This window comes from Streptomyces sp. NPDC002851 (assembly GCF_053591935.1).
In genome coordinates this window covers 1-57533 of sequence record NZ_JBSFUT010000041.1, presented here as the reverse complement: position 1 = coordinate 57533, position 57533 = coordinate 1, and the positions used below count along the sequence as shown (strand labels likewise).

Here is a 57533-nt window from a genome sequence, read left to right as displayed (position 1 = left end):
GCGTCGGGCCGCATCTGCGCAAGGGCTGCGCCGCCGCCTTCCAGCCCGACCCTCAGGCGCCCGAGGTCGTGCTGGTGGCCGAGGTCCGGCGGACGTCGACGGCCGGGCTGCGCGACGACATCGAGCTCGCCGCGGCGGTGCGCGGGGATGTGCTGCGCGCGGTCGGCGCGGAGTGCGATCTGGACCTGGCCGACGTGGTGTTCGTCTACCCCGGCTCGCTGCCCAAGACCTCCAGCGGCAAGATCCGCAGGGCCGAGGCCCGGGCCCGCCACCTCGCGGGCCGCCTGCGTCTGGTCACCCCGGCGCCGGGGGTGCGGGAGGCCGAGCGGGCCCGGGTCGAGGCGGGCGCGCTGCACACCCTCGGCGAGGCGGAGCGCGGCCGCGCGGTGCGTGCCCTGCTCGGCGAGTTGATCGCCGCCCGCCTCGGCGGTGTGCCCGGCCCCGAGGACCGGGCCCGGCCGCTGGCCGCGCTCGGCCTGAACTCCCTGCAACTGACCGCCGTCAAGGCGGCCTTCGAGCAGCGCATCGGGCAGCCGGTGGAGAGCCGTCTCTTCTACGGGGACCGGTCCCTGGACGAAGTGGCCGCGGCCCTCACGGCCCGTACCGCCACCGCGGCCTCCCCGGGCCACGCGGCACCCACGGGCACGGGACATGCGGCGCCCACGGGTCCGGGTCCGGCGGCCGAGGGCCAGATCCAGATGCAGTTCTATGACGAGCTGCACCCGCTGGACACGGCGAACAACCTGCCCACGGCGGTGCGCCTGTCACGCCGCTACGAGCCGGAGGTGCTGCGCAGGGCCGTGGCCGCCGTGATCGACCGGCACGTGGCCCTGCGCACCGTGTTCGGCCCACTCGGCACCGGCACGCAGCAGGTCCGTGACGACCTCCGGCTCGACTGGCGGCCCCGGGATTTCACCGACGGCGAGGACGACGCCGTGCGGGCCTTCCTGCACGAGGCCGCCTACACCAGGTTCTCGCTGACGGAGGGGCCGCTGGTCCGTGCCGCGGCGGCGACCTCGGCGGACCGCACCGTGTTGCTGTTCGTCTGCCACCACTCGGTGGCCGACCACTGGTCGCTGCGCACCGTCCTCGCGCAGATCCTGCGGCGGCTGCCGGGCGTCGACCTGCCCGAGGAGCCCGCCGAGCGGTCCGCCGTCTCCGGCACGGCCCTGGAGTGGGCCGGTCTCCAGGCCGCCGCGGCCGCTGGCCCCGCGACCGGGGCCCGTCTCGACCGGCTGGCGGAGCGCTGGCACCCGCTGCGGAACCACCTGCTGTTCACCGCGGGCTCCCCCGGCGTCCGCGGCCGCAACCCGGCGGGCGTAGTCGACTTCGAGGTCGACGCCGCCACGGCCGCCCGGCTCGCCGAGCACGCCAAGCGGCACGGCCGCACCCCGTTCGTCACGCTGGCCGCCGCGTACCTGTGGGCGCTCCACCAGGTCACGGGCGAGCAGCAGGTGGTGATCGGCGTGCCGCACCACGGCAGGACCGACGGGCGGTTCACCGACACCGTGGGCTATCTGGTCAACATGCTGCCCCTGCTCGGCGACTTCCGGGGCGGCGAGCGGCCGGAGACGCTCGAACAGCGCACCTGGGACGGGCTGCGCGCCGCCCTGGAGGACGCGGAGGTCCCGTTCGCGCGCCTTGTGAAGGCCCTGGCGCCCGAGCGTCATGGGCAGAACCCGGTGTTCCAGGCGACGTTGACGTTCCAGCAGTCGGCCGACGACCGGCTCGCGGAGGGCTTCTCGCTTGCGTCCAGCGGCTGCCGGCAGACCGTCGGCGAGATCGAGCTTCAGGCCGTCGACGTACCACCACGCGATGTCGCCTTCGCCGTCAGCCTCTACGGCACCCGGCACGAGGACCGGCTCGTGTTCCGCCTCGTCCACCAGGAGCGCCTCGTCGATGCCGCGACGGCCGGCCGGGTCGCCGAGGCGTTCCGCTCCGGCCTGCAGGCGCTGTTGAGCGCCGACTCCCCTTCCCCTGACGGCCTGTCACGTTGAGCGAGAGAGATTTCGGAGGCAACACCATGCAGGAACGCAGCTTCGCGGTGGGTTCGGTGGCAGGCGTGCGCACCCTGGTCGAGGGGGTCGCCGCGGCGGTGGCGGCCTTTCCCGACCGGACCGCCGTGCGGTGCGGCGAACGGGAGCTGACCTACCGCGAGCTGGATGCCCGCGCGGACCGTATCGCCGCCGCGGTGGCCGCTGCCGCCGGTCCCGGCCGGGCGGACCGGCCGACGGGCGTCCTCCTTCAGCGGTCGGCCGACCTGCCCGCCGCCGCGCTCGCGGTGCTGCGGACCGGTTCGTCGTACCTGCCCCTGGACCCGGCCACGCCGCGGGCGCGCCTCGAGCTGATCCTCGACGACGCCGCGCCGTCGGTGGTGATCACCACGCGGGCGCTCGCCGACCTGGTGCCGCGGGGCGTGCCGGTCGTGTGTCTGGACGAGGAACTGCCCGCCCCGGGCGAGCGGTTCACCCCGGCCGAGGTGACGGGCGATTCCCGGGCGTACATCATCTTCACCTCCGGCACCACCGGCAGGCCCAAGGGCGTGCAAGTGTCGCACGGCAATGTGCTGCGGCTGTTCGCCACGACCGAGGGCCTGTTCGGGTTCGGCCCGGACGACGTGTGGTCGATGTTCCATTCGTTCGCTTTCGACTTCTCCGTCTGGGAGATGTGGGGCGCCCTGCTGTACGGCGGCTGTGTCGTCGTGGTGGAGCAGCGGGTCGCCCAGGACCCGGCCGCGTTCCGGGAGCTCCTGGAACGCACCGGCGTGACGATGCTCAGCCAGACCCCGACCGCGTTCACCCAGCTGATCTCCGAGGACGCGGGCCATGCCGGGAAGCTGCCGCTGCGCTGGGTGGTGTTCGGCGGCGAGGCGCTGCACTTCTCCGACCTCAAGCGCTGGGTCGCCAAGTACGGCGATGCCGCCCCGCAACTGATCAACATGTACGGCATCACGGAGACGACGGTGCACGCCTCGTTCCGCCGCGTGCTGCGCGAGGATCTGGACCAGGGGCGGTCCCTGATCGGACGACCGCTGCCCGACCTGGAGTTCACCCTTGTCGACGCCGAGCTGCGCGAGGTCCCGGCCGGGGAGGTCGGTGAGATCGTGGTCACCGGGCCGGGGGTGACGCTCGGCTATCTGGACCGTCCCGAACTCAACCGCGAGCGCTTCGTGGAGCTGCCCGGCGGTGCGGGGCGCGGCTACCGCTCCGGCGACCTGGCGCGCCGCACCGAGTCGGGCGAGTACGAGTACCGGGGCCGCGCGGACGACCAGGTCAAGATCCGCGGCTTCCGCATCGAACTCGGCGAGATCCAGGCCGTCCTGAACGACGTGCCCGGCATCGAGCGCGCCGCCGTGCTGGTCAGCAGGGAGCGGCCGGGCAGCCCCGTGGTCAAGGACCGCACCGTGTCCACCGCGATCGGCGGGGTGCGCGACCTGGTGCGCGGCGGCCGGGCCGGTGCGGCTGCCGACACCGTCCCGCGGATCCTCGCGTATGTCGTGCACCGGCCGGACCTGGACGTGGGCGAGCTGTTCGAGCGGCTTCGCGAGCGGCTTCCGCACTACATGATCCCGGCGTTCATCGTGCCGGTGGACGCCATCCCGATGAACCATAACGGCAAGGTGGACCGCGACCGGCTGCCCGCCGCGACGGCCGCCAACAGCCTGCGCGAACCCGCCGCCGCCCGGCCCGGCGGCGACGCCCCGGCCGGTCCCGGCGCCGCGGGCGACGCGCGGGCGCTGTGCGCCGCCTTCGAGGCCGTCCTCGGCGTCAGCGGCGTCGCGGCGGACGACTCGTTCTTCTCCGTAGGCGGCGACTCGATCACGGCCCTGCAGCTGCGCGCCGAGGCCCTCCGGCGGGGCATCGCCCTCGAACTGTCCGACATCTACGCGCTGCAGACCCCGCGTGCCCTGGCCACGGCCGCCGGGCAGGAGACCACGGCGCCGCCCACCCGCCCGGGCGTCGAGCCGTTCGACCTGATCGGCGCAGTGGACCGGGCCCTGCTGCCCGCCGACGGCATCGTCGACGCCTACCCGGTAGGGACGCTCCAGGCGGGCCTGCTGTTCCACAGTGCGTACGACACCGATGTGAACATGTACTGCGACATCTTCATGTTCCGTCTGCGGGCCGTCTACGACCACGACGCGATGGCAAGGGCCGTGTCCCGCGCCGTGGCCCGGCACGAGATTCTGCGCACCGCCTTCGACTTCACGACGTACTCCGAGCCGTTGCAGCTGGTGTACGAGTCCGCCCGGCCGGAGGTGACCGTGCACGACCTGCGCGGCCTTCCGGCCGACCGGCGCGAGCAGGAGCTGGAGACCTGGCAGCTGGCCGAGCGGCGGCGCAGTTACGACTGGGCGAGGCCGCCGCTCATGCGGTTCACGGTGCACCTGCTCGGCGAGGATCAGTTCCTGTTCTCCATGAGCTTCCACGACGCCCTGCTCGACGGCTGGAGCGAGTCGTCCCTGATCACCGAGATCCTCGCGGATTACTGGGCGCTGCGGGACGGCGCCGACAAGGACCCGGCCCCGCTGCCCGCGCGCCGTTACGCCGACTACATCGCCCTGGAGCGGGCGGCGCTCACCGACCCGGCCGTGAGCGACTTCTGGCGCGAGGAGCTGGCCGAGACACCCCCGACCCTGCTGCCCCGCCTGGTCGCCGGTCCCGAGGACCGGCACGCCAACACGATGGGCTTCCTCAGCGTCGATATCGACCCGGAGCTGTCCGAGCGCCTGGACCGGGTCGCCCGCGCGCGCGGTGTGTCCCTGAAGCACGTCCTGCTCGCCGTCCACGCCCGGGTGCTCGCCGTGCTCACCGGCCGGTCCGAGGTGGTCCTGGGAGTCGAGTCCAACGGCCGCTCCGAGGAGGAGGGCGGCGCCGACGTCATGGGTGTCCACCTGAACGTGGTGCCCTACCGGCTGCGCACCGCGCGGGCCACGTGGGACGAGCTGATCAGCGGCGCGTTCGCGAAGGAGCAGCAGCTCCTGCCGGTGCGCCGCCTGCCGTACGCGGAGATCCAGCGGCTCGCCGGGGTCCGCGAGCTGACCGACGTCAGCTTCAACTACACCCACTTCCACAGCTACGAGCAGCTGGCGTCCGCCACCGACCTGGAGGTCGTCGACGCCAAGGCGTACATCCAGACGCACTTCACGCTGCGCACCGAGTTCAACAAGGACCCCTTCACCCGCCTGCTCTCCCTCGATCTGGAGGCGAACATGCAGCGGGTGACGGAGGACCAGCTCCGCACGATCGGCGACCTCTACCGCAACGCACTCGCCGATGTAGTCGCCGCGCCCGAGGAGGTCCCGGGCAACGCCGCCCTGCTCGGCGACGCGCTGTGGCAGCGGCTCGTGGACGGCTACGGGGATCCCGCGACGCCCCTGCCCGCGTCCGGTTTCGTCGCCGCCTTCGAGGAGGCGGCCGCCCGGCACGCCGACGCCGTGGCCGCCCAGTGCGGCGAGGAGACTCTCACGTACCGCGAACTCGCCGAGCGGGCCGGGGCGCTGGCCACCGTGCTCGCCGAGCGCGGGGTGACCCGGGGCACGGTCGTCGGTCTCGTCGCCGGGCGCGGTCTCGACTATCTGGTGACCGTGCTCGCCGTGCTGCGCCTCGGCGCGCTCCATCTGCCGCTGCCCGCGGGCCCGGAGCGCCGGGTCGCCGGGATGCTCACGACGAGCGGGGCCGACCTCGTCCTGTGCGACGAGGCCCACCGGCCGATGGCCGAGGCGGCCGCCGCGGGCGGCGTCGCCGTCGCCGGTCTCGCCGGTCTGCTGCGGGACGCGCGCGGCCGGGCGCCGTACGCGGGCCCGTTCCCGTCCGGCCGCGACGACGCGTACATCATCTTCACCTCGGGCTCCACCGGTGCGCCCAAGGGGGCCCTGCTGCGCCACGACGGCATGCTCAACCATCTCCGCGCGAAGCTCGACGCGCTGAGCATCGGCGCCGACGACCGGGTGTCCCAGGACGCGGCGGCCACCTTCGACATCTCCGTGTGGCAACTGCTCGCCCCGCTCCTGGCCGGGGCCCGTACCGTCATCTATCCGGACACGGTCAGCCAGGACCCGTCGCGGCTGCTGCGGGCAGTCGCGGACGACGGCATCACCGTGCTCGAGGTGTCGCCCTCGGTGCTCAGCGTCCTGGCCGCCGAGCTCGCCCACTACGGCACGGACGCGTATCCGCCGTTCGCACTGCGCTGGGTCGTCTCCAGCGGCGAGACGCTCACCCCGCAGTGCGCCAACGCCTTCCGCCGCCTGCTGCCGACCGTGCGCCTGCTCAACATGTGGGGCGCCACGGAGGTCTCCGACGACTGCACGCACCACGAGCTGGTCGGCGAGGCCGACGAGCGCGCCGCGTCGGTGCCGGTGGGCCGACCCATCGCCAACGCGCGGGTGTACGTCCTCGACGACAACCGCGAGCCCGTACCGGTGGGCACCCCCGGCGAGCTCTATGTGGGCGGCCTGTGTGTGGGCGGCGGCTATGTGAACGACCCGGAGCGCACGGCGGCGGCGTTCGTGCCGGACCCGTTCGCGGACGGGCCGGGCGTGCTGGCCTACCGCACCGGGGACCGCGGCCGTCAGCTCGCCGACGGCACCTTCGAGTTTCTCGGCCGGATCGACGGCCAGCTGAAGGTGCGCGGTCACCGCGTCGAACTCGGCGAGGTGCAGCACGCCCTCGCGTCGGTGGACACGCTGCAGGAGAGCGTCGTCACCGTGCGGGACAGCGAGGAGTACGGCAAGCAGCTCGTCGCGTTCTACGTCCCGACGGTCACCGGGGCGGCGGGCGGCGGCGGGGACATCCTCGTGCGGGCGCAGGTCTCCCCGCTGCAGCTGCGGGACCGCCTGGCGGAGATACTGCCCCGGTATGCGGTGCCGGACCATCTGATCGCCCTGGACGAGCTGCCGCGCACCGCGCACGGCAAGGTCGACACCAAGGCCCTGGCGGCGTACGACCTGACGGACGTCCGGCCGGACGCGGAGGAGGACGGCGGGCCCGAGACGCCCACCGAGGCCGCGGTGATCGACATCTGGACCGGTGTTCTGAAGCCCGCCCGCGCCCTCGCGCCGCTGTCGAACTTCTTCGCCCTCGGCGGCCACTCGCTGCATGCCGCCCAGGTGATGGCCCGGCTGCGGGACCGCTTCGACGTGGACCTGCCGCTGCGCCTGCTGTTCGAGCACCCCACGCCGCGGGCGCTCGCCGGGCAGGTGGACCGGCACGCCCGCGATGGCCGGGCCGCCGCGGACCGGATCGAGCCCCGCTCTCCGCGGCCCGCGCAGTTCCCGCTCGCGGTCAACCAGGCGAGCCTCTGGTTCCTCGCCCAGGTGAACCCGGACGACCGCTCCTACGAGAACACCACCCTGCTGCACCTGTCGGGCGAGCTCGACGCCGACGCCCTCGCGGCGGCGGTACGGACCCTGGGCGAGCGGCACGAAATCCTCTCGATGCGGTTCACGAGCCGGGACGGCGTCCCCGTGCAGCGCCCGGCTGCCGACGGCGGCCCGCGCCTGGAGGTCGTCGACCGCGGCGCGGACCGGCTCACCGACCCGCGGGAGATGGCGGCGTACGTCCGCGCGCAGGCCGCGGGCCTCCGCTTCGACCTGGAGCACGGCCCGCTCGTCGTGGCCCGCCTGTACCGGTTCTCCGACACCGAGCACGTGCTGCAGTGGAGCAGCCACCACATCGTGTCCGACGGCTGGTCCACCGACGTAGCGATCCGGGAGATCACCGAGGCTTACCGGGCGCACCGCGACGGCCGCGCCCCCGACCTGCCCGAACTGCCCGTCCAGTACGGCGACTACGCCCTCTGGCAGCAGGGCAGGGCGCCCGCCGCCGCCCCCGAGGAGACCGCGTTCTGGCGCGGCTACCTGGACGGCTACCCGGGCGAGTTGGGCCTGGTGACCGACTACGAGCGGACCGAGGACCGCAGCCGTGCCGCCGGTCACCTCGTCCGGGACTGGGACCCGCGGACGCTGCGCCGCGTCGAGGACGTCGCCCGGGCCCGCGGGTTGACCCCGTTCATGGTGGTGCACGCGGCGAGCGCGGTCGTCCTGGCCCGGCTTGCCCAGCGGGACGACGTGGTGCTCGGCTCCGCCGTGGCGGGCCGTCACCTGCCCGAAACCACCCCGCTGATCGGCTACTTCGCCGACACGCTGCCGTTCCGCTACCGCGTGGAGCGCTCCCGGAGCGGGGCGGCGTTCCTCGACTCCGTGGCCGAGAGCGCACTCGCCGCCCTTGAGCACCAGCGCCTGCCGTTCCAGGACATCGTCCGGGCGGCCGGTGTCGAGCGCACCCCCGGCGTGTCGCCGCTGGTCCAGGCGCTGGTCACGCTGGACAACTATCCGCTCGACCTCGACGCGCTGCCCGGCCTCACCGGCGGCCTGGAGCAGGTTCCCCCGGCGACCGCCCTGTTCGACCTGCTCCTGCGGTTCGTGGCGGACACCGGGCTGCGCCTGTCCGTGCAGTACGACACCACGCTGTTCACCGAGGCCACCGTGCGCCGCCTCCTCGACGCGGTCGACCGGTCCCTGACAGCGCTGCTCGAACGCCCGGACGCGCCCCTCGCCGAGCTGGTGCTCGTCTCCGACGCGGACCTGGAGGCGCTGCACCGTATCCGGGCCGACCTCACCGGAGCCGCCGTCGACCGCACCCGCCCGTTCGACGAGCTCGTCGCCTCGCCGCAGTGGTCGGAGTTCGTCGCCCGCGTCGAGCACGCGGGGCTCCTCTCCGCCCTGCTGCTCGCGCTGTGACCACCGGACCGAAGCCCTCTTCCCGAAGGACCCACCATGAATCAGGACCGTGCCGACCTGTTGCGCCGACGTGTCACGCAGCGCGGCACCGCCGCATCCCGCGCCGGGAGTTGGGACCCCGCCCCCTCGGTCGCCGACCGGCGCAGCCTCGTCGAGGCCTTCGACGCCACCGTGGCCGCCCACCCCGACCGGGACGCGGTGCGCTGCGCGGGCGCCGTGTGGACGTACCGCGAACTCGACGACCGGGTGCACGCGCTGGCCGCGGCGGTGCGCGGCCTCGGCGCCGACCCGGGCCGCCCGGTGGGCGTGTTCCTGGAGCGGTCGGCGGACATGGTGGCGGCGGCGATCGCCGCGCTGCGCACCGGGGCTTCGTACGTGCCGCTCGACCCGAGTACCCCGCGGGCGCGGCTCGCGCTGATCCTTGAGGACGCCGATCCATCCGCGGTGATCACCTCGCGGGCGCTGGCCCCGACGGTTCCCGGCGGGGTGCCCGTGGTGTGCGTGGACGAGGCGCTGCCCGTGCCGGCGGAGCCGGTGCCGGCCGCCGAGCTCGGGCGGGACTCCCGGGCGTACATCATCTTCACCTCCGGCACCACCGGCAGGCCCAAGGGCGTGCAGGTGTCGCACGGCAATGTGCTGCGGTTGTTCTCCGTGTCGCAGGAGCTGCACGGCTTTGGCCCGGACGACGTGTGGTCGCTGTTCCACACCTTCGCCTTCGACGTGTCCGTCTGGGAGATGTGGGGGCCGCTGCTCCACGGCGGTTGCCTGGTCGTCGTCGAGCAGGAGACGGCCAAGGACCCGGCCGCGTTCTGGGAGCTGCTGCGCCGCGAGCGGGTCACCATGCTGAGTCAGACACCCAGCGCGTTCAACCAGCTCATCGCCGAGGACGCCGGGCGCTCCGAGCGGCTGCCGCTGCGCCGCGTCGTCCTCGCCGGGGAGGCGCTGCACTTCTCCGACCTCAGGCCGTGGGTGGCGAAGTACGGGGACGCGGCACCCCAGTTGATCAACCAGTACGGGCCTACGGAGACGACCGTGTACGCCTCCTGCCGCAGGGTGCGCGCCGCGGACCTGTCCGAGGGCCGGTCCCTGATCGGCGGCCCGCTGCCGGACCTGCGGTTCCTGGTGGTCGACGCGGACCTGCGCGAGGTCCCGGCCGGGCAGCGCGGCGAGCTGGTCGTCAGCGGCCCCGGGGTGACCCTGGGTTACCTGCGCAGCCCCGAGCTGAACCGCGAGCGGTTCGTGGAGCTGCCCGGCGGGCGGGGGCGCGGCTACCGCACCGGCGATCTCGTCGAGCGCACCGAGTCGGGCGACTTCGCCTTCCACGGCCGTACGGACGACCAGGTCAAGATCCGCGGCCATCGCGTCGAGCTGGGCGAGGTGGAGGGCGCGCTGCGGGCCCTGGACTCGCTGGCCGAGGCCGCCGTCGCGGCCCGCGAACTGCCGGGGCTCGGCACCAGCCTGGTGGCCTATGTCGTGCCGGCCCGGCCGGAGCTCACCGCGGTCGCGCTGCGCCGCGAGCTGGCCGCGGCGCTGCCCCCGTACATGGTGCCCGGCGTGTTCGTCGCGGTCGACGCGCTGCCGCTGACGCAGAACGGCAAGCTCGACCGCAAGGCGCTGCCCGACCCCGAGCACGCCCCCCGGCTCGGCGAGGGCACGGTCCAGCAGGCGTCGGCGCCGGGCGCACCGGCCGAAGAGAGCGGGGGCGACGACGCCACCGCGGTGAGGATCGCCGCGCTGGTCGCCGAGCTCCTGAAGCTGGAGCGGGTCGACCCAGCAGCCGGGTTCTTCGAGCTCGGCGGCCACTCCCTGGTCGCCATCCGGTTGCTGTCCCGCGTCCACGGCGAGTTCGGCGTGGACGTGCCGCTGCGTGACTTCCTGCGCGAGCCGACGGCCCGGGCCCTCGCGCGCGCCGTCCGTGCAGAGAGCGGCCCCGGCCAGGACGCCGCGCCCGGCGGTCTCGTCCTGGCCAGGGCGCCCGAACGGGACCGGGCCCCGGCGACCGACCCACAGACCCGCCTGTACTACCTGTCCCAGCTGGAGCCGGACAGCGGCGCGTACAACCTGCACCAGACGGTGCTGCTGCACGGCGACCTCGACGTGGCCGCGCTCGGCCGGGCCTTCGCCGCCCTCGTCGACCGGCACGCCCCGCTGCGCACGGTGCTGCGCCTGGAGGACGAGGGCCTGGTGCAGGTGGTGCTCCCGGGCGGCCGGTTCTCCCTCGAGCCGGAGCACCTGGGCACCCCGACGGACGGCGACTGGGCCGCGGCGGTGCGGCGGCTGTCCGAGGCGGAGCTGGCGCGCCCCTTCGACCTGGAGCGGGACGCGATGCTGCGGGTACGCCTGATCCGCGTCGACGCGCGTCGGCACGCCCTGCTCATCACTGCCCACCACGCGGCGTCCGACGGCTGGTCCCACGCGGTCCTCAGCCGCGAACTCGTCGAGCTGTACGGGTACTTCAAGCAACGGCCGGACGCCGAAGAGACGCCGCTCGCGCCGCTCGGCCTGGAGTACGTCGACTACGCGCACAGCATGCACGCGTGGCTGTCCGGCCCCGCGGCGGAGCAGGACATCGCGTACTGGGAGCGCCGCCTGGAGGGGCTTCCCGCGGTACACGAGCTGCCCCTGGACCAGCCTCGCCCACACACCATGACGTACGCCGGGGAGATGCACGAGGTGGTGCTCTCCAAGGCGGAGACCGACGCCGTGCGCACGCTCGGCCTGGGCGAGAACGCCACCCCGTTCGTGGTGCTGCAGACGGCGTTCGCGGTGCTGCTCGCCCGCCGCTCCGGCGCGCGCGACATCGTCCTGGGCACTCCGGTCGCCAACCGCCGCGCCGCCGAACTCGAAGGTCTCATCGGCATGTTCGTGAACTCCCTGGTGCTGCGCACCGAGGTCGACCCGGACCTGGGCTTCCGCGAGCTGCTTGGCCGGGTCCGGGAGCAGACCCTGCGCGACCTGGAGCACCAGCACGTCCCGTTTGACGTGCTCGTCCGGCGGCTGAACCCGGAGCGCTCGGCGGCCCACTCGCCGCTGTTCCAGATCATGTTCGTGTACCAGAACAACGAGGCGGCCCGGCTCGACCTGGACGGCTTGGTCGCCACTCCGGTGCGCTCGCCCGAGCAGGACGCGCAGACCGACCTCGTCCTGGACGTCCTGGAGGAGGCGGACGGCCTCCGGCTCCGGTGGCGGTTCAACACGGATCTGTTCCGGCGCGGCACCGTCGAGGCGCTGGCCCGGGAGTTCCGCTCGCTGCTGCGCTCCGCCGTGGAGCGGCCCGACACCGCCGTCGCCCAGCTCGACACGGCCGTAAGCGGCCCGGGGGGCACCGCGGCCACGGCGCCGGTACGCGGCCTGTTCCCGCTGCGGCAGAATCCCTCCAGCGCCACCCCGGTCTTCGCGCTGCCCGGCGTGCTGGGCCTCGGCGCGTCGTTCGCGCAGCTGTCCGCGCACTTCGAGGAGCGGTCCTTCCACGCCCTGAACACCCGGGAGATCCTTCAGGCCCGGCGGGGCGAGGCCGACCTGCTCACCCTCGCGGACGACTGTGCCCGGGTCATCTCCCGGGCGGCGGGCGACCGGGTGCACCTCGTCGGGCACTCCTACGGCGGTGCGCTGAGCGGCTATGTCGCCGAGTCGCTCGCGCGCCGGGGCGTCGAGGTGGGGGCCGTGGTGCTCCTTGACGCGCTGGCGCCCGACGCGGTGCAGCGCAAGCTGGTCACCGGGCGCGAGGACCAGCTCAAGGAGTTCCTCAGCACCCTCGCCGGGCTGTTCCCGGTGCTCGGCGAGCGCTATGCCGCCGAGGGCGTCGAGGCGGTGTGGGCCCGGTCCGAGGCGGAACTCCTCACCGAAGTGGGGCGGCTAATCGGGCCGAGCGCCCTGGAACTGCTCGGCGACGGCCTCGCGGAGACGTTCGAGGCGTTCCGCGCGATGTCCTCGCTGACCTGGCCCGCGCCGCCCGTCGCCGAGCGGCCCGTGCTGCTGGTCGAGGCGCTGGAGGCGGCCGCGTCCCGCGGGGCCGGGGGTGTCTCGCCGCGCGCCTCCTGGGAGCGGCTCGTACCGCCCGCCGCCCTCAGTTGCGCGTCGGTCACCGCCGGGCACGAGACGATGCTGCGGCAGCCGCGCGCCGCCGAACTCGCCGCGCTGGTCCGCCGCTTCCTGGCCGCACAGGACCGCGGGCCCGCGCCCGTCCCCGCGGGGGAGCTGGCCGGCCGATGAGCTCCAGTATGACCACAGCGCGGCCGCCGCTGGTGGCCCGCCTGCTGATCGTCGGCTCCGGCATCATGAGCCTGGCCAACTCGATCTCCATTCCCTTCCTCGCGGTCTTCCTCCACCGTGAGTTGGGCCTGCCGCCGGGGACTGTCGGGTTCGTCGTCGGCTCGTCCGTGTTCTTCGCGATCGCGGCCGGGTTCGTCGGGGGCTCCCTGTCGGACCTGCTGGGCCGGACCCGACTGCTCCTGCTCTCGCTGCTCGGTGTGGTCGGGTCGTTCGTCGGCTTCTACTTCAGCCATCACCTCGCGGCCGTGTTCCTGTTCAACGCGACGCTCGCCCTGAGCAGCAGCTCGTTCGGGCCGGTCGCCAAGGCCCTGCTCAGCGATGTGCTGCCGCAGGAGCGCCGCGTGAAGTGGTTCTCGTACCAGTACCTGGCCGTCAACGTCGGCTTCGCCGTCGGGCCGCTGATCGGCGCGTACGCCGGGCTGTCCGGCGGACGGGCGGCCTTCCTGCTCGGCGCGGCCGTGTACGTGGGCTACTTCGCGCTCCTGGGGCTGACCCTCCTGCTCGACCGGGCATCCCGGCAGCGGTCCTCGGTGGTCCGCACCGAGGCGGAAGGCCGCCTCCTGCGACAGGTGGTCCGCGGCCTCGGGGACAGCCTGCGGGCCGTCGTGACCGACCGCAGGCTGCTGTGCTTCATCGCGGCAGGGCTGCTCCTGGAGGCCGTGCACAGCAAGATCTCCGCACTCCTTGCCCAGCATCTGTCGATCGGGTTCGAGGACGGTACCCGCATCCTGGGCTATCTACTGACCACCAACGCCATCACCGTCGTGGTCTTCCAACTGGTGGCCTCACGCTCCGCGCAGAAGCGGCAGCCCGTATTCTCCATCATCCTCGGCGGCGGACTGCTGTTCGTGGGCATGGTGGGCTTCGCGATGTCCGGGCAGGCCTGGCAGTTCGTCCTGGCGATGGTGGTGTTCTCGATCGGCGAGACCTTCATCATCCCGGCCGAGTTCGCCCTCATCGACCGCATCGCCCCCGAGGAGCGGCGCGGCAGCTACTTCGGCGCCCAGACCTTCAGTCAGCTCGGCGGTTTCGTCGGGCCGTTCACGGGTGGTCTGATCCTCGGCTGGCTCGGCGGTCCCGCCATGTTCCTGATCGTCGGCGGCTTCGCAGTCTGCAGTGTGCTGATCTACGTCGTGGCCGGTCGCCGGGTGCCCGGCCTCACCGACCCGGCGCGGGACGAGAAGGAGACACTCCGTGGGTAGGCTCGAACGCGTCGCGGCCTGGGGGCTCGGCCTGCTCGCGGCCCCCAGCCGGTGGGCCCAGGCCACCCGCGGCACCCTGCGGGTCGACGGGCTCGACGAGGGCGCGGCGGTCCGCCGCGACCGCCGGGGGGTGCCGTGGGTGGCCGCGGGCACCGAGCGGGACCTGTACTTCGCCGTCGGCTTCGCCCAGGCGACCGACCGCCTCTGGCAGATGGACGTGCTGCGCCGGAGGGCCGCGGGGCGGCTTTCGGAGGTGTTCGGCGAGCCCACGCTGGCGGAGGACGTACGCGCCCGCAAGCTCGGCTTCGACCGGCTCGCGACGGCCTCGTACGACCTCCTCGGCGACTCCGGGCGGCACTGCCTCGCGGCCTTCGCCGACGGGGTGAACGCGGCCCTGCGAAGGATGCGCGGCCGCGCCGGACTTCCGGTGGAGTTCCTGCTGCTGCGCTACCGCCCCGAGCCCTGGACGCCGCGCGACTCCCTGATGATCGTCAAGCATCTGGGCTTCGACCTCGGCATGAACCTCAAGAACGAGGTGTTCCGGGCACGGCTGCTGCACACCCACCCGGAGTACGCGGAGTCGTTCCTGCGCCCCAAGTACCCGAAGGACGGGGCGGTGACGGTCGACACCCCGGCGCGGGTGGCCACGGCCTCCGGGGCATCCGGGGCATCCGGGGCGGACGGGACGCGCGGGGCACCCAGGGCGGACGGGGCGGAAGCCGGGCCGGTTACGCGGGCCTCCGGCGGTGCGGCCGACGCCCTGCCCGAGGAGTCCCGGCTGTGGCTGCGGGGGCTGCTGCGTGGCGAGCACCCGATCGGCTCCAACGCGTGGGCCGTGGCGGGGGAGCACACGGCCGCGGGCAGGCCACTGCTCGCGAACGACCCACATGTGCTGTTCACCCGGCCGAGCCTCTGGTACCAGATGGGCCTGCGCCTGGACGCGGCGGACACGACGTCCGACGGGACGTCCGACGGGACGTCCGAGGCATACGGCGTCACGGTGCCCGGCCTGCCGGGGCTGATCGCGGGCGCCAACCGCGACCTGGCCTGGGGCATCACCAACTCCACCGTCGACACACAGGACTTGTGCGTCCTGGACGCGTCGTCCGACGCGGCCCGCACCTGGAGCGTGTCCGGGGTCATCGAGGTGCGCGGCCGGGACGCGATACCGGTACACGCCGCGGGCGGGGACCGGCACGTGGAGATGGACCTGCCGGGAGCCGAGCCCGGCGAGGAGCCGGACGGCGGGCCGAACGGCGGGCGGTACGGCCTGTTCTGGAGCGGCCTGCTTCCGTCGGCCGAGGTCGACGGCTGTGTCCGGATGTGGCGGGCCCGGGACTACGCGGAGTTCCGCGACGCTCTGCGCGAGTTCGGGGTGCCCGTCCTGAACGTGGTCGTGGCCTGCCGGGACGGCGACATCGCGCTGAAGACGGTGGGGCGGGTGCCCAAGCGCCGTCCGGGCAGCGGCCTGGCCCCGGGGCCGTACATCGAAGTGGCGGAATCCTGGCGGGAGTTCCTCGACTTCGAGGAGCTGCCGGAGGTGGTCAACCCGGACCGCGGCCACATCGTGTCCGCCAACCACAAGATGGTCGCCGACGACGCCCCGGTCCAGGTCGGCGTCGACTGGGTGGCGCCGTACCGGGCCGAGCGCATCATCGCTCTGATCGAGGGCGCGGACCGCCGGGTCACCGTCGAGGACTGCGTGCACTGGCAGGGCGACGTGGCCAACGGCCGTGCCGCCCGCGTGCTTCCGGCCCTCCTGGACGCGCTGGCGCAACGGCCGCCCGAGGGGGCATTGCCCGAGGCGTGCCACGCTCTGTTGCGCGGCTGGAACGGGCGGGACGAGGCGTCCCGTGCGGCGCCCCTGGTGTTCTTCCGGCTGCTGCAGGTCCTCACCGAGCACTGGGTGACGAACCGGCTCGGCGAGCGGCTGGCCGCCGCGATGCAGGACGTGTCCCTGCAGGTCGACCACCTCGTGCTCGACGCCGGGGCCCGTCGGCGCCTCGGCGACGACGAGCCCCTGCCGACGGTCGTGTCCCGGGCCCTGACCGAGGCGGCCCGCAGGATCGCGGCGGAGTGCGGCGGGTCCCCCGAGCACTGGCGGTACGACCGCGTGCACCGGCTCGACGACCGCCACCCGCTGGCCGCGGCAGTGCCGGTGCTCGGCGCGCTGTTCCGCGGCCGCCCCACCCCGGTCGGCGGCAGCGGCCACTCGGTGTGCCTGATGACCCCCGACCGGCGGGGGAACGTGATCGAGGGCGCGCCCTGGCGGTTCGTCGCCGAGCTGGGGCCAGGAGGACCGCGGCTGCGGGACGTGCTGCGGCACGGCAGTTCGGGGCACCCCCGCTCGCCGCACTACGAGGACCAGTCGAGCACCCACGCCGCCGGGGGCAACTACGCCGTGGCGCTCTCAGGCCCCGAGGGGCCGTCGGTGCCACGGCTGACGCTGCGCCCGCGGCGCGGGGACCGCCCGCGCCGCGGGGGCTAGGCCGTTTCTCTCGGATCATCTGATCGCTGGTCCGGTGTGTCGTTGACTGATGCGCAGTGGGCGCGGATCGAGCCGCTGTTGCCGGATCGCACGCCGCGGCGGGGTGGGCGGTGGCGGGACCACCGGCAGGTGATCGATGCGATCGCGTGGAAGTACCGCACGGGCTCGCCCTGGCCGGATCTTCCCGAGGAGTTCGGCTCCTGGAAGGGCGCGTATACGCGGCTGCGGAACCGGGCCATCGACGGCACCCGGCAGCGCGTGTTCACCGCACTGCTGGCCCAGGCCGACGCGGACGAGGACCTGGACTGGGTCGTCGCGGTCGACTCCACCATCGTCCGCGCCCACCAGCACGCCGCCGGGGCCCGCAAAAAAAGGGGGGCCACGGCAGGCGAGCCCCACGGCCATGCCCTTGGCCGATCCCGCGGCGGACTGAGCACGAAGATCCACCTGGCGGCCGACAGCCGCTGCCGCCCGATGCGCTTCGTCCTCACCCCCGGACAGGCAGGCGACGCACCCGCCTTCGAGCAGGTCATGGCCTCGCTACGGGTGCCGCGGCCACTCGGCCGGCCACGGGTACGCCCGGCGGTGGTGCTGGCGGACAAGGCGTACTCCTCGCGCGCCCTCCGCCAGCACCTTCGCCGCCGCCACATCCGCGCGGTGATCCCGCAGCCCATCGACCAGATCGCCAAACGCAAACACTGAGGCCAACAGGACGGCAGACCACCTGGGTTCGACCGCGACGCCTACAAGCAACGCAACACGGTCGAGCGGTGCATCAACCGGCTCAAGCAGTGGCGCGGGATCGCTACCCGCTTCGACAAGACCGCCACCATCTACCAGGCGGGACTCCTCATCGCAGGCATCTTCCTCTGGGCCGCACGATGATCCGAAAGAAGCGCCCTAGTCGCTTCATCACGGGCTCTCGTAGCCCGTTCGGGGTATTCAGGCTGCGCATCAGAGTGATGTCCCGTTACCTGGCAAGGATCGGCGCGACATCCGCCACCCGAGGAGAATCCCGTGCGCTTTCGATTCGCGGCCGGTGCCGCAGCCGCCGCATCCCTGCTCGTCCTGTTCGGGGCACCCGCCGCCATGGCCGACGATGACCCGTTGGTCAAGTCCGACGTCAACACCGGAGTCAGCGTCGGCGGTCTGCTCGACGTCGGTGCATCAAGTGAGGCCAATGGGACGGCCGCCGACTCCAACGTCAAGGTCGACGGCCCTGCTGGCGTCTCGACCAGTATCGACAGCGACACCAGCGTAGGTGTGGACGTCCTGTCCGACCTCCTTGCCAGTGTGTCGCTCGGGCTTGACTGAACGCGGAAAGCGCCCCTCCCCATCCATCACGGATCGCGAGGGGCGCTTTCCATTTGCCCAGAAGGGCAGTTGCGGGTAGATGCTGGCGCAGGCGTAGCTGCCGGGCATCAGGAGGCCGGCGTCGTCCTCGTACGTCGGGCGTGGTGCCGTTGTCGTCGGTGTACTCCAGGCCTTGCCAGAACAGCGGTGTCGCGAAGTGGTCAAGGGTGCGGCGCAGCGCGGGCTCGGCGAAGTCCCGGACTGCTTCCCACCGTTCGCCGGCCCAGAAGTGGGGTTTGTAGGAGCCCAGTGTGTCGCGGAAGCTGTATCCGCCGAACCAGGTCGGCTCGGGTGGCGAGGGCCAAGTCCAGCCCGCCGGGTCATCGTCGTCGTTCTCGGTGGCGTAGGCGGGCTCGTCCAGCAGGGCTCGGCGGGCGCCCCGGTTCTGTCGCTTCGAGGTGCGCGCAGTCGACGATCAGCAGATCCATGCTCAACCCCACCGAGCCAGAGTAGGTGAGGTGCCGAGGGTCGGGTCTCGCGTCGAGTAGTTCGGTGGTGCTTAACCTCTTCCGTCGCCCTGAAGGGCGAGGAGTGGGTGCCGCGGGCGAGCTCACCCTTGAGGCGGTGGTGGCGCCCGGTGGGCACGGCCGGTTGTGGGGTGGTGCGTGGTCTGCCAGGCGGTCAGGGTGTTGCCCGGCGCCTGGCTGCTGAGGTGCTCCGAGCCCTTGGCGGCCTCGCCGTTGGCGAAGCGGATGTCCCATTCCCCCTCGCCGGGCGGCGGGGCTGCCCTCCGATCGTGCTCCGGGAACGGTTCGTTTCTGACAGTCATGCGACGTGCTGCCGTGACCTCCGCCCTGTAGTCGATGCCGCTGACCGGACGGACGTGGGCGGTGCGTCCACGTCCGTCCGGTGCCCCGCGGCCTTGAGAGTGCCGCCTGACCGGGTACCCCAGCCCTGGGCTATGCGCGGCTCAGGTGTAGCTCCTGCGCCTGAAGAAACCGATGCGGGAGGCGCGACGCACCATGGGCCCGCGACCGTCCCCCGTCGCCGAGAAGCGACGCCCCCATGTTGCCGAGAGGTGACTGCGCCCCCCCTGCTCAGGCCGCTAAGGCCACTAAGCCCGGACAAGAGGCCGTCGTCCTTGCGCTTCTCGTCCTCGGTCGGGGCGTTGGCGGGGGCGACGTTGAGCGGGTCGGGCGGCAGTTCGTCATCGGGAAGTTCGCCGCCGACCTCCTGCTCGACACCCGTGGAGTTCCTGGTCGGTGGCGGTCGCGAAGTGCCCCTTGGTCAGGGTGATCCACACGTACGCGTCGCGGTTCTTAGATTTGCGGTCGAGCTCGATACAGCGGTGGACGAGGCGGGCGTACCGGGCGTCGTTCTTCAGGACCGGGGCGCGGGAGGGCAGTCGTGTGGTGCCGCCAGGCAGATCGGCGGCGTCCTGGCCGCGTTGCCGGGCGAGTTCACGTGTGAGAGCGGCCTTGAGTTCCTCGAGGTCCGGGTAGCTCTGGGCAGCCTTGTCCTTGGCGGCCTGGAGGGCTTGGAGGGCCTGGAGGGCCTCGACGGCGTCGGAGAGCTGGTCGGGCCAGGCGGCACGGATCGGCTGGGGGTCGGGCTCTCCGTTCCGGCGGGCCTGCATGATCGAGATCTGGTTGGCGCGCTCGACCTTCGGACAGGTGTCGGCCCGGTTCTGCAGGTCCGGGATGGCCGCGAGTTGCTGGGCGAGGGGGACGATCCGTTCTCGGTTCGCGACGGCCCACTGCTGCTCAGCCCGGCGGTCGCGTTGGGTGCGGGCGGCTTCGACCCGTTCGCTCTGGGTCAGGTCCCTGCCGACGGCGGTGTCGAGGTCCGGGCGCAGCTGCCGATAGCGGCGCTCGGCGGCCTGGCGGCTGCGGAGTTCGAGAGCAGTGGCCAGGCGCGTCCATGTGATGTTCTTGGCCCGGGCGGCGGCTATCAGGGCCTCCTCGTCCAGCAGCAGCTTGTCGCGCAGCACCCGGATCAGCAGCAGGGCTGCCAGCACGTCGGTCTCCTCCAGGTTGCCTGCGGCGCCGTACTCGATGAGTTCGGTGACGTGGTCGTATTTCTTGGCCACGTGGGCGAGTGTGCCGCTGTGCTCGCGCACTCGCGGAATCTCCGCCGCCAGGGACCCCTCCAGGCGTCCGGGTCTGGATCCAGGTGCGTCATGAGGTGGCGCCAGGCATCAGCGCGATTGGTTTCCGCAGCGGGCAGTTCGCGCTGGCTGCCGCGCGAGGAGCGGGACGCGGCTGCTGAGGAGTCCCGCGCCAGCAGGAACAGGCTGTGTCCTGAGCCCTGGCGCACCGGCGCACACCCGGCGCACTCCTCCCGTGCGACGCCCACCCCTTCCGGGCGTCGTACGGGAGCGGCCGTTCGGCGCGCCTTCCGCTCAGTACGGTCCGGTCAGTGCTGTCCGAGCGGCTCCGGCTCGTCGGCCCGGCCGCTCTGCTGGGTCAGGACCCGCACCGCGTCGGACGAGGTCGAGTCGTTCGCGGTGTAGATCTCGACCCGGTGGTCGGGACTGTCGGGCTGGAGCCACACCTGGTAGTCCACGTTCACGGCACCGACGGTGGGGTGCTGCAGGTGCATGGCCCCGACGGTGCAGTCGGAGACGTCGCCGGTGGCCCACATCGTCGCGAAGTCGTCGCTGCGCATGGTGAGTTCCCCGATCAGGCCCGCGAGCCGGGCGTCAGTCGGGTACCGGCCCGCGGTGAGCCGCAGATAGGCGACGTGGACGCGGGCCAGCTCGTGCCAGTTGCGGTACATGTCGCGGGTGTGGGGGTCGAGGAAGAACATCCGGGGGATCGACGGACGCCGCTCCGGGTCCCGCGGCGCCTCGGAGGAGATGTGCTCGGCGACGAGCGCGTGCCCGGTACGGTTCCACGCGAGCACGTCCCCACGCCTGCCGAGGACGATCGCGGGGATGGCCTCGCCGAGCGACTCCAGGAGCGTGAGGACGCGCGCGTGCGGCTCCTCGGGGGGTGGTTCGCTCAGGCCGGGCTTCGTGGACTGCCGGGCGAGATTGTGCAGGTGGACGGTCTCCACCTGGTCGAGCCTGAGCACCCGGGCCAGCGCGTCGAGCACCTGCTCGGACGCCGTCTCGGCCTGGCCCTGCTCCAGGCGCGTGTAGTACCCCGCACTCACTCCGGCGAGCTGAGCGAGCTCTTCACGCCTGAGGCCGGGGACTCGGCGGGAGGTGCCGTAGGTGCGCAGGCCGATCTCGGCCGGAGTGACCCGATCACGGCGGCTCTTCAGGAACGTTCCGAGGCTCTCCATGCGTTCGAGCCTAAGACGCGGGCCAAGCCCGTGGGTGTACCTGTCGGGTGTACCCATGGCACGGGGATGGTTGTCGCACTCGCGGTGCCGGACCGTCGAGGGCATGACTCAACAGCGTGCGCACACCTCACCCGGCCTGAGGGCCTGGCTCGGCCTCACGGTGATCCTCGGCCCGGTCCTCCTGGTCTCGATGGACGGCTCGATCCTGTTCCTGGCGATGCCGAGCATCACCGAGGCCATCTCGCCCACCGCCGACCAGGCATTGTGGATCCTGGACATCTACGGCTTCGCCGTGGGTTCCCTGCTGGTCGCCTTCGGCAGCATCGGTGACCGCCACGGCCGCCTGAAGCTCCTGATGATCGGCGCGACCGTGTTCGGCATCGGATCCGCCGGGGCGGCGTTCGCGCCGAACCCGGAGCTTGTCATCGCCTGCCGGGCGCTCATGGGCGTGGCCGGCGCGACCCTGCTGCCCTCGGCGCTCGCGGTGCTGAGCGAACTGTTCCCCGACCCGAAGCAGCGCGCCCGGGCGATCGGGATCTTCGCCGCCGCGTTCGCGGCCGGGTTCGCCATCGGCCCGGTCGTCGGCGGCACCCTGCTCGGGCAGTTCTGGTGGGGCTCGGTGTTCCTGGTCAACCTGCCCGTCATCGTCGTCTTCCTGGTGTTCGCGCCGGTCCTGCTGCGCGAGGTACGGGCGACCCGGACCGGCCGCGTCGACCTGGTCAGCGTCGTGGCCTCCGCCGGGGGCCTGCTGCTCACGATCTACGGCATCAAGCACCTGGCCGCGGACGGCTTCTCGGTCCTGCCGGTCGTGACGGGGCTCCTCGGCCTCGCGATCCTGACGTTCTTCGCGCTCCGCCAGCGGCACCTTGAGCACCCGCTGATCGACTTCTCCCTGTTCCGCGACCGTACCTTCACGATCGCGATCATCACCGGGCTGCTGCCGCTGGCGGCGTGGTCGGCGGCGGCGTACCTGTCCGGCATCTACCTTCAGTCCGTCCTGGACGGGAGCGTCTTGCACGCGGCGCTGCTCGCGCTCCCCGGAGCGGCGGTCCTCACCATCACCTGCATCGTCACGCCCGCCTTCATCGACCGCATCGGCAAGAGGGCCGCGCTCATCATCTGCCACTTCACCATCGCGGGCGGCCTGCTTCTGCTCCTGCCCACCACCATCACCGGCGGCATCGGCTGGTACGTCGCCTCAACCATGATCGCCGGAGTCGGGTACGGCATCTCCTTCAGCGTCGTCGCCGACACCGCGGTCGGCGCGGTTCCCGCGGAGCGTGCGGGGTCGGCCGGCGCGATCGCGGAGACCAGCAACGAGATCGGCAACGCCCTCGGCATCGCGATCCTCGGGTCGCTCGCCGCACTGATCTTCCGCCTCCAGGGGCCGGACCTCGCCCCCACCCTGGACGAGACGCTCCAGCTGCCGGACCTCGTACCCGCGGCGCTCCAGGACGCGAAGGGTGCCTTCGTCACCGGCTTGCACGCCGCCGTTGTGGTGGCCAGCCTGCTGCATGCCGCGCTCGGGGCTGTCGCCCTGCGCTGGCTCTCCAAGCCGGCGGTTGGCGAACCCGGCTGGAGCAGCACCGACGAGCCCGCGCGGGAGCACCTGGTGGGCAAGGCCTGACCGGGCCGGTGCCGCCCTGCCCCGCGCCGCCCGTCTCGCCCCGTCCGGGAGGCGGGCGGCGCGGGCGGCCTGATACGGGGTGCCCGGCGGGCGCGGCGGCACGGGTTACAGCGGCCTTGCCAGGCAGCGGCTCTGGCTGTAGGGGCGGTAGTGGCCGAACTTGGGGCACGGGGAAGGTGGCCTTCCCCTCGTAGCGTGGAGGCGTGACTGAAGGGGAAGTTGAGGGTCATGGGTGGGAAGCGACGGTCGTACGAGCTGGCAGGTCTCGCAGAACACCGTCGCCCAGATCGTGGCCGAGGAAACCTGATCGTGTCCGAGTCCGGCGATCAACTCGCTCCGCACCCGAAGCCGTGCCACTGGCCCGTGTACCACTGCTGCTTGTGCGGCCCCAGTGAGCCCCAAGAGCTCGCCGAGGACGTGTCGGTTGTGCGCGCTGTACGAGCCAACGTGCGTGGGCGGATCGTTGCCCAGGGCGAGCCTCAGCCTCGCGGTGGACAGCCGCTCTATCAGGTGGCATGGGACAACGGACAGCTCACCTGGCACTCATTCATCGACCTGCGCGTGAACACACAAGGCCCAAGCACCTAGGTGCCGCCGTTGTGGTCGACGGCGGGCGCCGTGCGGAATTCGTGGAGGGAGGCGGGTAGGTCGCCGTCGTGTTCAGGGCGTGCCGCGATCAGGTACGTGCCCAGGGTGCGGGCGATGCCTTCGGCGGCGTTCTCGTCGCTCTGTGCCCAGTCGTGCTGGCTGCGCATCAGCGCGTGCGTGGCCGCGGTGCCCCGGCGGTCGGGGTCGGGCCCGCGCGCGGCATCGTCGGCCCTCAGGATCAACTCGCCTACCGCGACCAGAAGATGAGCGCGTTGAGGGCGCTGGCTGCAGGTCTTGGTGCGGAAGACGACGACGATGGCGTCGCGGCCGTGCTGCTGCACGGGAGGGCCGGGCGCTGCCGGCAGGGCCCGCGCCCCCTTGCGGGGATGCGGGCCCTGCACTGTGCTCCGACGAGTGGGGCGAAGCCTTGCTACTGCGCGAAGTCCGGTTCTACCCGCACTCCTTGAGGTAGCGGTTGAAGGCGTGCTTCTTCGCCTTGTGCTCGATGTCCTTGGAGTACGCGTCCTGGTGCAGGACACCGACCGCGAGCCGGGTGTCGTCCTCCAGGTTCTTCGTGTTCCCGCACGCCGCCACGACGATCCAGTCCTCGTCGGTCCCCGCGCCCTTCCCGGTGCCGTATCGGGCCTTCGCCCCGGTCACCGGTTTTGACAGGTCGTACGACACCATCGTCGCCGGCCCCGCGAGGCGGGCCTGCGTCTGGGCGACGGACTGGCCGACGAACGCGTCCAGCGGCACGGGCGCGGGCGGTTCGTCAGCCGAGCCGCAGCCCGACAGTGCCATTACTCCCGCGAGCAGCAGCGCGGCCGTCGCGCCGCCGGTCCGCGCACCGATCCGGTAGTTCACGGAGCGCCCTCTCACTTGACCTTGCAACTCACCTTGGCGGCAGAGGGGTTGAAGGCGTACTTCCACCCGCTCGTCCCGGCAACGTAGTCGAGGGGCGTGGTGATGTGCTTCTCGATCTTGTACTTGTACCGGGTACCGATCGGGTACGCGACGAGCGACTTCCCCTTCTTCACCGGCGCGCTGCAGGTCACGGACACCGACTGCGTCTTGGCCGAGCTGATGTTCAAGCTGCCCGCGACAGCCCCACGGCTCATGCCGAACCCTGCGTCGATCGTGCGCGTCGCCGACGCCGTCTTGTTGATCGTGCAGGTCATGCCCGCCGACTGTGCCGTGCAGCGGGCGATTTCGTTCTTCGTGTTCGTGTAGTTCTTGGTCGCCGTCTTCTTGATGACCTTGCTGTAGCGGCCGACCGCGGCCCTGGTCGTTACGTCCCCCTGCTGCGAGGACTGCGTGGCCGTGACCGCGGACGGCCTGTCAGCGCCACGCTCCGGGCCGCTGTCACTCGCGTACGCGGTGGTCGCTCCTGCGGTGATGACCAGGGCGAGCGCGCCCCCAACTCCGGCAATACGTATGGTCGATCGCAGGTTCATACAGAATCCCCTAGTTCCCCCTATTAGTGATCATGGTCAGTGCATGATCATAAATGCCGGACTGCCGACTCGGTCCGGCGGGGGTGATCTTGAGACATCGGGGGACGGCCCGCCCCGACCCGAAAGGGCTTCTCACCCCGAGCCCGGCGAGGCGTGCGCGGCACGGGGGCTCGGACGGCTCGCCGAGGCGGGGCTCACCGCCTGCACCATGTGGCTGCCGGTTGAGGCTGAGCACGTGGAGAGGCCATGGAGTGAATTGCGGCTGAGATTCACACCGCAGCTCACGTGATGTCCGCGAGGTGCCGCACCGCGGTGGGGTTGGTCCAGGGGAGAAGCGTCGTCAGCCCCGCGCGGAGTCGTAACCCCACCGTGCGCGCCCGTCCTTGCCCATGAAGCACTTGGCCGGCCGACCGTCGGCCGTGGTGGCCAGCGCGCCGACCGGGGCGCAGTACTGGCCGAACCCGACACCGGCCACGCCCCCGCCCCGCCCCCGGACGAGGAGGAGCGACCGCCGCTGGAAGAGCCGCCGCCGGTGTGGTGCCTGTCGTCGTCCTCCTCGTCGGGTTCATCGGAGCTGGTGCAGGAACTCGCCTTTACGCCAAGGAAGATGCTGACGTAGCCGTCCAGCTCGATCGTGTCGTCCTCGTCGGGGTCGCTTTCGCACACGATCTTGCGCGAGTCGGGGAGGTCGAGGACCGACAGGGCGTCCATGGCGTACTCGGAGATGTCGTCCTCGCTGATGCTCAGCTTGCCTAGCTCATCGACGGCCTTGGCGTAGCTCATGCCGATCACGTCGGGCATCGTGACCGTGGCCACCTCACCAACCTTGGCTGGGCACCGCTCGCTTTTCGGGACGCCCCACAAGGTCACGTCGGCTTCGTCGCGTCCTTGATGACTTCGCTGAGCGCGTCAGCCAGCGCGGGGCGCTCGGGAGCGGGAAGCGTCCCTGAGTACCCCTCGTCCCGGAAGACCGCGTCCCCGAGGGTGTGGCCTTGCTGCCGACACCAGGTGCGGATCATCTTCTCCTGGACTGCCAGGCCGAAGCCGTCCTTCACTGGTTGTGAGCAAAGAGGTGACCGGGGTGCGGCCCCGGTCACCTCTCCTGCCGGTCAGACCGACCAGTACTGCACGCGGAAGTACTCATCCACATCGCACAGGTCCTCCTCGCGCCCCTGGTGGGCCCGTTCGATGTCGGCCTGTCCCTCGCGCAGGGGAATGGGGTCAGTCTCCGGCGAGACGCAGAAGGCCACCCGCAGCCGGTAGGTGCCGGGCTTGGGCAGGCTGAACACGTCCTCTTCGAAGCCTGCTGCGATCACGTACTCGACGGCCCGCGGACCACGGGCGGGGAGGGCGGGACGGCAGTCCGGGAATGGCACGAGAAGGTCTTGCCCGTCGTTGTCGCTGGTGGGTTCGCGGCGGATCTCGCGGCGGAAGCGGAGTCTCTTGCCGCATCGGACGCTTTGGGGCTGCGTGATCTGCGAGCGCTGCTGCTGATGACCAGTGATCACCCTGGGTGGCAGCCGGCCCGCCGGGCAGCCGGGAGGACCTCAAGTCGCAGCCTGAGAGGGCGCGGCAGGTGCTGATGATGCACTGCCAGGTCGAGGTGTGGCCGGCGCTTGGGTTCGAGGGGTCGGTGGTACGCCTCGCATCGGGCAGGGTGGTGCACGAGGCGGCGGCGCGGGTCGGGCCGTCGGGGAGCCAGGTGACGGGCCCGGCCCGTCGCGCGCCGACGCTGAAGGAAGCACGGAAAGTCGCGTCGGTCGCGCTGCTGGAGCACCTGGCCGGTGTCACAGACGAGGCCGCTGGCGGACTGTCAGACTGGACAAGGGTCACGCTGCCGGGCATGAGCACCGAGGTGTTCGAGGCCCCACCTGGTGGCCCGGTCCGCCGACGGGTCTGACGGGCCGGACGGCACGTTTGAGGCGGAGATTTCGCGCAGGGCGGCCGTGGGCCGGCTGCGGCACCGGGATCTTCACCGTCTTCTCTTCGAGGCCTGCGGCACAGGGTGGGAGAAGGTTCGGCTGCTGGCGCTGGAGCGCGTCGCGTTGATGGCGCCGACGGCGGCGACGCTGCTGCACCGGTACGCCGAGCAACAGGGCTTCCCGCCTCCGGTGTTCACCGAGGAGCAGAGGGGCCTGGCCGCCGGCCCGTCGGCGATGGCCGCCGTCGTGCCTGCGTACGGTTTTCAGCGACACAACCCTTGACGTCGCGCTGATCCGGGGCAAAACTTCCGTTCATCGGTCGGCATTGCCGAACACCTACCGGCAATACGCGATCGAGCGTGGCAATGCCAAGAGCCGGCAACGGCAACACCCTCACCTGAGGGCGCGGCCCCCCGGAGAGGACCCGGGTGTTCCCTGGCATCACCCACCGCCACAGTGCCGCGTCCGGCCCGGCCGATCGAAATCCGATGGGTCCTCAGAGCCGGTTCCCGCATGTCCCGCTGCCTCCGCGCCTGTCGTACTCCCCCCTTCATGAGGACCTGATGACACAACACATACCGGAGGCGGTGTTCTGGTGCCTCGCCGTGGTCACGCTCGCCGGAGTGTCGCTGCTGGTACGCCAGTACCGGATCACCGCCGCCCTGCGCCGCCGACTGACGATCCATGAAGCCGGCCTGCTCGCCCGGGAGGAGGAGGTCCGGCACCTCTCCGAGGTTCGGCTTCCCGCACTGGTCGAGGCGGCCCACGGCAGCGCACCCGTGCCCGGGCCTCTCGATGCGGATCTCGCCGGAACGACGTACGGAAAGAACCTGCAGCAGATCGTCGAGCAGTTCACCGGGGCCGCCGAGGCCACGCGATCCCGGGCGGACAGGTCGGCGAAGGCGACACTGAAGTCGGCGATGCGCGCCCTGCAGGCATTGGCGAACGAGCAGCAGGTGTCGATCTCCGACATGCAGGACCGGCACGACGACCCCGATGTGCTCCGGGACCTCCTGGAGGTCGACCACGCCAATGCGCAGTTCGGCCGGAGGGCGCAGGCCATCGCCATGCTCTGCGGCTCGTGGCCCGGACGGCAGCGGGCCGCCTCACCGCTGCTCGACGTCGTACGCGGTGCGACATCGAGGATTCGGGACTACCGACGCGTCAAGGTGCACTCGCGCGTCGACATGGACGTCGTGAGCCGAGCCGTCGAGCCGGTCGTCCTCGCGGTCGCCGAGCTGCTGGACAACGCGGCGCGGCACTCCCGGCCCAACACCACTGTCGAAGTCGGCATCCAGCCCGCCCACAACGGTGTCAGCATCGTCGTCGACGACGCCGGCATCGGCATGGACGCGCGCGAAACCGAGGAAGCCGGTCGGCGACTGTCCGGCCTGGTGGACATCGACATCAACAAGCTCGGCAACCCGCCGCAGTTCGGCTTCGCCGTCATCGGCGCACTCGTCGCCCGGTACGGATTCAGCGTCTCGGTCAACACGCAGTCCCCGTACGGCGGTGTGCGGGCCGTGCTCTTTCTCCCTAACGCGCTCCTCAACCGGGTGCGTTTCATGGGCCCGCCCATCCCCGCGCTGGGAGCCGAGACGCCGCCCGCCCCGGAGCCGGCCTCCCCAGGCGTGTCCGAAGCGGAGGCAGCGCCGTCGTCCACCGCGGGTGGCCTGCCCAAGCGCCGCCGATGCACGCAGCAGCACCAGGCAGCCGACGGCGGCCCCGAGGCCCCGGCCTCCGATCCCGCGCTGGTCCGCCCCGCCGCCGAGACCGCCTCCCGTATGGGCGCGTTCGCCCGCGGCACCCGCTCCGGCCGCGACTCCTCCCCCGACGCCGAAGGAACCCCCCAGGAATGACCGGCCAGATGACCAACGAACTCGGATGGATGCTCGACGAGGTCCTGAAGGTCCCGGAAGCCCGCCACGCGATCCTGCTCTCCGCGGACGGCATGCTCCGCGCCCACTCCCAGGGCATCAAGCGCGACGATGCCGAGCGGCAGGCCGCGGCGTTGTCCGGACTGCAGTCCATCAGTCGCAGTACCGCCGAGTTCTGCGGGCGGGAGACCTCGCCGTGGCAGCAGACGCTGGTCGAGTTCGTCGACGGGTACGTCTTCCTGGTGGCCGCCGGCGCGGGCGCGTATCTGGCGGTCTCGGCCGGCCAGGACGTCGACATGGAAGCCGTCACCTACAGCATGCACAAGTTGGTCGACCGGCTCGGCAAGGGGCTGACCAGTCCGCCGCGGCAGCATTCCGTACCCGGCAGGCCGGACGACTCCGGTACGACATGATCCCGCCGCGCCCCCGGCATGACAGAGGACTCGTACGGCTGTACGTCGTCACGGAGGGCCGCGCCCATCCGACGCGCAACACACTGGACCTCGTGGCGCTGGTGACGGCCGTGCACGACCGTCCCCTGAACGGGCTGAGCCCGGAGAAGCGGCGTGTGATCGAACTGTGCCGACCCGGGGCGCTGTCGGTCGCCGAAGTGGCCGGACATCTCGCTCTGCCGATGAGCGTCACCAAGGTCCTGCTCAGCGACCTCGTCGACAGCGGCCATGTCCACGTCCGGCCTCCCGTCCCCAAGGCACAACTACCCGACGCCCGACTCCTGCAGGAGGTGCTGGATGGGCTCCGCTCCCGTTTCTGACCCGGTCGGCCCGGTCTACGTTTCGGACACGGTCACGACCGCGATCAAGATCCTTGTCGTCGGCCACTTCGCCGTCGGCAAGACCACGTTCGTCGGCACCCTCTCCGAGATCCGGCCGCTGCGCACCGAAGAGACCATGACGCAGGCCGGCGAGCTCGTCGACGACCTCACGGGCATCCCCGACAAGACCACGACGACCGTGGCCATGGACTTCGGCCGCCTCACGCTCAACGAGTCCCTGGTGCTGTATCTCTTCGGAGCCCCCGGTCAGAAGCGCTTCACCCAGCTGTGGGAGGACATGCTGAACGGAGCTCTCGGCGCACTGGTGCTGACGGACCCCCGAAGGCTCGACCAGTCCTTCGACATCATGGGCCTGCTGGAAGAGCACGGCATGCCGTACGCGGTCGCCGTCAACCAGTTCGAGGGCGCGCCGGTGTTCGCCGAGGCGGAGATCCGCGAGGCTCTCGACCTGCTCCCGGAAACCCCCCTGGTCACCTGCGACGCGCGGGAAGCCACATCCGGTGCCGGAGCGCTGATCTCCCTCATCGAGTACCTCCAGACCCGCACCCCTCAGGAGCAAGGATGACGACACCCCGGCCCGCACACGACGCGGCGCCTCCTCTCGGCTGCCCGGCACACGCCGGCGCACGTACGGTGGAGCGGCTGTACGGCCCGGAGTTCGCCGCCGACCCCATGGCGTCGTACACCCGACTGCGCGCCCACGGCTCCGTCGCGCCCGTGGAGATAGCGCCCGGCGTGCGCGCTTCTCTGGTCATCGGCTACGACACCGCTCTGGAGGTACTGCGCAGTCCGGAGCGCTTCTCCAAGGACCCACGCCGATGGCGGGCTCTCGCCGACGGGACGGTGTCGGCGGACAGCCCGGTCGTGCCGATGATGACGTACCGGCCGAACGCCCTGTGGACCGACGGCGACGAGCACAGCCGACTGCGCGGCGCCATCGCCGACAGCCTGGGCCGCGTGGACCCCGACGCGCTCAGGCGCCACGTGGAGCACAGCGCCGACACCCTCATCGACCGGATCGGCCCCAAGGGGCGGGCGGATCTCCTCCACGAGTACGGTGCCGTGCTGCCCCTGCTGGTCTTCAACCAGCTCTTCGGCTGCCCGCCCGCCACCGGGGACAAGCTGGTCGAGGGCATGTCCGGGATCTTCGACTCCGACGCCGGCTCCGAGAAGGCGAACGCGGTGCTGGCCGAAGGCGTCGCCGAGCTGGTGGCACTCAAGCGGGCGGAGCCGGGGCCGGACGTGACGTCCTGGCTGATGGCCCATCCCGCCGGGCTGACCGACGAGGAGATGACGCACCAGCTGGTGGTGCTCATGGGCGTGGGCACCGAGCCCCAGCTGAACCTGATCTGCAACGGCTTGCGGCTGCTGCTGTCCGACGACCGGTTCGCCGGTGATCTCGCACGCGGCACCATGCCCGTCGAGGACGCCATCGACGAGGTGCTGTGGACCGACCCGCCGATGGCGAACTACGCCGTCCACTATCCGATCCACGACCAGGAGCTCGACGGAACCCTCGTGTGCGAGGGTGAGCCCATCCTCATCAGCCTGGCCGCCTCGAACACCGACTCGGGCCTCGGCGGCGAACGCCGGACCGGCAACCGCGCGCACCTCGCGTGGAGCGCGGGCCCGCACGCCTGTCCGGCGAAGGGCCCCGCCCGGGTGATCGCCGCGGTCGCCCTGGAGAAGCTCCTCGACCGGCTACCCAACATCGAACTGGATATCCCGGTCGAGAAGTTGGCATGGCGGCAGGGCCCCTTCCACCGGGCTCTGGCCGGCCTGCCCGTCCGCTTCCCGCCGATCAGCCTGGGCGGGTGATCAGCGGGAAGTCCGGTGGGCGAGTACCAGTTCGGTGCTCGGCTTGCGGACAGTGGCCCTGCGGGCGGCGCGGTCGGAGACCAGACCGGCGACGGCTCGGTGGATATCCGCGTAGGTTTCGCGGCGTGCGGTAAACCGCTGGCGCGGACGCCAGTGCCGGTGCTCGGCGTTGGCGTGTTCCACGCAGATCCGGGCGGAGGAGCTCCAGTCGATCGACGCCGCGACGGCCGCTCCCAGAACCTCGTTGGCCAGGAAGCGGAAGTCGCCTCGGTGGTCGAGCAGCCAGGACAGATAGAACAGCGCCTGGTTCATGACCTGTTGACTGAACTGCTGGCAGAGTTTCCGCAGGTCAGTGACCTTGTGGCGGAGGCGTCGTCGAGTCGGCCATGGAGGCATCTCGAGACCTGGCGGCCCTGTCCGCCCCTCTGGTCGGGGAACTGGTGGCCATGGACGATCCGTGGGAGCCCTACCGGTTCATCGACTCGGCCAGAGAACCAGTCGAGGGAGCTCGCAACCGCCCCGCCGGTGGTTCGCATCGTAGGGCGCGACGACCTGTGCCCGACCCGCAGCCCTGCCCAGTAGCCTGGTGTGAAAATGGAGGGCGGCCATGTCGCGGGCACAGAAGATCACGGTTCTCGCGCTAACTGCGGGGATCATCGGCTGGTGCTGGAAAAACAGGGGTTGGTTCCTGGGGCAGTGGGCTATGCGCCACGCCAATGATTGATCGACATCAACGGTGACAGGCACAGGAAGGTTAGTTGAGCGGCCTTCCAACCGGCCCCCGGCTCAGTCACCTTGCGGCCTATCAGCGGCCAGAAGGAGGCAGACGGACCCATCCTGACATCTGGACCTGGGAGGTCTGGCTCAGAGTCAACAGCCTCCGGAGCCGTGGCCTCGCTGGACCGTGCCGCACTTCATGAAATGCACCACGGCCCAGGGGATCAAGTGCACACCCGCACGAGCTGAGTGTCCAACTGCGCTACAACGGCCCGTACCTCGGCGGACACCCACTGACGCTGACGAACTGTTCGCGCAGCTCAGCCACGGTGCAGCCACAGGTCGCGAAGCTGCCCGGATTGCTTCGGGACGAAGAGGTGGCCGGTTCAAGTCCGCCCCGCTACGACTGCCGGCTATCGGCCTCCCGACCCGCGGGAGTCTGGCGGCCCCTAGAGCCTGTCGTCAAACTCCCGCCTGCCGGGCGACGCCCGGGCGAGGGCCTGGCCGGTGTTGCCGCGTTTGAGCTGGACGTGGCCGAGGTCGGCGAGGACGATCGCGCGGGTGCGTTTGCGGTCGAGGCCGTGGATGTCCGGCGCCACCGTCCCCACGGTCACCTACACGAGCACCACCGTCCACGGCGACCTCGATGCCCTGCACGACCGGCTCGGCGCCGACGCCCGGGCGCATCAGCCGCACGTCGTCGCCGACTTCAGCGACCGCGACAGACCTTCCTCGCCAACCAGGCTGTTGCTCCGGGGCGTGGCCCGGGTCTCCCCGGAGTGTCTAGAAGGCGACGGGCGCCTTCCCCTTCATAGCGGAGGTGAGCTCAGTCCCCGGGGTGTCGGGGGCGGATGCGGGCGCGGCGACGGCGACAGCGGGTGTGGCGACCACTGCTTCGGGTGCGGGCACGGCGAAGGGGGTGGTGATTGCGGCGGCGATGGCGAGGACGGCGGTGGCGCGCAGGGTCCACTTCAGCACGGTGAGGCTCCGATCTTGGCGTGTGATGGCATACGCCTTGATCATCGCCACCTACCCGGTGTCCGGGCATCGTCCGAAGGTCGCGAACCTATCCGCCGCACGGGGGAGGCGCCCGCCGCGGGGTGCCTCCTCTCGCCCTACCCCCTGATCTGACCCTGCGCCGCCGCCTCTGCACCGGCGACAGCGTCCAACAGGCCGGCCGAGCCCTCCAGTTGCTTCCCTCAGGGCAGGCCCCGATCCCCGCCGCTACGAGTACCGCGCAGGTCTGCCCGGAGGCTCGCATTCTCCTGGACCTGCTGGAGTTTCGGAACGTGGCGGCCCTCATGCCTCTGGGACTGCGCGCGTATGCCCCGAGCCCGACAGCATCAGGCTCCACGTGGAGATCGACGCCCGTGCGTGCGAGATCCGGGTGCGCCTAGACGGGGCTGCCCTCGAAGGTCTGGCGCGGGGCCGAGGAAGGCACGCTCGCCAACTGGATCGACCCGCACTCCATGCAGCTGTGCTGGCGCACGTCACCGCGCGGCTGGACGGCCGCGGAACGCGACCACGCCGCCCAGTGGGACGACGACACCAGCGACTACGTCCGCGTGCAGCAACAAGGTGCATGGTTGAGCAGCGGGATGCTGCGCCGAGCGGCTCTGCTGCACACCGTCGCCAACACCTTATTCGCCGACGGCTATCGGAGTGTCGGCAACGCGGTGCGGCTGGTCCTGCGCACCTCGCATGTACGGAGTCACGGACCCGGGCCACACCACATCGTCCAAGCACTAGCGGACCCGGTGTGCGGCCTGCCTCTGAAGCTCACGCGGTTCCGCGGCGACACCGACGCTGACGTCGCCCAGGACCAGCAATTCGTCCTCAAAGATCCCGGGAAAACCGCCGTACTCGACCTCCGCGCCACGGTGGAGCGGCCCATGTCCTTCATCCAGCCGGACCTGTGGCAGTCCATCCTCCGACGGCTCCCGCGCACAGGATTCCCCACCGTTGCCTCGGTTGTCTAGGGCTGTCAAGTAGTTCTGCTGGTAGCTGTGGCAAAGGGCGTTCAGATAAGTGAGGCATGTTCTTCCCGCGCGATCACGCACTCGACCACACGCTTCCCGCCCCGTTGCGCGTCGGAGCTGCTGAGGAACTCGGTGCGGGCCGGATCGGCAAGAATGCTGGCATCTGTTGGACGACGCCGAGGTCCCGGTCGGCTGCGGGCTACTTAGGGCGATCTAGGTACGCGCGCCCAACCGGAGCGCGGGGTCTGCCGCCTAACATCCGGAGCATGAGTTCCGTTGAGCAAAAGGCCGGTTCGCGTGAACAGGTGACGGCACGGCAGCCGTCACGGGGTACGACGTCGCTGGTACTGGCTACTGTCGCCGTCGCCATGATGGGTTGCCCCTTACTGCCCAACCTCGGTCTCGACGTGGATCCGCTTTCTTCCCGTGTACTTCATCATGCTTGTGGGGATCTGCGCGGTCGTCTCAGGCGTCGTCGCTCTGCGCAGGATTCGGGGCCGGGAGGGAGTCGATCGCTTCCGGGCGCGGGCGTGCGTCGCGCTCGGCACGGTGGCCGTCGTGGTGCCGCTGGCCGTGGCCATGTGGGCGATCTGGGAACTGAGCCAGGCCTACAAGTAGACAGCCAGGGTGGCGACGCAAGCGCGCCGGAGCCAGCCCACCGCAGCTGTCGCCTTCAACCGGGCGCCGTACGGCGCTCCCACAACACATACGCGCATGCCGTACGTGCCTGAAGACCCCTCGGGTACCTAATCCGTAGGTAAGACAGTGCCGGACGAGATCAGAGTTCGTTACAGGCTGTTCGAGCAGCGGGGCCGTGGCACTCACGACCACCCGGGCATCCGATGCCTCCCCGTAGATCGGTGCGCGGTCCTGATGCTCATGGTGGTGGCGGTCGCGTGGGCGCCGGGCGGATGCCCATCGGATACCGGGCGCTCGATGCCTTCTTACAGACCGTGCAGCGTCCGGCGCCCTCGCGGCCACCACAGCGATGGTTGTTGGTTCTCGTCGGTGCTGGGCGGATGTCTTTTGCTTCCCGGGCCTCGAAGCCTCTCCGGAGTGCGGCACTGCCCAGGACCGGCGAGCGTCAACACCCAGAGCTTGATCCCTCGTTGGTGTTGGTGGTGCGAGCCCGCCGCACGGTGACTCCTTGATGGACCCGAGCCGCCTTGAGCTCCCTCCTAGACCGGGGCCCGTGAGGTCGAGCTGGTGCCACGAACGGCTACCGAGGTGTCGGCCCAGCCCGGTGTGGCTGAGGCTTGGGATTAGGGCGCCGCGTGGTCCCGCATGAGCTCGTGACCAGCACAAACCTGCACCATGGGGAGGGAACCAACCTTGATCTACTGCGGTATCGACTGGGCGGAACGCAGCCACGACGTCGCCCTCGTCGACGACACCGGCCAGCTCGTCGCTAAGCGGCACATCACCGACGACGCGGCCGGATACAAGATCCTGCTGAACCTACTCGCCGAGCACGGTGACACCAAGGAGAACCCGATCCCGGTAGCGATCGAGACCTCCCGCGGCCTTCTCGTGGCTGTGCTGCGGACCGGCAAACGGCAGGTGTTTGCGATCAACCCCATGGCGGCGGCCCGCTATCGCGACCGGCACAGCGTCTCGCGAAAGAAGTCCGACCCTGGTGACGCCCTGGTGCTGGCGAACATCCTCCGGACCGACATGCACGCCCACCGTCCGCTGCCGCAGGACACGGACCTGGCCCGCGCGATCGCCGTCCTCGCCCGAGCCCAGCAGGACGCCACGTGGAATCGGCAGATGATCGCCAACCAGCTCCGCTCGCTCTTGCGCGAGTATTTCTCTGGGATCACTGCCTTGCTCTTCCGTCCTCGCAGGTGGGCGCGGTTGGCTCGGGAGGAGTACGCCTTGTCGCCTGCCACGGCGCCGGGCCGGGTGCGCGGGCGTCCGGCCGGTCCGCGCACCCGCACCCCGGCCAGCACGGCGGAGAACTGCGGGCTATCGGCAGCCTTCCCAGGGGTGACCACGAACGGCAGCGGACGGCAGCGTCGGTCAGCCGACAGGTGAACGTTGCAGGTCAGGCCGCCACGGGAGCGGCCCAGGGCTGCCGCCTTCGATCGCGCCCGTCGCCGGCGCCGCTGCCGGCGGTGCTCCTCGCGCTCCGGATCGGGCTCGGCCTCCTCGGCCGCAGCCAGACGCTTTCGCGCCTTTCGTGTGCCCCCTTTTTGGCCGCGGCGGCCTTCTCAAGGGCGACAAGAACCTCTTCATCCACGACCATGCCAGCCGCATCCTGGTGGGCGCGGGCGGTGGTGGAGTCCACGCTGACCAGCGACAAGTCTGCCTGCCCGCAACGGGCGGCCTCCGCGATCACGGCTTCCATCACGGCAGCGAACACCCCCGGCGTCGCGCCACTGGGCGAACCGGTCGTAGACCGTGGACCAGGAGCCGAACTCCTCGGGCACGTCCCGCCACGGGCTGCCGGTACGGAACCGCCAGATGATCCCTTCCAACTGGTCGCGCAGGTGCTCTGGATAGGGTCCATACTGCCCGATCGGCAGGTGATGACTGAGCAACTCCCAGTCATCATCAGTCAGTTCGCGTCGCGGCACACGAGAGATCTACCAGTTCGATCGTGGCTGCCAGAAGCGATCACCGGACCGAGATCACGGCTTTGAACAGACCCTGGGTGGCCCTGTCGACTATGTCGGGAAGGCCCTCAGGGCTGAGACCATCTCACTGCTGTAGTTGTCACATCTGTTCAGCAGCTCACGCCCCGCCTCAGAGGAGAGCAGATCGTCACCAGCAGAAGCGGCCAGGATGGCCGCATGGCACCGCCCCTCGACTTCAAGGTTCCTGGTGGCAAAGTACCCCAGGCTGTAAGCGCGGAGGCGGCTTCCGACATTCGCGAGATAGTCCTCGCGCAGTCCTTCCTCCGCCACCACCAGCAGCGTGCTGTCAATGCACCGGTCGAGGTAATCGGCCTGTTCCCGGGCGAGAATGATGATTCTCTCAGTCTGGACCTCGCTCATCTCACCCAAGGCTTCCCCCATCAAGATCCACCCACCGATCGCCTCCAGTTGGAAGCTTTCGGCGAGTTCTGGATCGACCTCAGACTCGAACAGCGGTGCACGGCTCAGTCGAGCGATGGCCTGATGGAACGCGTCGTCGGGCTCGCCATCCAGCCGCGCCGCACCACAGCGGAGCAGGGAATCGACCACTGCCGGGTCGACTCCCCAATCCCTGGGCATCTCAATGTCCAGAAGAGGCGCCTGCAGCCGCCGCAGCGCGAGGAACACGGCCTGATGCCGCTGCGCCCGGTCCATCCGCTGGACCTGCGCTGTCAACGCCTCGTCGTAACGCCAGTCCACTGGACTCCCCATCGTGCTCACCGATACCCCATGGTCGCCAAGAAATTCGCCACCCGGTACGGCAAGACGCCGGGCAGCTATCTGGTGGCGCTCCAGCTGCCGGATTCGATCACCTGGATCCTCAGCCCCCACCCAATGTGATCACAACTCCGAACAGGCCCTAGTCGCTCAGCGCGATCCTGTCGATGAGCAGATCCAACCGCACCCTCTCGCCGTCCGCTGGGATGCGGCCGGTCGCGGACAGGGCGGAGAGCCCGTGCAGGGCGGCCCACAGTAGTTCGGCACGTGCCTCGCGGCACGCAGGGCCTTCGACATCTCCTGGCGCGACCTCGCAGGCCGGCATCAACCGCAGATTCCACTATGAAACACCCGGAGAGAACGACCTCTCAGCTGTACCGGATCAGTATCGGTCGTTCCGTGACACGCACCGTGTCCCGGTGCTCGACTTCGCGCGCGGTGCTGTCCAGGTACTCGACCTTACGGGCGCCGGCACCGGCGCGGGTGTCGGCTGTGCCTGCGTGGGTCCAGCGGATGCGGGCCGTGCGGAGGGTGCCTCGTTCATCAGGGATGAGGAATTCGCACTGCCAGACGTTCTCGGGCAGGGCGATCTGGAGGCCGTGGCCGCAGGAGCGGAGGTCTGCGTGGGCCAACCACTGCTGGAGGCGGGCGACGAACAGGCCAGCCTTGGTGGGGGGTTGGCCCTCGGCTTGGAGGACGAGAGGTATCTTGCCGTTGCCCCATGCGTAGAAGTACATGCGCTCCAGGTTCCGGTTCCGGGCGTACAGGCCCGTCAGGTAGAAGCGGACCGCATGGTCGGCTGCTCTTTCTTCCTCCAGTGGATCGTTCAGCGGCAGGGTCTGCGTGGTGCCGGTGCTCCACAGCGGCAGGTGGTACCCCGCCCGCTGGAACGTCTGATCGACATTGCGCACTGCCTCGAGCATGGTCTCCGGTGGGTCGTTGATCCGACGCTGGTACAGCTTGATCCCCGCTGCATCGCAGTACTGGTAACCGCCCGACTCGGCGAACCGCAGCAGGTACTCGTGGGCCTCGGCTGCCCACAGCTCGGTGATCGAGGGGCACACCACGGTCGCGTCCCTGTCGGCCTCCCGAATGATGCGGCTTGCCCGCCGGGTCATCTCGACGAGTGTCGTGACGCTGCCGTTGTAGTGGTGCTCGTGGTTCGCCATGACCCACAGTTCGTACGCATCGATACGGGCGCCCGCATGCCGTACGAGAGCGCGCACGAACGCGTCCCAGTCGTCGAGATCGTCCGGCGGCGCCGCCCGGGAACCGTCCGGATACGCGGCCTTCCGTGCGTCCGGGGCAGCCCAGGCGGGCGTACCGCCGAAGACGAACAACGTGGGCAGGCCCTCCCGTTCGGCGCCATCGAGGAGCCGGTCGAGCGTGGACCAGTCGTACTCCCCGCGTGCGGGTTCCACTTGGGCCCAGCGGGTCTGGCTGTCCCACAGCCTCAGCGCGCCGGTCCGGAAGGAGGGCATAGCCCCGCTGGAGCTGTTCATCGTCACGCCGAACAGCTCCGGATCGACGGGCCTCGGTGTCTGTGCCCAGCTCGTCGAGGCGACCGGCGCCGGCACGGCCGGCGTTGCGGCCTCGTACGGGGCGCTTGCGACGGTGGTGCAGAGAACGACGAGCGACATGACGGCGGCGAGGACGAACCTCATGCCCAGGGGACGTCGCCTCGTTGTCGGACCATCGGTAGCGGCGCTGACGGGCTCTCCGGCGAAGGTGGTGCTGCCGATGGGAGTCGGGGCGAGATCCACCGCGGCAGACGCCGAACCGGGATCTTGCCCCTGCCCCGTCGCAACCCTCCAGCATCGTAGGAGCTTGTTGAGTTCGTCCGCGTCGGCTCCGCACTCCTTGGCGATACGGACGACGAGGTCGTAGTCCCCGGGCGTCCCCTTGCCGTTGCAGTAGCGGTGAAGGGTGGAACTGCTCGTGAAGACTCGCCGCCCCAGCTCCTGGTAGCTGAGGCCACTGCGCTCCTTCAGCCTCGCCAGAACACTGGCCAACTCCTGGGATCCCTCTGGCCCGTCCAAGCCCTCCACCCCCGTGACGTCTGCCTCCGACTACCGTCTCAGCATTCCACGCGCGTCCCATTCGTCTTGCAACACCCCAGGCCAGCGGGGGTGCGTGCGTCCCACGCCGACTTGGAACGCCAGATCACTGGCCCTCGGCCGGGGCGGAACAGCACAGTTGGTCTCGCCGACATGACGCGTCAGCGTCACACCGGTCCGCACGCTGACCGTTCACATGCGTGCGGTACGCCGTGTGCCGGTCGACCCACCGGCACGCATACCTTCGGACACCGGGACGGGGAGCACTCCAGAACGTGTGTCCGGCACGAACGACGAACACTTGCCGCATCGGGCGTATCACGGGGTGCGCCCACCACACCCATCGGGGGATCGAGAATGAAGCGTCGCCTGCCCATGCTCACCGCGGCCACCGCCGCAGCCGTCATGGTGCTCTCCGCCTGTTCGTCCGGGACCACGAGCAGTGGCGGCCAGGACGCCAAGGACGGCAAACCCAAGGCCGCGGCAGCCCAGACTGCGGATACGGGCACGGACGAGCTGACGACCATGGCGTCGTCGAAGTGCACGTACAGGTCCTACAGCAGCTTCGGCTTCCCCGAGTACGTGACGCGTAAGGGCGTGAACACGTCCAAGTACAACAACGGTTACACCAACAAGTACGGGCGGCAGCTCTACCTGGCTACCGGCCGGAACAAGGACCGCTCGGCGGCCAAGCTGGCGTTCGCCCGCAAGGGAGACAAGGTCTGGGTCGACATCAGCCACGACAAGGGCAAGACCTGGAAGGCTTGCGGGCACACGACCCTGAAGACCACCAGCCGGGACCCGCAGTACGTCACCAGCAAGCGGTACATCCACAGCAGCAAGACGGTGAAGAACCGCTGGATGCGGGCGTGCGCCAAGACCAACGGCAACGTCTGGTGCGCCAACATCGGCAACAAGACCAGCAAGGTCGGCGGCGTCAAGCGCTACTGGTGGACCGACTGATGAGCCTGTCCTGAAATCTGGACAGTGCCCGAGACTCCCCCTGCGCACGGCTGGGGTATCCCAGCCGAGCGTCTTCCTGTGCCTGGACCACCTTCCTGACACTGGCTTTGCGGGAGCGTATCGGTTCATTGGAAGGTCACTGGAAAGCCGGTACGACTTCCTTGATGAACAGCTCCAGGGACTTGCGCTTGTCCTCGTGCAGCGACTCGGGCTCGAACTCCGGTCGCCCTCGAACTTGATTCCGGGCTGGGGTCGAGGAATCCGTTCTGGGGCTTCCAGAGCCCTTCATCTCCGGCCCTGCGCGGTGTTACCTGGGCAGCCCGCCGAAGTGCTCCAGTGTGCGTTCGAAGCCTTCGGCGGGCGGGGTGGTGGTCCAGCCGAGCTCCTGGCGGGCGCGGTGAGCGTCGGGGAGGCAGTGGGAACCCAGGAAGCCCAGCTCGCCGGAGGCGAGCATGGGCGGACGGTGGGTGACACGGGCCAGTGCCTCACCGGCAGCGGCGAGGACCGTGGCGACAGGGGTCGGCATGACGCCGGGGACCTTGGCCCGTGGTACCAGCGCGTGCACCTGCTCAGCGATCTCCCGCATGGTCAGGTACCGGTCGGAGAGGATCCAGCGGGACCCTACCGGCGCCTGCGCCGCAAGGAGTTGGCCTACGGTGAGGTCCTCGGTCAGCACGAGGGGCATGCCGCCGGGCGGCAGTACGGGCACCTGGTTGCGAGCCAGATTGACCAGGAGCACGTTGGTTCCCGTCGGCGAGGCGGGGCCGGGTCCGTACACCGCGGACGGGTGGACGAACCGGGCGGGCAAGCCGCGAGCGAGTGCCTCGGTCACCAGCCGGTCAGCAGCCTGCTTGGAGCGCTGGTACCGCGAGGCGAGCGGCTTCTGCTCCAGCTGCGTCTCGTCGAACGGTCGGCCTGGGGATTTCTCGAAGACGTCGATGGTGCTGGTATGGACGAAACAGGCGACGCCCTCCGCCAGGGCCGCCTCGGCCACGTGGCGGGTTCCATCGCGGTTGACCCGCTCGAACGCGTCGGGGTCCGCCAGCCACTGCTCCGGCAGCCCCGCGGTGTGGAAGACTGTGTCACAGCCTTTGACCGCCGTCTGGACGGAGGCTGCGTCCGTGATATCCCCCGCGACCGTCTCCACGGTGGCGGGCAGTGCCCGCGCAGCCCGCTCCGGCGAGCGCACCAGCGCCCTTACCTGGGATCCACGCTCGGCGAGCCGGCGGGCCAGTAAATTCCCGACGGTGCCGGTGGCACCAGTGATCAGAACGCGCTCCACGGTCGCTCCTCACATCGGATACCTACGACCGTAGCTCGACGGTGGTCAGACGGCACGTCGATGCTGGACCCCACGCTTCGTCCCGTCTTCCGGCCACCGGGAGGGTGATGCCATCCTCCCGGTGGCCGGCGGTGTGAGCCGCCGCGCAGGACCGCCCCATCTGACTCACCGTCAACATCCCCTGGATCCCTGGGAGAACCTCACCTCGAACCATCGCCCCCTTCTCCACGGCACTGCCTGATCATGATGGGATGGACGGGCACTCTGGGGGCGCCCGCGATCAGTCGGGACCGCTGACACGGGAGTGCCGGAGAGGTGCCCGAGGGAGAGGCCGGAATGTTTGGTGGCAACGTCGCGGTCGTCGGTGGCAGCATTGCGGGCTGCGCAACAGCCCTGGCTGCGTTACGTGGTGGCGCCGAAAGGGTCACCATCCTGGAGCGGGCCGCCGGTCGGCTCCAGGAACGAGGGGTGGGTGTGAGTCTGCACCGTCACCGTTTCGCCGAGTTGGAAGCCGCGGGGTATGTGGACGCCGACATCCCGTGGAGCCCGCTCGACCAGCGCGTCTGGACGGTGCGGGACGGCGACTCGGAACTCGGCCGAGCTGTCGGCGTGCAGGACTTCCCCTTCCGCGCGTACTCCTGGGGTTCGCTGTGGAGCGAGCTGCGCAGCCGTGTGCCCGCCGAGGTCGAGTACCGCTCTGGCGTCGGCGTCGCGGCCGTGGAGGAGGACGCCGAGGGCGTGACGGTCGACTTCACCGCTGGCGGGCGGGAGCGCTTTGATGTCGTCATCGGCGCCGACGGCTACCGCTCCGTCGTCAGGGACACCATGTTCCCCGGCCTCCGGCCCACGTATGCGGGGTACCTCGGCTGGCGCGGCGCCTTGCAGGGTGCGCCCGAGTGCGGCTCCTCGGACCTCGCCTGGACGGACTTGCGTACGGTGGTCTTCCCCGGCGGTCACTGCGTGATCTACCGAATACCGGACGGCGCGGGCGGCATGCGGGTCAACTGGGTGCTTTACACCACCCCGCCCGAGCACTTGGCCCTCCCGCTGAACTTGCAGACGCCCACCTCGCTGCCGCCGGGCAGGCTCAGCGCCGAACTCGACGAGTTCGCACGGGATCTGGTGCGTAAGCACTTCCCGCCCTACTGGGCCGAGTGCGTGCTGCGTACCCCGCGCGAGGAGTCCTTCATCCAGCCCATTTACGACCTCGAGGTGCCGCACTACGCCAGCGGCCGGCTCGCCCTCGCCGGGGACGCCGCAACCGTCGCCCGGCCGCACACCGGCGGCGGGGCGGTCAAGGCGCTGCAGGATGCCCTGGTCCTGGAGAACGCCTGGCGGGCACACGACGACTGGGCGGCGGCCGCCGCGGCGTACGACGTCGGCCGGACCGCGCTGGGTGCCTCGATGGTCGACCTGGGCCGCAGGTTCGGACAGGTCCAGGTCGTCGACACCCCGGATTGGGCGACCATGCGCACCCCGGATTTCCAGGCCTGGTGGATGGAGCAGAACGGCGGCTCGGAGCGTAACAGCGGCTACGGCGGCCACGCGCTCAAGAAGGACGCTGACCATACGTGAGGACGAGGGCGCGGCCCGGTCACGCCGTGGATGCCAGGGCGAGAGCCCGGTGGAGAGCAGCAGGATCGGCGCGGACCTCGTCGCCGTCGAACCGGGCGGCGACCACACCCGCGGTGAGGACCGTGACCGTGTCCGCGCAGGCGCGGGCCAGTGCCCCGCTCGGCGACATGAGCAGCGAGGCGACCCCCTCGTCGGCGAGCCCGCGGATCAACTCCTGGATCTGCTCGGCGATTACGGGTGCAAGGCCCTCCGTCGGCTCGTCGAGCAGCAGGACCCGCGGGGTGCCGAGCAGTGCCCGGGCCAGGGCCAGCATCTGCTGCTCGCCACCGGAGAGTTCCGAGCCCCGGTTGGTCCGTCGCTCGGCGAGACGGGGCAGCAGGCCGAGCACCCTCTCCGGCGTCCAGGCCGTGCCCTGGTGCGATGACTTCGCGGGCGGCCGGTGGGCCAACCGCAGGTGCTCGGCGACGGTCAGCCCTGCGAAGACCCGGCGGCCCTGCGGGACAAGGCCGACGCCCGCCCGCGCCACCTGGTGCGCCCGGCGGCCCGTCAGGTCGACGGCGTTCAGACGGACCGTCCCCGAGGTGGGGCGCAGCAGCCCCGCGATGGTGTGCACGAGGGTGCTCTTGCCCGCTCCGTTGTGCCCGACGACGGCGTGTACGGTCCCGCGCGGTACCTCGAGGTCGACTCCGTGCAGCACGGTGCCGCCGTGGTAACCCGCGGTCAGCCCGCTGATGTGGAGCATGGGTCGGTTCCCTTTCCCAGGTAGGCCTCGCGCACGGCCGGGTGGTTGAGGGCCACGTCGGTGGGCGCCGTGAGCAGGTCCTTCCCGTCCTTGAGCACGGTGACCGTGTCGGCCAGGTGCGTGACCACCCCGGTGTGGTGTTCGACGAGGAGCATCGCGACGTCCTCAGAGAGCTGTCCTAGTACGTCGAGCAGCCGCCCGATGTCACGGTCGGTGAGTCCGGCGGCGGGCTCGTCGAGGAGCAGCAGGCGGGGGCGGCAGACCAGCGCCGCCGCCAGATCGAGCAGTCGGCGCTGGCCGTGCGACAGCTCGGAGGCCAGGCGGTGCGCCAGATCGCCCAGGCCCACGGCCGCGAGCTGCTCACCCGCGGCCGAGACGCGCTCGCGCCGGGGGTAGTGGCGCCAGGCGGCCAGGACGATGTTGTCGAGCACCGTCAACTCGCCGATGGCGGAAGGCTGCTGGAAGCTGCGCGCGATTCCGTACCGCGCCCGACGCGCGGGCGGGATACGGGTGAGGTCGCGCCCGCCGAGCACCATCGTGCCGTGGTCGGGGCGTTCCGTGCCCGCGACCAGGTTGAGCAGGGTGGTCTTTCCTGCGCCGTTGGGGCCGATGACGGCGTGCCGTGCCCCGGCGGGCAGCCGCAGGCCGAAACCGTCGAGTGCGGTCAGGCTGCCGTACCGCCGGGTCAGCCCGTCCAGGACGAGCACCGAGGGCAAGGTGTCGCGGTCGGTCATGAGACGGCCTCCTGGGACGGGGCCGTCCGGGCATGCACGCCCGGTATCCGGATTCCGGCAAGGCCGCGCGGGAGCAGGTAGACGGACAGGACGAAGAGCACGCCGAGGAGCAGCGGACCGTGCCCGGGCCAGGCGCCGGACAGCCAGTCGCGGGTGCCCACGATCAGCGCGACTCCGAGCAGGGTGCCCACGACGGAGGTGGTGCCGCCGATGACGGCGGCGAGCATCGCCAGGGCGGCGATCTCGAAGCCGACGTCCGCGGGCGAGACGTAACTCTGCGCGACCACGAGCAGAAATCCGCCGATGCCCGCGAGGGCGCCGCCGCCGATGTAGGCGAGCAGCAGATAGCGGGACACCGGGTGGCCGCTCGCGCGCATCCGTGCCTCGGCGCTGCGGGTGCCGGTGAGCAAATGCCCCGCCCGGCAACGCAGTACGAGCACCGTGGTGACGAGGACGACGGTGGCTGCGGCGAGCACGTAGTGGTACGTGACCACTTCGCCGCTCAGGGCCTTAACCCCCCACAGCGGACGTGTCGGGGGGAAGCCGAAGAAGCCGTCGGTTCCGCCGGTGACGGACGTCATCTGAACGACGGCGGTGTGCGTCAGCTCGCCGACCGCGAGGGTGATCATCAGGACAGTGGTGCCCCGGGCCCGGATCACCGCGGGGCCCGTGATGAGTGCGAACAGGGCCGCGGCGCCGCCGGCCAGGGCAAGTTGTACCGGGCCCACAGTCGTCAAGCCTTCGTCGGCGGCGATCGCGGTGACGTACGCGCCGACGGCGAAGGGTGCCGTCTGGCCGAGCACCGGAAGGCCCGCGTAGCCCGTCAGGACGGTGGAGCTGACGGCGACCAGGCCGAGGGCCAGGGCATAGCCGGCCAACGAGAGGGTGTGGGCGTCCACGATCCAGGGCGCGGCCGCGAGCAGGGCGAGCAGCAGCGCCAGGGGCGTGAGCAGGCGCACGGGTGCGGGCGTGCGGTCCAGGATCCGTGACAGGGCCGCGGCGGGCCGGTCCTTGGTCGCTGCCCAGGGTGTTCGGCGTGCGGGCATCGGCTCGGGGTGCGTCGGCTCCGGTGCCGGAGCCGCGCGCTGCGGGCGCAGGATCAGCGCGCCCGCCATCGCGGCCATGAGGAGGTAGGGAGCCAGGTCGGGGGCGACCGAGACGCCCAGGGTCTGCACCTCGCCGACCGCGATCGCCGCGAGGAAGGTGCCCCACAGTGACCGCAGCCCGCCGAGGACGACGACCACCAGCGACAGCATCAGCACGTTCTCCGCGGTACCGGGGCCCGGGCCGATGATCGGTGCCCCGAGCACGCCGGCCGCACCGGCCAGCGCCGCGGCTGCCGTGAGCACACCGGTGTGTACGACCCGGGGGCTGATGCCGGTCGCCGCGAGCATCTGCGGGTCGTCGGCGGCAGCGCGCACCGCCGCGCCCGCGCGGGTGCGGGTGAGCACCCAGGTGCCGAAGGCGGCGAGCAGCACGGCCAGCACGATGAACACCAGGCGGTAGGCCGGGTACCTGTGTCCGAGCAGGGACACCGAGGTGTCAAGGGTCCCCGGTACCCGTACCGGCAGTTCGTCGGAGCCGAAGACCGCGGTGAGCAGGTTGCCGCCGATCAGGGCGAGCCCGAAGGTCAGCAGCGCCTGGGCGAGATGGCCGCGCCGGGCAAGAGGTTCGGCGGCGACGGAAAGGAGCGCCCCCGCTCCGCCCGCCGCCGCCGTTCCCGCGAGGAGGCCGAGCAGCAGCCCGCCCCAGGTGCCGTCGCTCAGTTCGGCACCCGTGGCGGCACCGATCGCGTACAGCGTGCCGTGCGCGAGGTTCAGTACGCCCGCGGTGCCGAAGGCCAGGCTCAGTCCAGCGGATACCACGAACAGAAGCAGACCGTAGGCGACGCCGTCGACCGCGGGGACCAGCTGTGCATCGAGGATGCCCATCAGCTGCCGAGTGTCGCCAGGTCCTGGACGACGACGTTCGCCAATTCCTTGCCGTCCCGCTTCACTTGGCGCAGGTACCACTTCTGCACCGGCGAGTGGGTGGTCTTGCTGAACTCCCAGGGGCCGCGCGGACTGTCGATCTGCCCGAGGTTGTCGATGGCCTCGTTGATGGTCTCGGAAGTGACCTCCTTGCCGTCCTTGGCGAGGTCCGCGACGGCCTTGTCGAGCACCGCGGCGGCGTCGTACCCGGACATCGCGTAGGTGGTGGGCGGCAGGTCGTGCTTGGCGGTCCAGTTGGCGGCGAACGAACGGTTGCTCGCGTTGTCGAGGTCGGCCGCGTAGTTGAGCACGGAGTAGATGTCCTTGGCCGCCGCGCCCTGGGCGGGCAGGGTGCCGCCCTCGGTGAGGAAGCCGGGCGAGTACAGCGGAAGGTCTGCCACGTCGGACTGCTCGTACTGCTTCACGAAGTCGATCGCGGCCTTACCTGCGTAGAAGCAGTAGACGGCTTTGGCGTCGGTCTTGGCGATGTCGTTGAAGTACGGGGTGAAGTTGGTGGTCTTGGGGAACGGCGTCCACGTGGTCTTGCCGTCCGGGTTGGCGAGCTTGCCGTCGGCCTTGGCGAAGGCGTCGGTGAAGCCACGCATCTCGTCGTGACCGCCCTGGTAGTCGGGGCCTATCGCGTAGACGGTGCCGTCCACCTCGTCCTTGATGTGCTGGGCGATGGCTTCGCCCGGCTCCTCGGAGAGGAAGCTGGTGCTCCAGATCCACTTCACGTCGGTCTTGGTCGGACGGCCGCCGGTGGCGAGCAGGGGCACCTTGTTCTTGGTGACCAGCGGCTGGACGGCAGCGAAGGAGCCGCCCCCGACGACGCCGGTGATCACGTCGACCTCGTCCTTCTTGATGAGCTTGTTGGCGGCGGGCACTGCGGTCGGCGCCCCGTCGCCCTCGTCGCCCACAGCCAGTTCCACCGTGCGCCCGCCGAGCTTGTTGCCGTGCATGTCCAGGTAGAGCTGGAAGCCGTCGCGCATGTCCTTGCCGACCGACTCGTACGTGCCCGACAACGACACAAGCACGCCGACCTTGAGGGTGTCGTCGCCACCGCCGGAGGCCGCGCTGCCGCTGCAACCCGCGACCGCGGTGACCGCGAGGGCAAGCAGTGCGGCACCGGCGGTGCGCGTTCTGGGGCGGCCGGAGTGACGGACGGTGAGGGCGTTGTTCATGACAGGCTCTCCAAGGGGGTGGTACGAGCGGTACGGGGGCGTCATGGACGGGGGCTCGGTGTCCGCCGGATCAGTGGGCGTGCTCCGGACTGCTGACATCGCGGACCTGCGGGGACAGGGCGTCACCGACCTGGTCGATCAGCTCCGCCATGGAGTAGCTGACCTCGCCGATGTCGGCCTCCCGGGTGGTCACGACGATGAGGGAGGCGCCGCTGGAGACCGCCATCGCGAAGAGGTAGCCGCCGTCCATCGCGGTGAGGCTGTGCTCCACCGGGTCGCTCCGCAGTAACTGCGCCGCGCCGGACATCAGGTTGACCAGTCCCGAGGAAATGGCGGCGAGACGGTCGGCGTCGTCCTGGTCGAGGCCCGTGAAGGCGAGGGCGAGTCCGTCGACGGAGACCGCGAGCGCATGGGTGACTTCGGGGACGCGGCCGGCGAAGTCGTCGAGCAGCCAGCCCAGGGAACCGGCTTGGTCGGGATGGGTCATCGCGTGCTCCGTTGGGTGTTGTCGTCGGGGGAATCAGGGGTTTGCGTGCCTGTGGCACGGTCACCGTCGGCTTGGCGGTCGGGGGAACTGCGGCGTGTGCTGCGGCTGATGCCTTGGGCGTAGGCCGAGAAGACGTCGGAGACTTGACGGGCGTCCCGGCGGCGTTGCACTCCGCGGGAACGTTCCGCCGCGTCGTGCCCTGCCGGGACCGGGGGCACTGTTCTGGGCGTCGGACCGGCGGGAGTGGCCCGCTTGCGGATCGGCAGGCCGGAGGCGCTGACTCCGGCGATCCTGCTCTGCACAGGGTCGGCAGCGCCTGGGGCACGCTCGCCCGTGCGGACCCCAGGTCGGGACGGCACCGTCGGGTCCTGCTCCGCGGGCTCCGCAGGGCGAGGGCGGAGGACCGGGATCCGGTGGCCACCGGTGCCCGCAGGCCGCACCGGGATCATGGGACGGGGCGTTCCGGTGGGCTCCGGGGCGCCGCTCGCCTCGTCGTGAGAGCGGGCACGCTCGGGTTCCGGGCCCGCGTCGCTCTCCTTCGGCCCCCTGTGGTCCCGCGCACCTGCCGGACCCGTGGCGCTGAGTGGCGGTGACACGGGCACCACGGTGTCCGTGCCGGGTTCGGCGAGTAGCTCCTTCGGGAGAACCACCTCGACGATCGTTCCGGGCCCGGAGGACTCGCGCAGTTCGACCAGGATGCCGTGCCGGGCCGCGAGCAGTCCGACGACCTGGAGGCCCATGGTGCGTACGGCACCGATGTCGCTCTGCGGGGCGGCGAGTTCGGCGTTGAGTTCCGAGCGGCGCTCATCCGGTATGCCGATGCCTTCGTCGACGATCTGGAGCACGGCCCGGTCCCACAGGCTCCAAGCGGCTACGCCTACCCGGGTGTCGGGGGGTGAGAACCGCGTGGCGTTGTCGAGGAGTTCGGCCAGCAGGTGCGCGATGTCGTCGACGACACGTGCGGCGATGGTGATCGAGGGTTCGACGTGGCCGGGGGTCACCCTGCCGTAATGCTCGATCTGCTGGGCCGCGGCGTAGATCACGGAGGTGCACGGCGCATCGGCGGGACGGACTTTGCCGCCACCGGAACCGCCGAGGACCAGAAGGTTGTTGGCGTTGTGCTCCATACGGATGGCCAGGTGGTCGAGCGCGAACAGCGCCTCCATCCGCTTGGGGTCCAACTCGTCGCGCTGCACCCTGCTCAGCTGGGCGGTGAGCACCGAGTTGAGGCGTGCGCCGCGGCGGGCCACGGTCACCAGGGTCTCCGCGAACCGATCTCGGGACCGAGCCTGCTCGCCCGCAAGCCGTACGGCCGCGTAGTGCACGGAGTTGAACGCCTGGCCCACCTCACCCATTTCGTCGTCGGCGAGGTTCACCAGTGGTGTGCCCGCCTGGCGGGCGATCTCGTCGGGGGCCGCCCGTCCCACGGAGCCGGGCCGGGAGAGCTTACGCACCTCCTCGGGCAGGCGCTTGTGCGCCACCTCGTGCGCGGCATCACGAAGATCCCGGAGCCTGCGGATCAGGTTGTGGCCAAGCCGTACGGCGAAAAGAAGGACACCCACCAGCATGAGGACGACCAGGACCAGTTCGGACACCGCCCACCAGATGAGGCGGGTGCGGTCCTCGGCGACGGTGCCGAGCACGTCGGTGTCCACCCGCTCCACCACCGACTGCAACAGCTCCTGCCGGTCGGCCATGGCGTCGGTCCAGGCAGCGCGGCTGATGGTCAGCTTCTGCCCCGCGGTGGTGCGGGCGGCTTCGGCGGCGATTTTCTCGGCCGCCATCGCTTTCGGCCCGGACAGGGTGCGTTCCATCCAGGTGCGCCACCGCGCGGGCCCGAGTGTGGTGACGGTCCGGTACGCGTCCGTGTAACCGAGCCGGGTCGCCTCGAAGGTTTGCAGTGAGGCGGGCGTGAAACCGCCGTCGGACAGCGCCCGTACGACGGCGACCTCCTGCTGGGCGATGTGCTCGGTCGCCTCCGACAGGGCGGCGGCGGCTCGGATCTGGTCGGCCACCTTGGCGTCCACGCCGTCGGCCTGCGCGATGCTGTCGCGGAAGGAGATGAGGTCGGCGATGGCGATGCGGTAGCCGAAGGCCACCGAAGACAAGGAGCTGGTCCCGGAGCGCACATGGGCACGCAGGGAATCGATCCTGTCCAGGGATCTATCGATCCTTTCCAGAGTCGCGTTCGTGGCGGATGGCATGGAGGAGAGCTCTGCGCGTCTCTCCCGGTAGCGGGCAACGCTGTCGTCGGTCGACCGAGTGAGCTCCCCGAAGCGCTCACCGGGCCTCCCAGAAGAGGTGAGCTGCGCCGCTGCTTCCGCGCGTTCACGCTGAAGTCTGTACGTCAGATCACTGGCCGCTTGGGCGACTTCAATCGCCGTCTTGAGCTGGCCGGCCTGGACGGCCTGTCCAGTCGACGGGGCCAGGGCCCGCCCGGCGAAGGCGACAGCTACGGCGAGGGGCACCGCTACCAGCAGGATCAGACGACGCGAGATCCTTACGGCGCGGGCACCCTGACTGCGCCCCTTGCTTGGTCGGAGCAGGGGTAATGACAACATCGACACCTGAACTGCAGTTGGAAGTCCGAAGGGTGCGGCGCAGGAAGGCCAACTCGCCTGTGGCGTAGGTGAGTTGACCTTGTTCCCCCGTGCAGCGCGTGTTGATGTTAGGAGGGGGGAAGGCCGTCTGGCGCTAGAAAAAGCCTGATCAACATCGTGATCCGCATCACACTGCGATCATGATTGATCAATCCTTTACGGACAATGATCGTCAGAGCCCAGGCCCCGACTCGGAGCCACATCAATCGAGACGGGACAGGTCTGGCCCAACCTGGTCCCGCTCCACCATTCTCCGCAGCTCGGCGCACCCTGATGCCCGGGGCCTCGTTGGAACTGGTCATGAAGATCATCACTGCCGCCGCGCTTGCCGCCGCGACTCTCGTCCTGACCGCAGCCGTCCCAGCCTCGGCAGCCGGGGATCACGGGATCAACCGGGCTGACCAGCAGGGCTCGCCCAGCTATGTGGCCAACTCCGGAAACAGCGACCCCATGAAGATCGGCTTCGATGCGGATGCGAACGACCTCAACCAAGGAATCCTTCCGGTCGTGGGCGGGCTGCTCTAGCGGTACCTGAGTGACGCGGAGCCGGGTGAGGTGAGCGCGGGGACCGTGTCTGGCTGCGCTGGGACCCGGCCACCGTGAGCCGGGTCGCCGTCAGCGCACGGAGCCAGGGCGGGAGAAATGCGTTGTCGTGCCGTCCCTTCGGTTGGCATGCTCCCGCCCGTGATCACTGAAGACGGCTCCACCCACACCATCGGCATCCCCGTCAGGGTGCGCGACCTCCTTCCCCGGGATCTGCCCGCGTGCACCTGGTCGGGCTCTGCCACCCATCTGCGCCACGTAGAGCGAGAGTTGGCGCGCGCTGCGGCGGGTGAGGTGGACTACCTGGCTGTCTGCACTCCCGTGGATCTGCCGGTGGCGATCGGCGGCATCGACTATCAGGCCTCCGAGGAAGCCGGAACCTTGTGGCAGCTCGCCGTGTTTCCGGCGCTCCAGTCCAGCGGCCTGGGAACGCTGCTGATCCGAGCTGCCGAACAGCGGATCAGGGACCACGGCCTGCGCAAGGCCGAACTCGCCGTGGAAGAGAACAATCCTCGAGCTCAAGCCCTGTACGAGCGCCTGGGCTATGTCGCGTACGACCGCGAGCCGGATGCCTGGGACGAGGAAGGACCTGACGGGTTGATCCGTCGTCACGACACCATGTGCGTTCTCATGCGAAAGGACCTTTGAGCCTCCGCCCCGTGCCGCACCCAAGGCCACTTCGGACTGGCTGAAGATCGCGTGAGGGTGGGCGCCAATGTCGTCGAAGAAGCACTTCACGTCATCCCACAGCAGGTCAGCCACTCCGCCATGCTGCCCGGCTCGCCGACCCAACGCACGCCCGTCCCAGGGATTAGGGCTCCGGCGCCCCGGGTAACGAGTGGTGGGCGTCAAGCTCAGGAGACCAGGCAGAGCGCGACTCGGTAGGAGGTCGAGTGCATGGCCGGTGGCCGTGGGGCGGGAGGGCTTCCTCCGGTGACCGTGTTCTGTGAGCCTCTGCGGCCGCATCGCATGCCCTGCCTGACGGACATGGCACGGACGGCGGCTGGCCGATTGGCGGTCAGGCTCGCCGCCGTACCGGCGTTCGGGACGGTCGATAGGCGTACGTCGGCGCTGCGAGCGGCAACCCACGCCGCCAACGCTCTGCTGACCGCACTGCCCGCCACCGACTCCCTGACCGACACGCATGAGCTGCCGGCCAAGTCCGCCGTCCAGAGCTATTTCCGGGTGCGCACCGCGGAACTCACCGCCGGCCAGGCCGCCCGGCAGGCGGCCGAGGTGATCCACCGGGGGCTGGTGGACCTGCGCGACGCTCCCATCGCGGGAAGCGATATCGCCCGCGAGACAGCCGCGATGCGGCAAGTGGTGCTGGACCTCGCCGGAGACGAGGCGGACCTGACGGACGACGGGGGCGATGGCGGAGAGCCGGAAGCCGAGTCGAAGGCAGACGACCCGTCACACACGCCGCGGCGGCCGGAGGACATGTGGCTGGCCCGCTGGATCACCGGACACCACATCCATGTCCTGTTCAACGTCTATGCCACGTTCGCTCTGCGCGAGGCCGGCCGGGCCCTGCAGGACGGCGACTGGCCTGAAGCCACGGCCCTGCTCGCCCGGACAACCGTATACGTACAGGGTTTTCCCGCCGCCCGTGCCCACGCAGCCGCGCTGCCCGCCGACTACTACGCGACCTCCGTGCGCCCCACGATGGTCCCCACCGTGGTACCCGTACCTCTGAGCGGCAGTATGCACCTGGAGTACCGCGCGTATCGCAAAGCCGTCGACGAGCTGATCGCGGCACTGCCGGAGCCCGTTGATGAGCTGGCTCTGCGCGCACCAGAACTCGCCTTCGCACGCGAGGCCCTGCTGGAAGCCGACCTGATCGAGGCAGAACGCCATGTGTGCCTCGTCGAACCGGTGGTGGATAGAGCACGTTCTCTTGTCCAGCCACCGGCGACCGCAGACAACGCGGTATCGGTACTGCGGGCCATGCGCCACAAGCGTGCCGCCGCCATCGCGCCATACGTCCGATTCAAGGACACCCTGGCCGAGATGCTGCGGGACGGATAACTAAAGGGCACGCCAACCGACGCCGTATGAGACATGGCCATAGGCCGCAGGTCGCTGCTGCCGCGTCGGACATGAGCCTTGAGTGACGGCGGACGTGCAAAGCGGCACCGGTACGATCCCTCCGGACTCCCCGACCCCTCATATGGCGCAGAGGCGAGGGCTGCGATGCCGTAACCATTTGATCACTTATCCGCTTACTCAGGCGGAATAACTTTCATGGCAGAGTGGGGAGTTCACCATGTTTCGCAAGTCCCTGATCGCCGCGGCGGTCCTTACTGCTTCTGTCGGCACCGCCGCCCCCCCGCCTTCGCGGCAGGTGCGGGTGGCGGGACCGGCGCGTCCGTGGACGCCTCGGTCCTGGACAAGCTGGTCGAGTGCGGTGTTGCCAACGACGCCCGCGGGGCCGCCTGGAACTGGGACGGACCGGCCAACATCGCTTCTGGCGACGCCGAGTACAACGCCGGTGGCGTCGCCCCCCAGATGCCGCCGGAGCCGACCTGCGCCGGTCTCGCCAACCGGGCGAACATCCTGCCCTGGAACTGGAACGGTCCGCTCAATGTTCTGAACTCGGACGCCGGCTAAACTCTCGTGCTCCGCGACTGGCTAGGCGACGCCGAGCAGGTAGCCGACGGCGGTACCTCGACGACGAAGAAAAGGAAGTTGGGTTTCGTCGAAAGATCGCGGAAGCCGGCGGGGAACAGTTCACGGGCGGCCGGGTCGGGCTGCGGCTCGCTGATGACGCGAGGCGGAAGCCAGCAGTGGTGAAGGCATCGGTCATCGCGTGCAACGGCCTGCGTCAGAACCGCATGGGGAAGGCCTGCCCGTTGAACGTCCAGTCGAAGGTATAACTGGTGGTCGCGAAATAGTCGGGCCGAGGATCCTCGATTGTGTAGGCCACGACAGGGTGGTCCACCGACGCGATCAGCCAGCCGCCAGGCCTGAGCACTCGCCGTATCTCGGCCAGCGTCGGCCCCCAGTCCTCCAGATAGTGCAGCACCAGCGACGCGACCACATCGTCGAACGTGGACTCCACCGTGTGCCGTGCTCATCAGCATGCCGATGGCGCACGCAAGCAGGCGCCGCGCAAGCCCGGCAAGTGCACCCGGCCCGCGCAGCACCCCGGACGCTCCCCGAGCGCCGCGACCAGCAGGACCGCCGCCGACGCCGTGGCAGCAACGGCGGCAGACCCACCAGCTTCGACCCGGTGCGCTATGCCCGCAGGAACGAAGGCGAGCGGCTGATCAACCGGTTGAAGATCCACCGAGCGGTGGCCATGCGCTTCGACAAGCGAGCGTATGTCTTTCAGGGCACAGTTACCGTTGCCACCCTCCGCCTCTGGCTCCGCACATGACTCACCGGACAGAACCTGAGTCAGTTGTGCCGATGCATCTGCTCGGGCGCGACCAGCCGCTGGGGCAGCGTCGGCGCGCCAGGGGCCCGCTCGGCCGGGGCGCCGCTCAGGGCTCCGTCCATGTATCCGAACAGCGCCTCGCCGATCGGGTTCGGCAGCGGCTTGCCGTCTTCGTCGAACCGCTCGTACTTCATGAGGTTGTAGCCGATCGTGGCCTGGCGCCGCCCGTCCTCCGTGGACAGGGCCCAGGTTCCCGCCCCGAACACGCCCCCGTCGTGGCCCCAGTACCAGCCACCGCTGGGCATCTTCAGGGTGTACAGGCCGAGGCCGTACCGCATCGCGACCTCCTGGCCCGGCTCCGGCTCGTACGCGGGAACCGTCGTCTTCATCTCCCGCAGCTCCGCCGCGCCGAGCAGCCTCCCGCCCAGGAGCTTGCGGTAGAAGTCGTTGAGGTCATTCGTCGTGGAGACCATCGCACCGGCGGTCCCGGCCCAGGACATGTCGTAGACGCTGTAGTCACGCGCCGGTTCGATCGTGCCGTAGAACGACTCGTACATCTTGGCGTGCGGCCCCGGGATCTGGGCGGTGCGCGGGAAGTACGTGTGCCGGAGGCCCGCCTTGCGGATGACGTTCTTGGTTATGTAGGCCTCCGGGTCCTGGCCCGTGACCTTCTCCAACAGCAGCCCGGCGATGAGGTAGTTGGTGTTCGAGTACGCGTGCGTGCCGCGCGGGGCCTGCGGCTCGGCCGCCAGGCCGAGGCGGACCAGCTCCTCGGGGTCCAGCTTGCGGAACTGGCCCTCGTCCAGGGCCTTTCGCGGGTCCGTCAGCAGCTTGGGGAAGGCGGGCAGTATGTAGTCCGCGATGCCGCTCGTGTGGTTGAGCAGCATCCGCACCGTCACCTTCCGGCCGCGCTCGCCCGGCACCAGCTCCGGAAGGTAGTCGCCGATCGGGGCGTCCAGGTCGATCCGGCCCCTGGCCACCTGCTGGAGGACGGCCACCGACGTGAAGGTCTTGGTGATGCTGCCGATCCGGTGCTCGTAGTCGGGGCGCATCGGCCGTCCGGTGTCGATGTCGGCGACGCCTGCCGAGCCCTGCCACCGCTCCGAGCCGTCCCTGACCGACGAATAGGCCCCGTACATCCCCGCCTTGTGGAACGCCTCGAGCGAGGCGCGCAACGCCTCCCGGTCGAGCTTGGACGTGGTGGAGGCGGCGGATGAGGCCGCAGGAACGAAGTCCGATGCCGGGGCGGTGGCCGCGGCCGGAAGCGCACTGACCGCGAGCGAGAGGAGGGCCACCGATGCCACGGTGGCCAGGCGTGCTCTCCGCAGGTCGGTGCGGGAGCTCAGGTGGGTGTTGCGCATGGGCGGATCCCGTCTCATCGGATGTACAGGGCAGATATCTCCTTACATCCTCTATGCGCCGCACCGGCCATCCCTCCCCCCTCGGAACGACCTTGCTCACAGGAAGAGATGACATTTGTCAGGCTCCGGCCCTCCCCACGGCTGCTACGGCCACCCCGCCGCCCGCGGTATCACCGCAGCACTCCCGCGACTTGGTCCCGGGCCGCTCGTACCACGGCGTCGGCGGTGAAGCCATGACGCTGCAGGACGGCCGTCATCGGGCCGGAGGTGCCGAAGGTGTCCAGGCCGATGACCGTGCCGTGCGGGCCGACATGGCGCTCCCAGCCCAGAGTTACGCTTTGCTCGGCTCGGCGGCCAACTTGTGGTGGGCCTCCAGGGCGAGGTGGGCCTCGCTGCCAGGGGCGATGAGCAGGACCGAGGGGTCGCCCTCCGCCGGGTCGAGCAGGACATAGCCGCCGCGGGCCGGTCCGCCCGCCGGGGTCCTTGACCTGGGCCAGGTGCAGCAGGGCGTAGAGGAGGGCCGAGCCGCGGCCGCCGGAGAGAACGAAGCGGTACCGGCCCAACCCATGCGGGTCGGCCGGGTCGTAGCACAGGAAGCGGTGCCACAGCGTGTGCGCCACCGGGGCCAGGGCCCTGTCCGCGCACTCGTTGAAGTGCTCAGCGAAGTACGGATGAACGGGGTCTGTCGCTGATCTTGTGACGCGGTGCCTGGTTGATCGTTTTGTGCGGTGTGCAGTTCAGGGGGTTTGCGGCAGCTCTTCCGCATCTGTCGGAAGTGGAAATCGAGTCCATGCAGCGGTGCACGGACGGGGTTGCCCTGCGTACGCGTTCTCGTACGCCGTCGGCGCGATGTTCGCACTGTGGGAGGAGTTCAACTCGCGTACACGGTCGGTACGAACGAAGCCTGGCGGATGCTCCGTTGGGTGGGATACCTGTCGTGATCACGCTGCTGATACGAAGGTTCAAGTGCCTGGCTGCTGACTGCTCCGCGGTGACATTCGCCGAGCAGTCGGGATCGATGAATTCGCCCTGCTCAAAGGACACACCTACGCCACATTGCTGGTCGGCCTCGAAGCCCGCACCCCAATGAGCATGCGGTGGGCCCGTCCCAGCCGGGGTATTCGTCTTTCCTCAGTTAGCACTGGCACCTCTAGGCCGTTTCTCTCGGATCATCAGATCGTTGGTCTGGTGTGTCGTTGAGTGATGCGCAGTGGGCCAGGATCGAGCCGCTGTTGCCCGACCGCA

The 57533-nt window shown here is 70.4% G+C and carries 46 protein-coding genes and 6 pseudogenes (1 of these 52 running past the window's edge); 26 read left to right on the top strand and 26 right to left on the bottom strand.

All coding sequences use genetic code 11. From position 1 onward, the window contains the following. The 7 genes and pseudogenes from ACWD10_RS32170 to ACWD10_RS32140 all read left to right on the top strand — a co-directional run. A protein-coding gene (locus ACWD10_RS32170) for an AMP-binding protein (protein ID WP_451097191.1) crosses the window boundary here: on the top strand, nt 1-1997 show its 3' portion. The gene continues 1429 nt to the left of window position 1, outside the view; 1997 of the gene's 3426 nt are visible here — the last part of the coding sequence; the start codon falls outside the window, past its left edge; it ends in the stop codon at nt 1995-1997. A 26-nt stretch (nt 1998-2023) separates the two neighbouring features. Continuing rightward, the gene (locus tag ACWD10_RS32165; protein WP_451097190.1) at nt 2024-8740 is read left to right on the top strand and encodes an amino acid adenylation domain-containing protein; all 6717 of its coding nucleotides are present in this window, start codon (nt 2024-2026) and stop codon (nt 8738-8740) included. A gap of 36 nt (nt 8741-8776) precedes the next feature. Further along, nucleotides 8777-12952 carry an amino acid adenylation domain-containing protein gene (locus tag ACWD10_RS32160; protein WP_451097189.1) on the top strand — a complete coding sequence of 1392 codons (4176 nt, stop codon included), beginning with the start codon at nt 8777-8779 and terminating at the stop codon, nt 12950-12952. Then, nucleotides 12949-14214: an MFS transporter gene (locus tag ACWD10_RS32155; protein ID WP_451097188.1), complete on the top strand. Its 1266-nt coding sequence runs from the start codon at nt 12949-12951 to the stop codon at nt 14212-14214. Before ACWD10_RS32160 ends, ACWD10_RS32155 begins: the two co-directional genes overlap by 4 nt. Then, nucleotides 14207-16702 (top strand): penicillin acylase family protein, encoded by a 2496-nt coding sequence (locus ACWD10_RS32150; RefSeq protein ID WP_451097187.1) that lies wholly within the window; start codon nt 14207-14209, stop codon nt 16700-16702. Before ACWD10_RS32155 ends, ACWD10_RS32150 begins: the two co-directional genes overlap by 8 nt. 36 nt (nt 16703-16738) lie before the next feature. After that, nucleotides 16739-17587: pseudogene (locus ACWD10_RS32145) on the top strand (IS5 family transposase). A 132-nt stretch (nt 17588-17719) separates the two neighbouring features. Beyond that, the gene (locus tag ACWD10_RS32140; protein ID WP_451097186.1) at nt 17720-18016 is read left to right on the top strand and encodes a hypothetical protein; all 297 of its coding nucleotides are present in this window, start codon (nt 17720-17722) and stop codon (nt 18014-18016) included. Nucleotides 18017-18605: 589 nt separating this feature from the next. On the opposite strand, the gene ACWD10_RS32135 is transcribed toward ACWD10_RS32140, so the two are convergent. From ACWD10_RS32135 to ACWD10_RS32125, 3 genes are all read right to left on the bottom strand, one after another. Next, entirely contained in the window at nt 18606-18824 is a 219-nt protein-coding gene (locus ACWD10_RS32135; RefSeq protein WP_451097185.1) for a hypothetical protein, read from the bottom strand. 378 nt (nt 18825-19202) lie between these two features. Further along, nucleotides 19203-20084, bottom strand: coding sequence for a hypothetical protein (locus ACWD10_RS32130; RefSeq protein WP_451097184.1), 882 nt, complete (start codon nt 20082-20084; stop codon nt 19203-19205). A 326-nt stretch (nt 20085-20410) separates the two neighbouring features. Continuing rightward, nucleotides 20411-21283, bottom strand: a complete 873-nt coding sequence (locus tag ACWD10_RS32125; protein ID WP_451097183.1) for a helix-turn-helix transcriptional regulator — start codon at nt 21281-21283, stop codon at nt 20411-20413. A 103-nt stretch (nt 21284-21386) separates the two neighbouring features. Here ACWD10_RS32125 and ACWD10_RS32120 point away from each other — a divergent pair, with 103 nt between their 5' ends. Continuing rightward, nucleotides 21387-22910, top strand: a complete 1524-nt coding sequence (locus ACWD10_RS32120) for an MFS transporter (RefSeq protein ID WP_451097182.1) — start codon at nt 21387-21389, stop codon at nt 22908-22910. 584 nt (nt 22911-23494) lie between these two features. On the opposite strand, the gene ACWD10_RS32115 is transcribed toward ACWD10_RS32120, so the two are convergent. The 6 genes from ACWD10_RS32115 to ACWD10_RS32090 all read right to left on the bottom strand — a co-directional run bounded on the left by ACWD10_RS32115 (nt 23495) and on the right by ACWD10_RS32090 (nt 26268). Next, nucleotides 23495-23839 (bottom strand): hypothetical protein, encoded by a 345-nt coding sequence (locus ACWD10_RS32115; RefSeq protein ID WP_451097181.1) that lies wholly within the window; start codon nt 23837-23839, stop codon nt 23495-23497. 109 nt (nt 23840-23948) lie between these two features. Beyond that, nucleotides 23949-24362, bottom strand: coding sequence for a hypothetical protein (locus ACWD10_RS32110; RefSeq protein ID WP_451097180.1), 414 nt, complete (start codon nt 24360-24362; stop codon nt 23949-23951). An 11-nt stretch (nt 24363-24373) separates the two neighbouring features. Then, nucleotides 24374-24952 (bottom strand): hypothetical protein, encoded by a 579-nt coding sequence (locus ACWD10_RS32105; protein WP_451097179.1) that lies wholly within the window; start codon nt 24950-24952, stop codon nt 24374-24376. Between the two features lie 132 nt (nt 24953-25084). Then, nucleotides 25085-25768 carry a PASTA domain-containing protein gene (locus ACWD10_RS32100; protein ID WP_451097178.1) on the bottom strand — a complete coding sequence of 228 codons (684 nt, stop codon included), beginning with the start codon at nt 25766-25768 and terminating at the stop codon, nt 25085-25087. Between the two features lie 50 nt (nt 25769-25818). Next, nucleotides 25819-25971 carry a hypothetical protein gene (locus ACWD10_RS32095; RefSeq protein WP_451097177.1) on the bottom strand — a complete coding sequence of 51 codons (153 nt, stop codon included), beginning with the start codon at nt 25969-25971 and terminating at the stop codon, nt 25819-25821. A 90-nt stretch (nt 25972-26061) separates the two neighbouring features. Beyond that, the gene (locus tag ACWD10_RS32090) at nt 26062-26268 is read right to left on the bottom strand and encodes a hypothetical protein (RefSeq protein ID WP_451097176.1); all 207 of its coding nucleotides are present in this window, start codon (nt 26266-26268) and stop codon (nt 26062-26064) included. A gap of 260 nt (nt 26269-26528) precedes the next feature. Between ACWD10_RS32090 and ACWD10_RS32085 the strand changes: the two genes are divergently transcribed. The 7 genes from ACWD10_RS32085 (at nt 26529) to ACWD10_RS32055 (ending at nt 31362) form a co-directional block, all read left to right on the top strand. Next, nucleotides 26529-26852, top strand: a complete 324-nt coding sequence (locus ACWD10_RS32085; protein ID WP_451097175.1) for a hypothetical protein — start codon at nt 26529-26531, stop codon at nt 26850-26852. After that, nucleotides 26827-27156 (top strand): hypothetical protein, encoded by a 330-nt coding sequence (locus ACWD10_RS32080; RefSeq protein WP_451097174.1) that lies wholly within the window; start codon nt 26827-26829, stop codon nt 27154-27156. The genes ACWD10_RS32085 and ACWD10_RS32080 overlap by 26 nt, the downstream gene beginning before the upstream one ends. Before the next feature lie 281 nt (nt 27157-27437). Then, entirely contained in the window at nt 27438-28733 is a 1296-nt protein-coding gene (locus tag ACWD10_RS32075) for an ATP-binding protein (RefSeq protein WP_451097173.1), read from the top strand. Beyond that, nucleotides 28730-29164: a roadblock/LC7 domain-containing protein gene (locus ACWD10_RS32070; RefSeq protein ID WP_451097172.1), complete on the top strand. Its 435-nt coding sequence runs from the start codon at nt 28730-28732 to the stop codon at nt 29162-29164. Before ACWD10_RS32075 ends, ACWD10_RS32070 begins: the two co-directional genes overlap by 4 nt. Continuing rightward, nucleotides 29161-29523, top strand: a complete 363-nt coding sequence (locus ACWD10_RS32065) for a DUF742 domain-containing protein (RefSeq protein ID WP_451097171.1) — start codon at nt 29161-29163, stop codon at nt 29521-29523. The genes ACWD10_RS32070 and ACWD10_RS32065 overlap by 4 nt, the downstream gene beginning before the upstream one ends. After that, a complete protein-coding gene (locus ACWD10_RS32060) occupies nt 29501-30109 on the top strand; it encodes a GTP-binding protein (RefSeq protein ID WP_451097170.1) in 609 nt (202 codons plus the stop codon). The genes ACWD10_RS32065 and ACWD10_RS32060 overlap by 23 nt, the downstream gene beginning before the upstream one ends. Beyond that, a complete protein-coding gene (locus tag ACWD10_RS32055; RefSeq protein ID WP_451097169.1) occupies nt 30106-31362 on the top strand; it encodes a cytochrome P450 in 1257 nt (418 codons plus the stop codon). Before ACWD10_RS32060 ends, ACWD10_RS32055 begins: the two co-directional genes overlap by 4 nt. On the opposite strand, the gene ACWD10_RS32050 is transcribed toward ACWD10_RS32055, so the two are convergent. From ACWD10_RS32050 to ACWD10_RS32040, 3 genes and pseudogenes are all read right to left on the bottom strand, one after another. Further along, complete coding sequence (locus ACWD10_RS32050) at nt 31363-31674, bottom strand: hypothetical protein (protein WP_451097168.1); 312 nt, start codon at nt 31672-31674, stop codon at nt 31363-31365. It lies immediately after the preceding gene. Nucleotides 31675-32570: 896 nt separating this feature from the next. Beyond that, nucleotides 32571-32678 (bottom strand): annotated as a pseudogene (locus tag ACWD10_RS32045) (tetratricopeptide repeat protein); the annotation flags it as partial. Between the two features lie 184 nt (nt 32679-32862). Further along, nucleotides 32863-33057, bottom strand: coding sequence for a hypothetical protein (locus ACWD10_RS32040; protein WP_451097167.1), 195 nt, complete (start codon nt 33055-33057; stop codon nt 32863-32865). Between the two features lie 491 nt (nt 33058-33548). Between ACWD10_RS32040 and ACWD10_RS32035 the strand changes: the two genes are divergently transcribed. The 3 genes and pseudogenes from ACWD10_RS32035 to ACWD10_RS32025 form a co-directional block, all read left to right on the top strand. Beyond that, complete coding sequence (locus ACWD10_RS32035; RefSeq protein ID WP_451097166.1) at nt 33549-34058, top strand: hypothetical protein; 510 nt, start codon at nt 33549-33551, stop codon at nt 34056-34058. A gap of 426 nt (nt 34059-34484) precedes the next feature. Further along, on the top strand, nt 34485-34676 hold the full coding sequence (locus tag ACWD10_RS32030) for a hypothetical protein (RefSeq protein WP_451097165.1): 192 nt from the start codon (nt 34485-34487) through the stop codon (nt 34674-34676). Between the two features lie 696 nt (nt 34677-35372). Beyond that, nucleotides 35373-35870 (top strand): annotated as a pseudogene (locus tag ACWD10_RS32025) (IS110 family transposase); the annotation flags it as partial. Here ACWD10_RS32025 and ACWD10_RS32020 read toward each other — a convergent pair. The 4 genes and pseudogenes from ACWD10_RS32020 to ACWD10_RS32005 all read right to left on the bottom strand — a co-directional run. Next, a pseudogene (locus tag ACWD10_RS32020) lies at nt 35846-36637 on the bottom strand (transposase); the annotation flags it as partial. The pseudogenes ACWD10_RS32025 and ACWD10_RS32020 overlap by 25 nt on opposite strands. 90 nt (nt 36638-36727) lie before the next feature. Beyond that, complete coding sequence (locus ACWD10_RS32015) at nt 36728-37396, bottom strand: hypothetical protein (protein WP_451097164.1); 669 nt, start codon at nt 37394-37396, stop codon at nt 36728-36730. Nucleotides 37397-37556: 160 nt separating this feature from the next. Then, nucleotides 37557-37739 (bottom strand): hypothetical protein, encoded by a 183-nt coding sequence (locus ACWD10_RS32010; protein ID WP_451097163.1) that lies wholly within the window; start codon nt 37737-37739, stop codon nt 37557-37559. A 43-nt stretch (nt 37740-37782) separates the two neighbouring features. Continuing rightward, the gene (locus tag ACWD10_RS32005) at nt 37783-39426 is read right to left on the bottom strand and encodes a helix-turn-helix domain-containing protein (RefSeq protein WP_451097162.1); all 1644 of its coding nucleotides are present in this window, start codon (nt 39424-39426) and stop codon (nt 37783-37785) included. A gap of 402 nt (nt 39427-39828) precedes the next feature. On the opposite strand from ACWD10_RS32005, the gene ACWD10_RS32000 reads away from it, so the two are divergent. Continuing rightward, nucleotides 39829-40434: a hypothetical protein gene (locus ACWD10_RS32000; protein ID WP_451097161.1), complete on the top strand. Its 606-nt coding sequence runs from the start codon at nt 39829-39831 to the stop codon at nt 40432-40434. Nucleotides 40435-40741: 307 nt separating this feature from the next. Here the strand turns inward: ACWD10_RS32000 and ACWD10_RS31995 are convergent, their stop codons facing one another. Continuing rightward, a complete protein-coding gene (locus tag ACWD10_RS31995; RefSeq protein WP_451097160.1) occupies nt 40742-41716 on the bottom strand; it encodes an SDR family NAD(P)-dependent oxidoreductase in 975 nt (324 codons plus the stop codon). A 336-nt stretch (nt 41717-42052) separates the two neighbouring features. Between ACWD10_RS31995 and ACWD10_RS31990 the strand changes: the two genes are divergently transcribed. Then, on the top strand, nt 42053-43291 hold the full coding sequence (locus ACWD10_RS31990) for a monooxygenase (protein ID WP_451097159.1): 1239 nt from the start codon (nt 42053-42055) through the stop codon (nt 43289-43291). Between the two features lie 19 nt (nt 43292-43310). On the opposite strand, the gene ACWD10_RS31985 is transcribed toward ACWD10_RS31990, so the two are convergent. From ACWD10_RS31985 to ACWD10_RS31960, 6 genes are all read right to left on the bottom strand, one after another. Then, the gene (locus ACWD10_RS31985; protein ID WP_451097158.1) at nt 43311-44033 is read right to left on the bottom strand and encodes an ABC transporter ATP-binding protein; all 723 of its coding nucleotides are present in this window, start codon (nt 44031-44033) and stop codon (nt 43311-43313) included. Further along, on the bottom strand, nt 44012-44767 hold the full coding sequence (locus tag ACWD10_RS31980; protein WP_451097157.1) for an ABC transporter ATP-binding protein: 756 nt from the start codon (nt 44765-44767) through the stop codon (nt 44012-44014). Before ACWD10_RS31980 ends, ACWD10_RS31985 begins: the two co-directional genes overlap by 22 nt. Next, nucleotides 44764-46698, bottom strand: a complete 1935-nt coding sequence (locus tag ACWD10_RS31975) for an ABC transporter permease subunit (RefSeq protein WP_451097156.1) — start codon at nt 46696-46698, stop codon at nt 44764-44766. Before ACWD10_RS31975 ends, ACWD10_RS31980 begins: the two co-directional genes overlap by 4 nt. Next, nucleotides 46698-47918, bottom strand: a complete 1221-nt coding sequence (locus ACWD10_RS31970) for an ABC transporter substrate-binding protein (protein ID WP_451097155.1) — start codon at nt 47916-47918, stop codon at nt 46698-46700. The genes ACWD10_RS31975 and ACWD10_RS31970 overlap by 1 nt, the downstream gene beginning before the upstream one ends. Nucleotides 47919-47988: 70 nt before the next feature. Next, nucleotides 47989-48405, bottom strand: a complete 417-nt coding sequence (locus tag ACWD10_RS31965) for a roadblock/LC7 domain-containing protein (protein ID WP_451097154.1) — start codon at nt 48403-48405, stop codon at nt 47989-47991. Further along, on the bottom strand, nt 48402-50966 hold the full coding sequence (locus tag ACWD10_RS31960; protein ID WP_451097210.1) for a nitrate- and nitrite sensing domain-containing protein: 2565 nt from the start codon (nt 50964-50966) through the stop codon (nt 48402-48404). The genes ACWD10_RS31965 and ACWD10_RS31960 overlap by 4 nt, the downstream gene beginning before the upstream one ends. A 339-nt stretch (nt 50967-51305) precedes the next feature. Here ACWD10_RS31960 and ACWD10_RS31955 point away from each other — a divergent pair, with 339 nt between their 5' ends. The 4 genes from ACWD10_RS31955 (at nt 51306) to ACWD10_RS31940 (ending at nt 54158) form a co-directional block, all read left to right on the top strand. Then, nucleotides 51306-51530, top strand: a complete 225-nt coding sequence (locus ACWD10_RS31955; RefSeq protein WP_451097153.1) for a hypothetical protein — start codon at nt 51306-51308, stop codon at nt 51528-51530. A 147-nt stretch (nt 51531-51677) separates the two neighbouring features. Beyond that, nucleotides 51678-52196: a GNAT family N-acetyltransferase gene (locus ACWD10_RS31950; protein ID WP_451097152.1), complete on the top strand. Its 519-nt coding sequence runs from the start codon at nt 51678-51680 to the stop codon at nt 52194-52196. Nucleotides 52197-52535: 339 nt separating this feature from the next. Further along, a complete protein-coding gene (locus ACWD10_RS31945) occupies nt 52536-53576 on the top strand; it encodes a hypothetical protein (RefSeq protein ID WP_451097151.1) in 1041 nt (346 codons plus the stop codon). Nucleotides 53577-53918: 342 nt separating this feature from the next. After that, entirely contained in the window at nt 53919-54158 is a 240-nt protein-coding gene (locus tag ACWD10_RS31940) for a hypothetical protein (RefSeq protein ID WP_451097150.1), read from the top strand. On the opposite strand, the pseudogene ACWD10_RS31935 reads toward ACWD10_RS31940, so the two are convergent. After that, a pseudogene (locus tag ACWD10_RS31935) lies at nt 54155-54606 on the bottom strand (methyltransferase domain-containing protein); the annotation flags it as partial. The gene ACWD10_RS31940 and the pseudogene ACWD10_RS31935 overlap by 4 nt on opposite strands. Nucleotides 54607-54699: 93 nt before the next feature. Here ACWD10_RS31935 and ACWD10_RS31930 point away from each other — a divergent pair. Then, a pseudogene (locus ACWD10_RS31930) lies at nt 54700-54927 on the top strand (IS5/IS1182 family transposase); the annotation flags it as partial. Between the two features lie 20 nt (nt 54928-54947). On the opposite strand, the gene ACWD10_RS31925 reads toward ACWD10_RS31930, so the two are convergent. Beyond that, nucleotides 54948-56288: a serine hydrolase domain-containing protein gene (locus ACWD10_RS31925; protein ID WP_451097149.1), complete on the bottom strand. Its 1341-nt coding sequence runs from the start codon at nt 56286-56288 to the stop codon at nt 54948-54950. 170 nt (nt 56289-56458) lie between these two features. After that, nucleotides 56459-56908, bottom strand: a complete 450-nt coding sequence (locus ACWD10_RS31920; protein ID WP_451097148.1) for a transketolase-like TK C-terminal-containing protein — start codon at nt 56906-56908, stop codon at nt 56459-56461. 170 nt (nt 56909-57078) lie between these two features. Here ACWD10_RS31920 and ACWD10_RS31915 point away from each other — a divergent pair, with 170 nt between their 5' ends. After that, entirely contained in the window at nt 57079-57378 is a 300-nt protein-coding gene (locus tag ACWD10_RS31915; protein WP_451097209.1) for a transposase family protein, read from the top strand. Nucleotides 57379-57533: the final 155 nt, after the last annotated feature.

What these genes read in the sequence shown, in the direction of transcription:
- ACWD10_RS32165 (WP_451097190.1), top strand. Translation starts at nt 2,024, where the DNA reads ATGCAGGAACGCAGCTTCGCGGTGGGTTCGGTGGCAGGCGTGCGCACC.
- ACWD10_RS32160 (WP_451097189.1), top strand. Translation starts at nt 8,777, where the DNA reads ATGAATCAGGACCGTGCCGACCTGTTGCGCCGACGTGTCACGCAGCGC.
- ACWD10_RS32155 (WP_451097188.1), top strand. Translation starts at nt 12,949, where the DNA reads ATGAGCTCCAGTATGACCACAGCGCGGCCGCCGCTGGTGGCCCGCCTG.
- ACWD10_RS32135 (WP_451097185.1), bottom strand. Translation starts at nt 18,824, where the DNA reads ATGACTGTCAGAAACGAACCGTTCCCGGAGCACGATCGGAGGGCAGCC.
- ACWD10_RS32125 (WP_451097183.1), bottom strand. Translation starts at nt 21,283, where the DNA reads ATGGAGAGCCTCGGAACGTTCCTGAAGAGCCGCCGTGATCGGGTCACT.
- ACWD10_RS32120 (WP_451097182.1), top strand. Translation starts at nt 21,387, where the DNA reads ATGACTCAACAGCGTGCGCACACCTCACCCGGCCTGAGGGCCTGGCTC.
- ACWD10_RS32105 (WP_451097179.1), bottom strand. Translation starts at nt 24,952, where the DNA reads ATGAACCTGCGATCGACCATACGTATTGCCGGAGTTGGGGGCGCGCTC.
- ACWD10_RS32095 (WP_451097177.1), bottom strand. Translation starts at nt 25,971, where the DNA reads ATGATCCGCACCTGGTGTCGGCAGCAAGGCCACACCCTCGGGGACGCG.
- ACWD10_RS32075 (WP_451097173.1), top strand. Translation starts at nt 27,438, where the DNA reads ATGACACAACACATACCGGAGGCGGTGTTCTGGTGCCTCGCCGTGGTC.
- ACWD10_RS32070 (WP_451097172.1), top strand. Translation starts at nt 28,730, where the DNA reads ATGACCGGCCAGATGACCAACGAACTCGGATGGATGCTCGACGAGGTC.
- ACWD10_RS32065 (WP_451097171.1), top strand. Translation starts at nt 29,161, where the DNA reads ATGATCCCGCCGCGCCCCCGGCATGACAGAGGACTCGTACGGCTGTAC.
- ACWD10_RS32060 (WP_451097170.1), top strand. Translation starts at nt 29,501, where the DNA reads ATGGGCTCCGCTCCCGTTTCTGACCCGGTCGGCCCGGTCTACGTTTCG.
- ACWD10_RS32055 (WP_451097169.1), top strand. Translation starts at nt 30,106, where the DNA reads ATGACGACACCCCGGCCCGCACACGACGCGGCGCCTCCTCTCGGCTGC.
- ACWD10_RS32050 (WP_451097168.1), bottom strand. Translation starts at nt 31,674, where the DNA reads ATGAACCAGGCGCTGTTCTATCTGTCCTGGCTGCTCGACCACCGAGGC.
- ACWD10_RS32035 (WP_451097166.1), top strand. Translation starts at nt 33,549, where the DNA reads ATGCAGCTGTGCTGGCGCACGTCACCGCGCGGCTGGACGGCCGCGGAA.
- ACWD10_RS32010 (WP_451097163.1), bottom strand. Translation starts at nt 37,739, where the DNA reads ATGCCGGCCTGCGAGGTCGCGCCAGGAGATGTCGAAGGCCCTGCGTGC.
- ACWD10_RS32000 (WP_451097161.1), top strand. Translation starts at nt 39,829, where the DNA reads ATGAAGCGTCGCCTGCCCATGCTCACCGCGGCCACCGCCGCAGCCGTC.
- ACWD10_RS31990 (WP_451097159.1), top strand. Translation starts at nt 42,053, where the DNA reads ATGTTTGGTGGCAACGTCGCGGTCGTCGGTGGCAGCATTGCGGGCTGC.
- ACWD10_RS31985 (WP_451097158.1), bottom strand. Translation starts at nt 44,033, where the DNA reads ATGCTCCACATCAGCGGGCTGACCGCGGGTTACCACGGCGGCACCGTG.
- ACWD10_RS31980 (WP_451097157.1), bottom strand. Translation starts at nt 44,767, where the DNA reads ATGACCGACCGCGACACCTTGCCCTCGGTGCTCGTCCTGGACGGGCTG.
- ACWD10_RS31975 (WP_451097156.1), bottom strand. Translation starts at nt 46,698, where the DNA reads ATGGGCATCCTCGATGCACAGCTGGTCCCCGCGGTCGACGGCGTCGCC.
- ACWD10_RS31970 (WP_451097155.1), bottom strand. Translation starts at nt 47,918, where the DNA reads ATGAACAACGCCCTCACCGTCCGTCACTCCGGCCGCCCCAGAACGCGC.
- ACWD10_RS31965 (WP_451097154.1), bottom strand. Translation starts at nt 48,405, where the DNA reads ATGACCCATCCCGACCAAGCCGGTTCCCTGGGCTGGCTGCTCGACGAC.
- ACWD10_RS31960 (WP_451097210.1), bottom strand. Translation starts at nt 50,966, where the DNA reads ATGTTGTCATTACCCCTGCTCCGACCAAGCAAGGGGCGCAGTCAGGGT.
- ACWD10_RS31955 (WP_451097153.1), top strand. Translation starts at nt 51,306, where the DNA reads ATGAAGATCATCACTGCCGCCGCGCTTGCCGCCGCGACTCTCGTCCTG.
- ACWD10_RS31950 (WP_451097152.1), top strand. Translation starts at nt 51,678, where the DNA reads ATGCTCCCGCCCGTGATCACTGAAGACGGCTCCACCCACACCATCGGC.
- ACWD10_RS31945 (WP_451097151.1), top strand. Translation starts at nt 52,536, where the DNA reads ATGGCACGGACGGCGGCTGGCCGATTGGCGGTCAGGCTCGCCGCCGTA.
- ACWD10_RS31925 (WP_451097149.1), bottom strand. Translation starts at nt 56,288, where the DNA reads ATGCGCAACACCCACCTGAGCTCCCGCACCGACCTGCGGAGAGCACGC.
- ACWD10_RS31915 (WP_451097209.1), top strand. Translation starts at nt 57,079, where the DNA reads ATGCAGCGGTGCACGGACGGGGTTGCCCTGCGTACGCGTTCTCGTACG.